This is a genomic window from Paenibacillus sp. 01T442 (genome assembly GCF_056398345.1).
Genome location: NZ_JBFTPF010000003.1, coordinates 57,672 through 115,342, shown reverse-complemented (window position 1 = coordinate 115,342; position 57,671 = coordinate 57,672). Strand labels below are relative to the sequence as shown.

Genomic DNA, 57,671 nt, shown 5'->3' with positions numbered 1-57,671 from the left:
CGCATCCAGGCTCAGTTGCTCATTTACAGGTGGGCAATATGAGCGTTGGTACGTTGGTTAATGATAGCGTCATTCAAGTGAGCCCGAGTCTAATTAGCGCCGAAGTCAAGCGCGATACAACGAAACCTGTTTGGCCCGAGCATAGTCAAGTAACAGCAGGGCAAGTGAGTGCGAACAGTGCTCAACTAACTTGGAGCAGCGCAACGGATGAAATTGAAGTTAGCGGTTATCGGATTTATAACGGCAGCCGATTGGTCGCTTCAGTTCCTGCTTCAACAAGCACGTATCAAGTGACCAATTTGCAGTCTGCCACTTCGTATACGTTTGCCATCGAAGCAGGAAATGCTGCTGGCAACTGGACCAATGACGGGCCTGTCGTTACCGTGAGAACAGGTGGTACAGAAACACCGCCACCTACGCCATCACCAGACCAACCGGTGAAACAGCCTGAAATACCCGAGAAACCAAAGCAACAAGATCCATCAACACCAATCCTACCCGGCGCAGGCGCTTCCGGATCATCGAAATTTAAGGATGTCACCCCAAGCTTCGATTGGGCAGTGAAAGCTATTGATTCCCTTACCGAGAAGGGGATTATTCAAGGCACGTCGGCTGCTTCATTTGAGCCCGGTAATCAAGTCTCACGTGCTGATGTGATCACGTTGCTGGTAAGAGCACTTCATTTGAGCGCCGACTTCCAAGGTAATTTTAACGATGTTAGTCAGGGAAATTATTACTATCAATCTCTCGGAATTGCCAAGGAGCTTGGCATCATGTCCGGTACGGGTAATAATGAAGCGATGCCAACGCAAGCGATCACCAGAGAAGATTTGATGGTGCTGTGCGTCAGATCGTTGAATGCAAGCGGCAAGTTAAACACCCAATACAATGAATCGGTGCTCAACGATTATGCGGATAGTGCCAGCATTTCCGCTTATGCGAGAAGCAGTGTAGCTGCACTGATCCAACTTGGCATCGTAGAAGGGGACGGGAAAGGACTCAACCCCCGGGGAACGGCATCCCGAGCCGAAATGGCCGTTATTTTATTCAAGCTTTTAGAAAAAATGTCGATCACAACAAAATAACACGTTCATGCAGATAACAAAAGGCTGTTCCTAAAGTAGAATTATCTACTTCAGGAACAGCCTTTTCGCAAGTTCGGGACGATTATCCGCACGTACAGTTCAGAACCGGCTTCCGAGCGGCCAATGCCTCATCCATCCGGCTGACGACAGTTGTATATGGGGCATTTTTAACCAACTCTGGATTCTCTTCTACTTCTTTGGCGATGGCGATCATCGTATCGATGAAGCTATCCAAGGTTTGCTTGCTTTCCGTTTCCGTCGGCTCGATCATGATGCATTCTTCCACGCTGAGCGGGAAGTAGATCGTTGGCGGGTGGTAGCCGAAGTCGAGCAACCTTTTGGCAATATCAAGTGTACGTACGCCCAGCTTCTTCTGACGATTTCCGGACAGCACGAATTCATGCTTACAGAAGCGGGGATGGGGTACGTCGAAATAAGGCGTTAAGCGAGCTAGCATGTAGTTGGCGTTCAACACAGCGTATTCGGATACGTTGCGCAAGCCTTCCGGACCGAGCGTACGAATGTACGTGTAGGCACGAACGAGGATGCCGAAGTTGCCGTAGTAGCCTTTGACGCGACCGATCGACTGCGGATAGTTGTAGTCAAAATAGTAGCTGTTATCTTCGCGCTTGGCGACAAGAGGCGTTGGCAGAAATGGAATTAGCCGTTCTTTGACGCCGACAGGGCCAGCGCCAGGGCCGCCTCCGCCGTGCGGGGTGCTCATGGTTTTGTGAAGGTTGAGATGGACCACATCGAAGCCCATGTCCCCTGGTCGCGTGATGCCCATAATGGCATTCGCGTTCGCGCCATCATAGTAGAGCAGTCCGCCAGCGGCATGCACGATTTCGGCGATCTCGACGATTTGTTCTTCGAACAAACCGAGTGTGTTCGGGTTCGTGAGCATGAGCGCGGCCGTATCTGAACCGACGGCACGGCGCAATTCGTCGAGATTCACGAGGCCGCGATCATCGGATTTAATTGTCACGGTCTGGAACCCAGCAACCGTTGCACTGGCTGGATTCGTGCCATGCGCCGAATCGGGACAGATGACCTTGGTACGATGCTCACCGCGGCTCTCGTGATAAGCTCGAATCATCATGAGACCGGTCCATTCACCATGTGCGCCAGCCGCAGGCTGCAAGGTTACGCGATCCATGCCCGTGATCGCTTCGAGATCATGCTGGAGATTGTACAGCAGCTCCATCGCGCCTTGTATCGATTCTTCTGGCTGATAAGGATGAATATGGGCGAAGCCAGGGAAGCGGGCAACATCTTCATTAATTTTGGGATTATATTTCATCGTACATGAGCCTAGCGGATAGAACCCATTATCCACGCCGAAGTTGCGACGAGAAAGCGCCGTGTAGTGGCGGATGACATCGACTTCATACACTTCGGGCAGGTCAGGTTCGAGCTGCCGCCGAAACTTGGCCGGAAGCAGTTCATCGATATTCACATCGGGAACATCTGATTCGGGTAAGGAATACGCGACGCGTCCAGGATGGCTCATTTCGAAAATAAGAGCTTTTTCGTTGTTCATACGAGTTCCTCCAATGCGGCTGCGAAGCTATCGATATCTTCGCGTGTTCGTTGCTCGGTGACGGCGATTAACATATGGCCGGCCAGTTCGGGATAGTCGCGGCCCAGATCGTAGCCGCCGATGATATTGCGCTGGAGGAGCTGACGATTCAGCTCCTCGATGTTCGTGCCGTCTGGCAGCTTGACGGCAAATTCATTGAAGTAGCTGCCAGTGAACGGCAGCTCGAGTTTGGTTGACGCGGTGAGGCGATTCGCCGCGTAATGGGCCTTCTGGACGTTGAGTGTGCCAACGTCTTGAATGCCTTGCTTGCCCATCGTGGACAAGTACACGGATGCGCAAAGCGCGAGAAGCGCCTGGTTGGAGCAGATGTTCGACGTGGCTTTCTCACGTCGTATATGCTGCTCCCGCGCTTGCAGCGTAAGCACGAAACCGCGCTTGCCATCGCGGTCCACGGTTTGGCCCACGATGCGCCCCGGCATGCGGCGCATCCAGCTCTCCGCGACGGCGAAGTAGCCGCAGCTCGGCCCCCCCAGCCCAGCTGGAATGCCGAGCGGCTGGCAATCGCCGACGACGATGTCGGCGCCGAGCTTGCCCGGCGCTTCGAGCAGCCCGAGCGTGAGCGGATTCGCGCTCACGACGAGCAGTGCGCCCGCGCCGTGCGCGAGCGGCTCCACAGCCGCGAGATCCTCCAAGCAGCCGAAGAAATTCGGCGATTGGAGGATGACGGCGGCTGCGTCGCTCTCGAGCTTGGACGCGAGATCGTCCAGATCCGTGACACCTTCGGGGGTCACGGCGATCTCGACGACGTCCAAGTTCAGCCCGCGGGCGGACGTGCGCAAGACGGCGCGCGCCTCCGGGTGCACCGCGCGGGACACGAGCAGACGGCTGCGCTTCGTCGCGCCGCTGGCAAGCGCGCCAGCTTCGGCCAGCGCTGTTGCGCCATCGTACATCGAGGCGTTCGCCACGGCCATGCCGGTGAGCTCACAGATGTACGACTGAAATTCAAAAATCGCCTGCAATTCCCCCTGGCTAATTTCCGGTTGATAAGGCGTGTACGCTGTGTAGAACTCTGAGCGTGAGATCACATGATTGATCACCACCGGAAGGTGATGATCGTAGATGCCAGCGCCGAGGAAGCTGGCGTAGCGCTGGAAATCCGCATTGCGCCCCGCCAACTCGCGCATATATCGGAGTAATCCCTGCTCGCTGAGGGCATTCCCTACTTGCAGTTCACCCTGAAACCGCACCTGCTGCGGGATATCGCTAAACATCTCTTCCATGGAGGAGATGCCGATGGTCTTCAGCATTTCCTTTTGATCCTGCTCCGTAATAGGCAAATAACGATGTTTCATAACCGAAGATGCTCCTTCCGACCCGGATTCGGGAATTATTTCTTTTTGTGAAAAGGGGTAGAGACTACGGTTGCTTTCACTTGCGAGCCTCTGATTTCGACATACACATCCGTACCTAAAGCGCTATACGCGGCATCGATCAAAGCTAAGCCAACATTGGTTTTGTACGTTGGAGATTGTGTACCTGTTGTTACCTCACCAATCTGTTTACCTTCGGCGTATACGGCGTAATGAGGACGTGGAATGCCGCGTTCTTGCATTTCAATACCGACAAGCTTACGGGGTACACCGTTTGTTTTTTGCTCGAGCAGGGCATCCCGCCCTATGAAATCGCCTTTATCCAGCTTTACAAAAAAGGAAAGTCCCGCCTCAAGGGGCGAAATCTCCGAAGATAGCTCCTGTCCGTAAAGAGGGAGTCGCGCTTCAAAGCGAAGCGTATCCCGAGCTCCCAAACCTGTCGGGATGAGCCCATGCTCAGCACCAGCTTCGAGTAGATTACGCCAGAGCGTAATCGCATCCTTTTGATCGACATATAACTCAAAGCCATCTTCACCTGTATACCCAGTACGAGAGAGCAGCGTTGTCACATCTCCTACCTTCACGTCAGGGAGGAAATGAAAGGTTTTCAACGTCTGAATCGGTGCATCTGTCAATTTAGCTAAAATGTTCAAAGCTTTCGGACCTTGCAAAGCCAGCAAGGCAGTCTCTTCAGAAACATTGGTCAGTTCTACCTGACCTGCAAGATGCTGTTGCAGCCAAGCGACGTCCTTCTCAATATTTGAGGCATTGATAACGAGCATGTAGTTATCGGCGCTGAACTTATAGACGAGCAGATCATCAACTACACCGCCATTCGGGTAGCAGAGGAGGCTGTACTGACACTGGCCTTCCACCAGTTTGGACACATCATTCGTCGTAACGCGTTGTAAAAATGCGAAAGCATCCGGGCCTTGAATACGTACTTCGCCCATATGTGACACATCAAAAAGCCCGGCCTGCCCTCTGACAGCATCGTGCTCCTTCTGAATGCCAGTGAACTGTACGGGCAGCTCCCAGCCGCCAAAATCAATGATTCGCGCGCCATATTCCGCATAAACAGGGAAGAGCGGTGTTCGTTTCAGCATGCAAATAACCTCACTTTCATTGGACTTATTTACCATTGGTTATATTTCGGAAACACAAATAGGAGCAAAAAGTATGCAACACAAACATACCTTTTGCCCCTGTCCTTTATACCTGAGAGTTGCCTAGAACGGTAGAATCTATACATTCCATCGTTAAGTTTCCCCTTGGGTGTCCGATTTCCCGTGAATAACGAGTGTTCGAAGCTCTCCAGAGTCGCGTCCGATACAGGTCCTTTTGCCTGAGAGATTCACCGCTCCGGGCTTACTCCTTCGGCGCCGCCATTATGCTCAGCAGTCTCTCCCTGTATCCTCATTCGCCAATATTTAATTAGCCATATTTAACTTCATTATGTGTCTAAATTGGTGTAGATTGTCAACAATAACTTTTGATATGGAAGGTCAGTGGAGGGGCTGCATGCTCGTTTCACTGCTTCTGGGACGTCTATCTTGACTTTGATGTTCACAGTAGATTAAGCTAAAAGCAAAATTTGTAAGTGAGTGAGGCGTGGACTGATGAGCAACGTACAAGCCAATTTGTTATACACCAAAGAGCACGAGTGGGTAGAGAAGCTATCGGATACGGTGGTTCGCATAGGGATTACCGATTTTGCACAGGATCAATTAGGAGATATTGTATTCGTAGAGCTTCCGAAAGTGGGCGCTGCTGTAACAGCGAATGAGAGCATTGGGAGTGTGGAATCGGTCAAAACGGTTTCGGATATTTTCTGCCCAGTATCAGGCAAAGTAACGGCTGTGAACAGCACATTGGAAGGCTCGCCAGAGCTGGTTAATAATGCGTCGTTCGGTGAAGGCTGGATGGTCGAGGTTGAAATCTCAGGACCAGAAGCATTGGAAGGCTTATTGAGCGCTGCGGAATATGGCTCCTATATCGGTAACGACTAGGTTGTTTCCATTAAGATGCAACTAGAACGGATGGAGGTTTTTTCCATGCAATTTGGGCAAAAGCTGCCTCAGGATCCGAATGATCGTGTTCCTCCTGGGCAAACGCTGACACAAGGCTGGCCTGTGCTGCACTATGGGTCCGTGCCCTACTACAACGATATGAGCAAATGGGATTTGCGTTTGTTTGGCTTGGTGGAGGAAGAATTCACCATTTCGTACAAGGATTTTATGGCACTGCCGCGCAAGGAATTTGCTAACGATATTCACTGTGTGACCACATGGTCCAAGCTGGACAATGTATGGGAAGGCATTGCTGTGTCGGAGCTTATGAGTAAAGTGAAGCTGAAACCTGAAGCAACCCATGTGATGCTGCATGCGGAGCATGGATGGACGACGAATCTGCCACTGGAAGATTTCCTGTTGGAGACGTCTTTTCTAGGCATCCGACATAATGGCGTGCTGCTGACACCTGACCACGGAGCACCCGTGCGAATGGTCGTACCGCATCTATATTTCTGGAAAAGTGCCAAATGGCTGCGTGGCATTGAGTTTATGGCGAAGGATAAGCCGGGATTTTGGGAGCGGAATGGCTACCATATGTATGGTGATCCCTGGAAAGAAGAAAGGTACGATTTTGATTAACAGTTCAAAAACGTATGTGGCAATTAATAATTATTTGCGGGTATGAATAGAGTATGTTAGAGTAAATATAACAAAAGAGACGGATTCGCGGTCCGTCTTCTGCACAACACTTGGATGGAGACACTCCGAGTGACATACCGGAAATGAATAACCCCTACCCTATGGCGCTAACCTGAGTGGGGTTATTTTCTTTTCATATAGGTTAAAAGTGCGAGAATAAACATCCCGAACAGCATTAACTCATGAAATGAAAATGTCATAGGCATTACCTCCTTTCCGGAGGATGCCGACCACCCAAGTTCAGTTGTACGAGAGTTATTATACCAATTAAAGCCTATCATCGATAGGCTTATTTTCATTTTTGGAGATAATCAGGAAGTTTCATAGGATGCAGTTCCGCTCTCCAATTTCGCCTTCTCCCTGTAAGCAGTTGGGGAAAGACCAATGGTTCGTTTAAACATGCGCGAAAACATCAGGGGGTCTTGGTAGCCCACGGATAGAGCAATTTCAGCGATCCCGAGAAGCTGCCTGCGGAGAAGGCGGCAAGCTTTTCTCATCCGAACATCGGTCAAATACCGGTACGGGGACATGGACAGACGTTGCTGGAAAAGACGGCATAGGTACTTGGTGTCCAGCCCTACATAGTCAGCGATTTCGTTAAGACTGATGCGATCGGCATAGCGGGCGTTCATAAAGGAAACGGCATTACGTATGTGGTGTCCGACATCGGCTCTTAGCGGGGGCGCATCGTCCGGTATCGCGAGTGTACCGAATATTTGGTACAGCAGAGCGGTCAAAAGGAGCTCTTTGGCCGGTTCCTTGCGCAGGCTCATTAAATTGCCAAAAAGATATTCAACGGACGTTGATGAGTCAGCCGTCCGGACAGGAGACAGGACGGTGAATCCGGCCAGTTCGACTAGACGGGGGGCCAATGTCCCGACGAAGCCGAACCACGAGTAGCGCCAGGGCTCATCCGATTCGGCACAATAGGAATGTACGGTGTCAGGCATGACAAGGAACAGCTCACCTGGGCCAATCGGTTCCGGTCTGCCTCCTGTTGAGTAAGTGCCGTATCCGCTGTGAATGTAGTGAAGGATATACATATCTCTTACAGAGGGCCCGAATGACATGTCCGGCAGGCAACTTTGCGTGCCGACCTCGAGCACCGCAAGATCGGTCAAACCGATCGGTTCTGTATAAATAAATTCCACGTTTGCTTTCGCCTCTTCCTCAAATAGAGAAGATATGCCATAAGATGGGGAACTCTGGCTATTTTGATTATAAAGGATGAACACTACAATTTACAGTAGGAGGGATTCAAATGGAGTATACTACATTCGGCCGAACCGGACTTCGTGTATCGAAACTCGGGCTTGGCGGCGCGCCCCTTGGAGGGGTTTTTGGACCTGCGGATGAACATGATGTCGAGAAGATGATCCATGAGGCCTTAGACAGCGGAATCAATTTTATCGACACGGCACCGAGCTACGGCAGAGGTGAGTCGGAGCGCCGAATTGGTAGGGCGCTGAACGGCGGCAGAAGAAATGAGGTTGTTTTGGCATCGAAGGCAGTGGGTCCGGGAGAATCGTTCGATTATGCGACGACGATTCGCTCCGTTGAGGATAGTCTGGAACGGCTTCAAACGGATTGGATCGATCTGCTGCAAATTCACGATGTGGAGCAGGTTCCTTATGAAACGATTGTAAGCGAAACGCTACCTGCGCTAGAGAAGCTGCGAGAAGATGGAAAGATTCGATATATCGGCGTTTCAACAAGGATATTATCACTTCTGGAGCGTTATGTTCGGCTAAATCGCTTTGACAGCATCCAGTTTTATACGAGATATATGCTGATTGATCATACGGCGAAGGACTTACTGCTGCCGCTCGCAGCAGAGAAGGAAATCGGTGTTATCAACGGTAGCGTGCTCGGACTCGGCTTGCTTGCCGATACGCCGGCACCGTTTTTGAGGCCTAACCTCGTGTACGAGGCAACGAAGCGGATGGATCAGCTCCAGTTTTTGCGTAAGAGAGAGCCGCACGGTCTCGTCGAGCCAGCCATGCGTTTCAGTCTGTCGCATCCTGACATTCACGTTACCTTGACGGGGGCTGCCACATCGGATGTGCTGCGCACGAACTTAGCATTTTGCGATGGGCGGGGATTGGATCCAGAGGAACTGAAAACGGTGTATGACTTATTTCAGGGCAGAAGTTTATTTCCGGCGGAGAAGGAGGAAGCGAAGTGAACACACAAGGAAGCATGCTGCCATGGATTGTAGCGGAGGAGCGAATGGTTCCTCCAGAGTGGGCGTTACAGGAACAGTGGTTGTTTGCTACGCTGAATCAGGCGGCGAAGGAGTTTGTGGCGCGTTACACACAGCCTGATGGAAGTCTGATCTGGCAGAAAGAATGGCCGGGTATGGACGGCTCGGATGACCCCTATGAAGGGTTCATGAATCTAGCGCTGCTCTACGTGTTAGGGGGCAGTCGTGAGCTCCATGAAGTATCGCGTAAGATTTGGGAAGGGATTACTTGGCAATGGACCGAGTATGGGCAAATTCACCGAGAATTCGATGCTTACTATGATTGGATGCATCACGGTGAAGGGTATTTATTTCTCTACTTTCTCGGACTAGCTGGCCCTGTTACAACGAAAGACAAGCAGAGAGCAGTACGCTTTGCCAGTATGTATATGGGAGACGATCCGGAAGCTCCTAATTATGATAAAGCACAGAAGCTTATACGGTCACCATTGACCGGAAGCAAGGGTCCGCGTTTCACGGTGTCGGAAGAGGATTGGGTCACGCATCGCAGCATTCTCGACCATTATCCTGCACCATATGAAGATATTCCTGGTGTCGATTTTGCGAGCGGCAAATGCCCTTGGTCCAACGATGATGTATATCAGAACCTGATTGCGATGATGAATGAGCGAATGAACCGGGGAGACGTCCCGCTGAATTTGAATGCAACCGGACTGATTGCGCACGCATTCATGCATAATGGAGACACAGTATATCGCGATTGGGTGGTTGATTATCTCGCAGCTTGGGAAGAGCGTACCCGCCATAACGGAGGAGTTATTCCCGACAATGTCGGACTGACAGGCGTAATCGGCGAGTACAACGAAGGTAAATGGTGGGGAGGCTACTACGGTTGGAGATGGCCGCATGGATTTATGACCATCATTGAGCCGTTGACGAACGCGTGTATGAATGCCGTTTTGCTTACGGGAGACATGAACGAGCTTGAGTTAGCCCGTTCTCAGCTAGATGCTAACTGGGCGCTGCGGCGGGAAGAGAATGGCCAGGTACTCGTGCCGAATAAGCACGGGGATAACGGATGGTACGATTGGCGGAAGGCTCTGCCAAAGTATCCGGTTTATTTGTGGACGATGTCCATGGCCGACGAGGATTTAGAGCGGTTAGAGCGGATTCCGAAGGATCATGATTGGAATGAAATTACTGTGCCTGTCGTATCCGGAAGGGACAGCCGGACAGGAAGGGAAACGAAGCACTATATTGGCAATACAGAGCCTTGGTTCCAGTACATTCGGGGGCTCAACCCCGACTATCCGAAGCGGATATTGGCCGCCAATATGGAGCTGGTCGGTCGACAGCTGGAGCGAATGCGCTCGGAGCAAGGCGACCCGCACGGATGGAAAAGCGGCTTTGCTGACGGTGATTTTTCTAACATTCATATCTGGCAGGAAATGTGCCCTATTTATTTTGAGTCGCTAGTACAACTGACACTGGGAGGGCCGATGCATATCTCGCACGGCGGTCTACAGCATGCGCGAGTGCGCTACTTTGACTCACAGGAGAGGCGGCCAGGTCTTCCGGTTGGTGTATCTGCGCTAGTTGAGGCGCTTACAACGGACGGCGTGACGCTGCAGCTCTGCAACACCAGCTTATATGACGAACGTGAGGTCGTCATTCAGGCAGGGGGCTTCGGCGAGCACGAATTCACCAGTGCCGAGCGAATCGACGCAGATGGGTGCCCGGTGCAAGACTCGCACATGGAGCTCAAAGGCAAATGGCTGGCGATTCATCTAAAGCAAGGCGCCGGCATCAGGTTGAAGCTCGGCATGAAGCGTTACGTCAATACGCCGAGCTATGAGATGCCATGGCCGAATCCGTATGCCGCCGATCTGCTGGCTGGCCGTAAGGGGCAGGAAGGCGAAGTGCCATGTATATAGACAGCCACGTTCACTTTTGGAAGCCATCACGTGGTGATTACGGCTGGTTGAAGCCCGAGAATGAGCTGCTCTATCAGGATTACTTGCCGGAGCAGTTGCTCTCGGAATTGGGCGCTTTCGGTGTGAAGGGGCTTGTAGCCGTACAGGCTGCCGTTACAGCAGAAGAATCGGCATTCCTGCTGGAGCTGGCGCAAGCCTGGCCGGTAATATCCGGCGTGAGCGGAGGGCTCGATCCGTTCGTGGATCATTTTCACGAAGAGATCATGTCCTTGAAGGCTGATCCGCGCTTTACCGGTATCAGACTTGGCGGCAGCGCATTTCGTTCTGAACGGTCTGGGACCGATCAGAACAAACTACGGTTGGCCCTAACCACTTTGATGCAGGCTGGACTAACGCTGGATCTGCTCGTAAAGCCCCAAGACCTCTCAGATGTAGCATCGTATTTAGAGGAGCTGCCGCTGCTCAAGGCGGTTGTCAACCATCTCGGCTGCCCAGACATTCGTGGGCAGGGAATAGAGCCGTGGCGAATAGGCATGGAGCGGCTATCCCAGCTGTCCTGCGTGGCGGTTAAACTGTCCGGTATGATCACGATGGCAGGTGGATTTCATCCTGAAAGGCTTCGGCCATACATCGATCAGTTGCTTCAGTTGTTCGGCAGTGATCGGCTGCTGTTTGGCAGCGATTGGCCTGTGGCACTACAAGCAGGCGGCTATGGGGACGTCATCGATTTGTTCGAAGCCGTGCTTCCTGATGACCTTACAGAGGAGGAGAAGGGAATGATTCGCGCGGGCAACGCAAGCCGATTTTACCCGATACTAACATGATGAGAAGGATGTATAGGGCACAGGTGAAGGTAGGATGCGAAGCGAGCTTCTCACTCGCGTTAGCCGAAGCAGCTGAAAGCTGGCAGCGCGAACTTCGCGTGCAGGGTATGTTGAGTTGCTCGATTTTCGCGAAGGGGAGCGGTGTATTCCTTTATTTCGAAACGGCGAGCGAATGCTTGGAATGGGAATGGCCAACAACGTGTCTGCAGATGCTGGAGACATGGCCGGGTGATGGAGGCACGCAGAGGTATGCAGTTCCGATTCTCGATATTTACCACGATGGGGAGCCGGAGACGAGGGAAGCCAGAGAAAATGGCGGCCGTGAGCGAATCGGGATGCTTGCGCGTCTGAACCCGTTGAAGTACAGCAGCTATATCTTCTATCATTACGCTTTGCAGGAGGAGAAACCGAGCTGCTTTAATCCGACCTATATGATCGGAGCGCACGAGAATCTGATCTTCTCCTATCACGAACGTCCGTCACCCGTGTTTGAGCACGGGGCGACGAGAAGGAGATGGCTTGCACCGATTACTCCAGAGAACTGGCATGACGTGATGCAGTCACATTTTATCCCTTGGTCGGAGAGTGAGCAGGGGCTTGTGTTGTGGGAAAAGATGGACACTCTCTTATCATATTAATGACTGAACATATAGCGCATAAACATTCCTTCCAGAAGGGAACGTAGATGCGCTATTTTGCTGATTTCAGTTGAAAATAAATCTGAGAGGAATGTAGATCGTAAATAGCATAACCTAGTTCTCTTTCCTTAGGGTAGTTGTTAAAAGTAAATAACCCCTTATTGTTAAACTATCGTTTCCCGTTAACGTAATGATCTATCGTTCTCTTTATGCTCTTATCCATTCATTTATCTGATTGTCTCTCCATGCAATTTCAAGTTCCTGTTCCAGCTCTTTCAGAAGCACCATGACCTCAAAAACAGGAGAATCATCTCTGTTCGGTTACTGGTCCATCTAAAGAGATACTCCATGCGCTCTCGGAGCGGTGGCTTGGGCTACACGTGACTGCCACCAAATGAATAGAGGCGCTCCGATATTGGCAATGGGTTATCGATCTTAACAACGTATAGTTCGTCGGGGAGAGGCGGCTTGATACAATTGAAGTAAGCGAAGTGCTGCGCACCATTCGCATGCGTACTAGGAGGAGAGAAAAGAAGTGAAGAGGATATACGAGTTGGAAATCGAAAGTATCATACAGCAAATTGACAGAAATTTGGAAGACTACGGCCATCGTTTCCCACATATTCATCGGGATGGACGATATGCCGAACATTTCTCGGAGGACGGCAGCTGGACGGGATCATTTTGGACCGGAATGGTTGCGATGGCTTACCGATACACAAATAACCCGAAGTATCTAATGTACTTGCATGGCTACTTGTCCTTGTACCAAGAACGACTGGAAACCGGATATACGGACCATGACCTTGGTTTCCTGTATCAATTGTATGCAGTGGAAATGTACCGGTTGACCGGGAGCTCTAAGTATAAGGAATTGGCTGTGGATGCGGCCGACAAGCTGCTGGCGCGATACCATGTAAATGGGGGATTTATACGCGCTTGGGGGCCAGTCGAATCCGATATTCGTCGAGGCAAAATCATCATTGACTGCATGATGAATCTGACACTGCTGTATTCCGCTTCCGCGCTGACCGGCGACCCAAAGTACCGCGAGGCAGCACTTTCCCATGCGGAGAACTCACGTAAACACCTTCTGCGCCATGACTTCTCCACCTATCATACATTTGATTTCGATCCTGAAAGTGGGAATCCTATCGGCGGCTTTTGCGAGGACGGCTATGGAGACGAATCGACATGGTCGAGGGGACAAGCCTGGGGAGTTTACGGCTTTCAGCTTTCCTACGAGTTAGTCGGGAAAATGGAATTTCGTGATGCTGCTGCTGCGATGGCGGATTACTTTATCAAGCATACACCAGAGAGTCTCATTCCGCCCTGGGACTTCCGTCTGCCTGACGGGGCAATCCAACTTCATGATTGTTCGGCATCGGCAATAGCAATATCGGGTATGTTCGATTTGGCAGAATCGCTGGACGACACTGTTCAGGCCGATTACTATCGGAGTAGAGCGAACGATATGCTGCAGGCTCTTATGCCGTATTCAAGTGCAGGGGAAAAGGAACGAAACGGCATTATGTCATCCTGCTACGGAAGAACGGAAGAGGGGCAATTCCATATGTACACCATATGGGGCGACTTTTTCTACATGGAAGCACTCTTCAAAGCGATAGGCCTTAACTGGCGGATGTGGTCTTCCAGTAGATAATGGACGCACGTTGACAAAGAACATTGATACCGTTCGGCATAGAAGAAAACGATAGCATGTAACCACGGGGGGTCTACAAAAGATATGAAACCGAACCGCTTCAAGCTTCCATCCCGCAAACGTTCCAGCAGCATGATGATGGCGCTGTTCGGCTCTTACATCGCCGTGCTGCTGCTCGCAATTGTCATCGGTTCAATCCTGTATTGGAAAGCAAAAACGGTCGTGGAGCATACGGTAGACAACACCAACGCCGCCATGCTGGAGCAACTGCGTGAAGTGGCGGACGGACGTTTGAAGGAAATCGAGCAACTGGAGCAGCAGATTGCATTTCACCCGCGTCTCGGCTGGCTGTTTAATCACGAAGGCTCATTTAGTGATCAGGATGCCTACTCCATCATTGAATTTACGAACGATCTGCAGCGTTTCAAAAGCCTAAGCAGGCTGATCCACGACTTTTACATCTATGATATCAACAACCGTCTCATTATCGGCCCTAACGTCAAGTCTACACCAGAAATCGTATTCGATCACGTATACCGGTTCGCAGGTAAAACAAGCGCTGATTGGGTGACAGAGTTAAAGAAACCGGCATTACGTTTCTATGAACCGGCGGCTTCTGTTCGGATGGATAATGGAAGCACGAAGCCGTTTATTGTTTATCGGCAATCACTGCCGTTCGGCGATTCCTCAACAGTTAAGGGTTCCTTGATTGTCATGATTGATGAGGGCCAATTCCGAAGCTTATTCGACAAGCTGGCATCCGTTAATCGTGGGGAGATTTATATCCTTGACCAACAGAACCGGGTTATTAGCTCAACAGCTGATACAAGAAGCGGAATCTCCTTATTCTATAAGAATATGGCGAACGATTACGGAAAGCTTGAGGAGATTATGGACGGACAATCACAGATCGTGACCTATACAACATCCGCTGTGAACGGCTGGAAATATGTTTACGTTGTCCCCCAGGCCGTGTTCCTCGATCAAGTATACGCTGTCAAGCGATGGGCGATACTCCTGCTTTCGCTCTGCGCGTTCGGAGGTGGAGCAGCCTCGTTATATCTTGCCTACCGAAATTATATACCCGTTCGGGATGTTGTTCGGATTATCCGTAAGTGGAGCGGATCCGAACAGGAAACTGGCATCGGTGAATTTGAGCTGATCCGATCGACGATTGAGTCGGCACGTCTGACGGAATCACAGCTGCGTGGCATGCTGGCTCAACAAGCGCCAATTCTTCGCGTCAACTTCTTGACGAGACTTATACGAGGATACGTGCAGCCTGCTGAATTGGAGCCGGAATCGCTGGCTTTTGTTGGCATTTCGTTCATTTCTTCGTCATTTGCTGTAATTCTGATAGATGCAGGTGATATAAGTGGCTTCGCGCAAGGTGGCGGGGAACGGGAATGGCCGTTTGTTGGTTTTATCCTATCTAATATCGCCGGTGAGCTTGTAGGCGAGCATCATCTCGGCTTTCCCGTCGAGCTCGATCGTGGCAGAGTTGCGGTTCTAATCAACCTGCGTACTGAACGATTGAGCATGGCCAAAGCGGAAATGCAAGAGATGGCAGTGAAGCTGACCGCATTGCTGGAGAGCCGCTTCCGGATAAAGCTGTCAGTCGGGATCAGCGGGGTAGCTAAGGATCCAGAGGGAATCGGAGAAGCATTCCGAGATGCGCTTAAACAGCTCGACGAACGGATCGTCCTTGCGCGGAGAACCGAAACGGACCGCAATACGGAAGCTTCGACGGAAGAATCCTACTTCTATTATCCGCTTGAGGTGGAGCAGCAGCTTGTCAATCTGGTGAAAGCAGGGGAGGCCGACAAAGTGGATAAGCTGCTTGACGCTTTGTATGATGACAATTTCACTACGCGCAGCATCTCGCCTGAGCTAGGTCGCTATTTGCTCGTTACTGCTACGGCAACAATGCTTCGGATCGTGCAGAGCTATCCGGATCTGAAATCGACTTTGGCAGAGCGGATCGCCTCAATCGAACGTGCGGCCGTTAGCGAATCCACGCATGCCGCATTTGCGGAATTGAAACAATCTTATCGAACCATTTGCCTTAATCTCAAGGAAAGGCGAAGCGATACAAACGAACTGTTGCAAAACGGCATCAAACAATATATCGAAGCTAATTTCGGCGAAAATATGCTAAGCGTCAACTGGATAGCCGATCATTTCAATCTGACTCCGCAATACATCTCAGCCGTATACAAGAAATCTAGCGGGCAAAATCTGACTGACTATGTGGCCGAGGTGCGCATTCGCGAAGCAAAGAAGTTGCTCACGCATCAATCGATGACGATCGCGCAGGTAGCTGCGAAGGTCGGTTACGCTAATGATATCGGCTTCATCCGCTTTTTTAAGAAATATGAAGGGATTACTCCAGGTGCATACCGATCAAGTTTACAAACGGATAAATGATATGCGATTCCGATAGCCCGAAATCTTGCAATTGGTTCGTTAAACTTAGAAGTAGACCATACCAAACCTACAGAACGAGGCGATACAATCGAAGCAAGGTCGAACGCTTTAAGAGGCGGCCCAATTCGAATGATAAGGGGGAGTTCAATCGATGGAAAAAAACGAAATGAGCGTTCAAAGTGAATTACGAGACAGCAAGAAGGGGCGGAACAGGTTTAGTACTGTAACGGCATCCATGCTGGTGATTTCATTAGCAGTTCTCACATCAGGCTGTAGCGGGGATAAGAAGGAAGGAGGAGGCGCTTCACCTAGCGCTGCAGCATCTACAGCTGCTCCCGCAGCGCTGCCCGATGGCAAGATCGTATCCTCACCGCTTACGCTTAGCTACTTCGTTCAACTGTCTACTAATCGGCCCAGCGGCATGAACAGCTTAAATGATATGGAAGCATACAAAGAGCTGGAAAAAATCACAGGAATTCATGCGGATTTTAAGCACCCGACAGCAGGACAGGAAGCCAACCAGTTCAATCTGATGCTTAGCTCTGGGGACTATCCGGACGTCATTGAGTGGAATTGGAACAGCTACCCTGGCGGTGGACAGAACGCACTGAAGAATGGAGCGATCATCAAGTTAAATGATTACATCGATAAATACGCACCTAATTTGAAGAAACTGCTGGATGCGAACCCGGAAATCCGCAAGCAAATTTCGACGGACAGCGGAGAGATCTATTCGTTCCCGTTTATTCGCAATGATCCCTACTTGCTGACGTACTATGGACTCGCGCTGCGCAAGGATTGGCTTGACAAGCTGAAGCTGGAGGTCCCAACGACAATTGAAGAATGGCATACGGTGCTGAAAGCATTCAAGGAAAAAGATCCGAACGGCAATGGCAAGCCAGATGAAATTCCTCTGTTATTCCAAAAGGGCAAAATGAACTGGGGCAACGACATCCTGAACGCATGGGGAATCCGCAACGACTTCTATCTAGATACGGCGACTGGTAAGGTGCAGTATGGTGCTCTGCAGCCACAATTCAAGGAATTTCTCACAACGATGCGCAGCTGGTATAAAGAAGGCTTAATCGATCCCGATTATGCGGCGACAGACGATAAGCAGAAGAATGCTAAGGTAACCGGGGATCTGGTCGGTGCGACCGAGGTGACCGTAGGTGGTGGCATCGGAACGTACCTTGCAGCAATGAACGGCAAACATCCGACATTCGACTTGGTAGGGGCGCCTTACCCGACATTGAAGAAGGGCGACAAGCCGGTGCTCGGCCAGCAGGAGCCTATCTTCAACGGGCTTGGAGCGGCAATATCCAAGAACAATAAACATATTATCGAAACAGTCAAGTGGCTGGATTACAAATATGGTGAAAAAGGCGCCATTCTGTTCAACTTCGGTATCGATGGCAAGAGCTATACGATGGACAACGGCTATCCGAAGTATTCAGATGATGTCATGAAAAATAAGGATGGGCTTGCATTCGGTGTAGCACTGACGAAATATGCGATACCTTTCGGAGCTCCGATCTCCCAGGATAAGCGCTATATGGAGCAGAATGCTGCTTTGCCACAGCAGAAGAATGCATTGTCAACATGGATGAAGGCAGACAACCGGGGATGGCTGCCGACCCTATCACTCTCATCGGATGAATCGTCAAAGTTGGCAGCTGTTATGACCGATGTCCGAACGTACAATGATGAAATGTTTGATAAATTCATCATGGGCGCTGAGCCGATTGAGAGTTTCGACAAGTTCGTCGATAGATTAAACAAGATGGGGTTACAGGATGTTCTGAAAATTGAGCAAGCCGCATATGACCGCTACTTGAAAAGATAAAAAAGCTCGCCCCGGCCGAATGCCGTCAACCGGGGCGTTCCACATAAGTAATCGAATAGGAGAACATGGATATGAAAGCGTTATCATTTCAAGCTGTGACGAAGGATTTGGTGAGAAACAAATATATCTATCTCATGCTGCTTCCCGTCGTTGTCTTTTACATCGTATTCATGTACGCACCGATGTACGGCCTGCAAATTGCGTTCAAAGACTTCATGCCGACGAAAGGTATTTGGAACAGCGATTGGGTCGGTTTCAAGCATTTCGTTTCATTCTATAACAGCTACTACTTCTGGCGGATTGTACGTAATACGCTTCTGCTGAGCGTGTTCGATCTGATTTTCAGCTTCCCGGCGCCAATCTTGCTGGCGCTCTTGCTGAACGAACTGCGCAATAAGCTGTTTCGGAACATTGTGCAGTCGATCAGCTATCTGCCGCATTTCATCTCGATCGTCGTAATCGCAGGCATGATGGTCGACTTCTTGGCGAGTGACGGTTTGATCAACCAAATCACTTCGTGGTTCGATGTGAAGCCGATTTCTTACCTGCTTCTCCCACAATGGTTTCGTACCATATATGTATCGTCTGGTGTTTGGCAGGGCGTTGGTTGGGGTTCCATTATATATTTAGCTGCTATATCTGGTATCGATCCGTCGCTGTACGAGGCGGCGAAGGTCGATGGAGCAGGTCGGCTTAGGCAGCTGACGAATGTCACACTTCCGGGGATAATGCCGACCATTATGATACTGCTTATCTTGCGAGTCGGTCATCTGTTGTCGGGCGGCAGCTTTGAGAAAATTCTGCTGTTGTACAATCCGACCACCTACGAGACGTCTGATGTCATCTCGACCTTCGTCTACCGGCGAGGACTGCTACAGTTTGATTACGGCTTCTCTACTGCAATCGGCCTCGTAAATAATCTTGTAAATTTCGTTCTGCTGCTCACAGCCAACGCGCTGAGCCGGCGTATGAGCGAGCACAAACTCTGGTAGGAGGAGATCCGATTTGATTAGAACCCGACCTTTGGGCGAGCGGGTATTCGACCTAGTTAACGTACTATTCATGCTGGGACTGATAGCGGTGACGCTATATCCGTTTATGTATGCGGTATTTGCTTCAGTCAGCTCGCCGGCTGAGCTGATGCAGCATMGCGGTCTACTAGTTGCTCCCGCCGGCCTCAGTCTACAGGCGTATAAGCTCGTCCTGCGCGATCCGATGATGACCATCGGGTACGGCAACACTTTGTTCTATGTAATCTTGGGGACATCGCTTAATTTGTTGCTGACTTCATTCGCAGCGTATGCCTTGTCTCGCCGCAATGTGCTGTTTTCCGGGAAAATCATGTTTGCCATCGTATTCACAATGTTTTTCTCCGGCGGTCTAATTCCGACATATCTCATTATCAAAAACTTGCATCTTTTCGATACCCGCTGGGTTATGATCCTTCCGACAGCTATCAATACGTGGAATCTACTCGTCATGCGCACCTCATTCCAGCAGGTGCCCGCTGCGCTTGAGGAGTCAGCGCGCATCGATGGCGCGAATGACTTCGGGATTTTGTTCCGCGTCTTTATTCCTGTATCGTTGCCGATTCTTGCGGTGATGACTCTGTTTTATGGCGTACAGCATTGGAATTCTTACATGGATGCCATGATTTATTTACGCGACCGCCACTTATACCCACTTCAGCTAGTGCTGCAGGAAATCCTGATTGCGAATAGTACGGAATCAATGACTACGACGGTCAGCGATTTCGACAAAGGCCTTGTTCAGGAAACGATCAAGTACGCAACAATTGTAGTAGCGACAGTGCCAATTCTGCTGTTGTATCCATTTCTACAGCGTTATTTCGTAAAAGGCGTGATGTTGGGTGCGATCAAGGAATGATAGTTAGGCGCTTTGATAAGTAATTTAATTTGTAAAAAGAAGGGATGAGGATTCATGGGACGATGGACATGGCAGAAGGGACTGCTTCTCAGTCTAATCATAGCAATCCTTACGATGCTAACTTACGTGCCCCAAAGCTGGATTCCAAAAGCGGAGGCTTTTGCTGATACAAGCACGATGAGTGACCAACAGTTTTTTGGTGTCTGGAACGCCGGAGCTTCAGCATGGACGACAGCAAGTAAAATCAACTATGCATATAGCAGCGCATTGCTCGGTGTAGAGAGTGCCGTAAAGGCAGGCAATTATACGCTGGCGAAGTCTAATTTGTTGTCATACTACCGGACACGTACGGGGCATGGCGCCTTTCCTTTGACGACGAGCGGGACCTTCTTGGCTGATTTGGTCAAGGACAACATTTTAACGGCTTATGGGGAATATCAGGAAAATACGTTTACAGTCGGCTCTGCAGACGCAATCCTATCGACGGATGTGACTGGAGGTGTCAAATCAGTGCTGAACAATGGTGCCAAAGAAGTCAATTATTACCTCATGGGCCGTTATAAGGATGATACGAAGCTAGCCCAATTCAACAGCAGGGAGCAGGCTTTGAACAAGCCTGTGCTAGAGCTGAAGATTGACGATGGTTCAACGCAGATACTTACAGTTACGAAGGATACCTATACACGGCCAGGGGCTTATGCCGATGTGAATTATGGCAGCGGCAATCTGCTGTATGTTCAGGACAGTGGCATTTCGGCGAGTACTCCTTTTGACGTAAACACAAGAAGGGCATACCTATCTTTTGATTTATCAGGTGTTACGGGCAACATTACATCAGCGACACTTAAGGTTTATGGCAAAATGGCGGCGGGCACCAGCTCGATGGATATTCTCGTCATCCGTACCGACAGCTCATGGGGCGAAACAACGCTGAAGTGGAGCAACCAAGCGGCCAATACGTTCTCCTGGAACGGCATCGCGGCCGGCCCGAATTGGACACAGCCTGATAGTGGGGCATTCAACGAATATAACTGGATTATAAGTCGGTTCCAGTTCATCGGACCATTGGCTGCTGCCTACGCAAACTCGGTGTCGGTGGGGGCGCCTAATGAGTTATATGCCAGCGAGACGCTTCGGTTAATGTTGGATTTTATCGGCACAAGCCATACGGGGGAGGGCTTCATCGATTCCTATAACTATCCGCGCAGTCTGGACGTCTCCTTCCGCACGTTTGTCTGGCCTCGTGTGTATGAGATTATTCGGAGCTCACCCTCGTTGGATGCAGATGCGAATACTGCGCTCTTAAAGCAGCTATGGCAGACAGCACATTGGCAGGCGGTTGACCCGGCGGGCTATACGGGCTTCAACTGGGCTGTCAACGAGACGAAGGGACTATATGCAACGACGGTTTATTTTCCAGAATTTGCTGAATCCAGTCTGTGGAAATCGACGGCTGACCAGCGGATGGACAGTCTGATCACGTCACTGCTCACACTTGACGGTGGGTATGCGGAAGGGTCTTACAACTATACGATGGTGTCCCTGCAATCGTTCTATGATATGAAGCGTTTGGCTGATCTAAATGGTACGGAGGTAACGCAGACCATGCGCAACGGTATCTTGAAGCTAGCGCATTTCCAAATGGATTCGACGCTGCCGARTGGGTATGATCCTGTCTATGGAGATGGCCATTACGCCAGCTTCGCCGCCACACTCAAGCAGATCGGCAACGATTTTGGCGACGAAGAACTGAAGTATGTCGGCAGCGTGCTTGACTCGGCAAGAATCGGCTCGTTGCCTAAGCATACAAGCAGCTACTATCCGGATAACCTGTCGGTTACGCTTCGTTCCGGCTGGGATGCTGATGATTCATATATGTACTTCACAAACCGTGCGGGCCCGCACGGACATCCGGATCAGAACGCTGTCATTGCCTATGCTTATGGTAAAGTGCTGCTGACAGATACGGGGGTAAACTCCTATCTGAGCTCAGATCCGGTCTCGAATTGGCAGTTCAACAGCACCGAATCACACAATACAGTGCGTATCAACGGGCTGTCACAGAACAAGTACAAGGATATCTCCAGTGTAAACAAGGATACGATCGACCGGTTTCGAACTAACGGTTCCTTTGATTTTACTGAAGGTACGACATATGCGACACCGGGCTTCGCCCATACTCGAAGCGTTCTGTTCTTAAGACCGGATTACTGGATCGTATCGGACCGGGTGGTAGGCAGCGGCACTAACAGCTATGAAGTGAACTGGCATATGCTGCCTGGGGCGAATGCGACACTTGATCCGGTTACGAAAAAGATCAATTCCCATTTTGCCAGTGAGCCGAACATCCAGATCGTTCCCGCAGACCCAACGGCGCTTACGACTGCTTCCCTGAACGATGGCTATTACGACCGTACAAGTGTCCCAAATATGAAATTCGGCAAATATGGGAAATCCGTCTCAGGCGACGCTTCGTTTGATACGGTGCTGTACCCGACCGATACTGGGGTTGCCCGCAATGTGCAGGTCACACGGCTCACAACGACGCCTTCGGTTGCGGCTGAGACCGCCAGTGCGCTCAAGATCGATCTGAATGCGGGAGCAGGAGGCAATACGGCATATTATTACTTATCCCATGAAGCTTCAGCTATGAAGGAGCGTTCGTTCGACGAATATGCCTATGACGGTAAGCTCGCATATATCGAGAAGCTGTCGTCCGGCACATTGGTATCTGCTTCAATTGCAGAAGGCAAGACGTTGAAGAGAGGCGGGGTCCCCCTTATTCAATCTGAGGATCGGGTGGATGATCTAGGTGTGAAGTGGAACGGAACGACACTCGACTTAACCGGCAGCAATCTAGTACTTGACAGCAGTCCGGTCTCAGCAATCGCGATCTATGCACCTGCCGTATCAAGTGTAACAGTAAATGGAAAATCGTCAGCCCTTGAGCGTAATGGCGACTATATTTTCGCTGCTCGTGCAGCCACATCGGTGTCTGCGGCTGACCGTGATTTTGAAGGAACACAAGGCGCTGGCGGCTGGTTCTATGAAAAGGACGCGTTTGCGAGTTCGCCGCTTACTTGGGCCACCGCTGGTACAGGCACAGGCACGGTAGGATCGGATACATTCGCTTCTACTTCGCTCGACAGCCAGTGGCAGTGGGCGAAGCCGCCGACGGCGAACTGGTCATTGACAGCAGCACCGGGTAAGCTGCGCATTATTACCGAGCCCGGTGATACATGGGCGGGAAGCAATAACCAAAAAAATATTCTGCTGCAGCGTGCTGCATATCCGGATTACATTGCGGAGACGAAGGTGTCCTTCAACAATACGGTCAACTATCAGTCCGCAGGACTTATCCTGTATGTCGATGACGACAACTATATCAAGCTGGACCGGGCTTACAATAGCACGAATGGTGGGAAAATCATCCGGTTTATCCGCGAGTACCAGAAGGACCCACAGACGATATTCCGCGATTCTGGTATTTTCGCCGCAGACACATTCGGCTCATCGGATGTTTATCTGCGACTTAAGAAGGTCGGTCCGATCTTGACAGCTTTCTACAGTGGAAACGGAACCGATTGGACACAACTTAGCGGCTCTTTCCATATCCCTTTGGACGCACCCCGAATTGGACTTGCAGCTATGAATACGAACACAGCTGTTACTGCAAACGCGGATTTTGATTACTTCAATGTCACTCAGCTGCTTTCGCCACATTGGTCTGGCGACAGCAGCGATCCAACCTTTACCTCGAACTATGTTATACCGGGCTCATCAACTGATGCTGTGCAGAAGTGGGTTGCGCCAACAGACGGTACCGTACAAGTAGCGGCCCGTGTAGCGAGTCATGACACCTATGAGCAGGGTGACGGCTTTCGTGTGAAGCTGTTAAAGAACACAGCCAATGTATGGCCAACCTCGGGCTGGCAGACGGTCGATAAGGCAGACACAACCGGGTATGCCATATCCGAGACCATCACGGTTGCAAAGGGTGACGTGCTTGCATTCGTAACAAACCGAAACAGTGATGTAGCATACGATGTAGCGGATTGGAGCATTGAACTGACGATGTCACCTGGTGTTAAGCCTCTGTCTAGCGACTTCGAAGGTACGACACCTAACACAGGTTGGACGCCGCTTAATACAGGTCGTTGGGCAGTCAGTGCAAATGGTAGTGGCAATGCCTATTCGATTACAGCGACCGGCTATGCGGTGCAGGGCGGTGGGCGACCCGGCGAATATGCACTGCGTGGTGATTCTGCAGCGGACCGGTATAATCTGACGTTAAAAGCCAAGCTGGGGGATGATGTCACGATATCTCCCAATGCCAACGCTGTTGTCCTATTCGATTATCAGGATGCGAACAATTACTATTTCCTCCAGTTGGACAATGGCGCTGCCAACGTGAGGCTTTACAAGGTCAAAGGAGGTTCAGCGGCCACATTGGCCGATTCAAACGGCATCGACTGGCTGAGTGACAATGCCTTCCATACCATAACTATTGAACGTGATGGGAGGAACGGATCCATCACAATCCGCTTCGATAATATTACGATGATAAGAGCATCAGATTCTGAATTCCAGGGAGGCTTGTTTGGCATAGGCTCCATGAACGGCAAAGCTTCCTTCGATGATGTCCGCCTCGTCAACATAGGCAACCGGACTGATGATTTCGGTCAGACGACTCTCAATCCCGATTGGAGATGGATACGCGAGGAGCCGGCGAACTGGAGCTTGACCGCTGCTCCGGGCAAGCTTAGGATCTCCGCTGTCACCACATCGGATATATGGAAAACAGGCAACAACCAGAAAAACTTGCTCGTCCAGTCGGTTCCTTACGATGACTTTGCGCTGACAACCCGTCTTTCCTTCAACCCGACTGCTGACTATCAAAGTGCCGGTCTGCTGGTTTATACGGATGACGATCACTACATCAAGGTCGAGCGTGCTTATAACGTCGCTGAGGGCGGAAATGTCTTTCGTCTCATAAGGGAGAACGGCACGACAAGTACAGGAAAACAGATCACATCGGATCCCATTAGTAGCAATCTGGTCTATTTGAAGCTGGTCAAAGCAGGTAGCAGTTTTACTGGTTACTTCAGCGTGGACGGAACAACATGGACGATTATCGGTGTACCAGAAACCATACAATTGGCGGCACCTGTGCTTGTGGGACTGCATGCTCAGCGAAGTGGCGGCGCGGCGGCGATCAATGCCGACTTTGACGACTTCCGGATTTCACCGTTAAATAAGTCCGACCGCTTCAATGGTACGGATCTTGGCAGCCAGTGGACCATTTTGAATCAAGTCAACGGTCATACGAGCCTGAGCGCGAAGCCAGGAAGCTTCCGGATTACTAGTGATCCTGGGGATCTCTGGGCAATCAGCGGTACGGAGAAAGATATACTGCTGCAAACGCCAGCCTCCAACGACTACACCATTACGACGAAGCTCGCATTTATGCCAACCGTGAATTACCAGAGCGCTGGTTTGATTGTGTACTCGGACGACGATAACTATATCAAGGTTGAACGGGCATACAATGCCGGTGACAAGCTACGAATTGTGAAGGAAACCGGTGGTATCGGCACGCAGCAGACAACAGCTGTACCGACGACAGCGGGAGGCAGCATTTACTTAAAATTGGTGAAGTCTGGCACGACATACACAGGCTACTATAGCATCGATGACTTAGTCTGGACACCAATTGGTTCGGCTGTAACGGGTGTTACGCTCCCGAATCCGAGGGTAGGCCTTCACGCGCAGCACAGCGGCTCGGGAACGCCGGCAATCAACGCCGACTACGATTATTTTGAGATTCAGCCTTAGCTATAAAACCAATAAGATCGTCCTCATTCCTAGCCCTTTCGCTAGGCGGGGGGGCGATTTTTTTTATTCAGTCAAAATGGGGTGTTAACCTCAAATGCTACTTCCAATTGTTGTTTGATTACTGTTGCTAAGATGGATTTGCATACTCCAAGCAAGCTAGTGCGCCTAAATGGAAACTGATTGAATTAATGATTGAGTTGAACTTACCTTCGATAAAAGTTATGCTGCACGCTTCTCTCCACAAGGTCCTTGGGGATTCACTCTCCCAAATCTCGACGGGTCTTTGCCCTCACATTCCTTCGTCCTAAGGACAACCAACTCAATGGAAATATTAAGTCATTCAAAAAAGAGCATAACGATTCTTTACTGATCGTTCTCAATATGTTATATTAATTGAGGGAGGGAGATGGGAATGGCGAGAAGCAAGGAGTTTGAAGAGAAAAAGGTCTTGGATAAGGCGATGCGGCTCTTTTGGGAGCAGGGGTACGAGAAAACGTCCATGACCGAGTTGGTTGAGCATATGGGTATTCATCGAAGAAGCTTGTATGATACATTTGGAGATAAGCATAATCTGTTCCTGAAAGCGATGGATCGGTTTGAAGACAAAATCAGCGCCGCGCTTGCAGGAGGGGTTAAACGATCCAAGACCGCTTCGGAGGCATTACAGTTTATTTTTGGTTTCATGATCGACGGGGATGAGGACTCGCCAGCCGGCTGCTTAATGGTGAATTCGGCCGTAGAATTGGCGGCGCGCGACGTCGAGGTGGATAACAAGTCCACGAAAGCATTCACGACAGCAGAGCAATTGCTCAGGGAGATTATTATTTGGGGACAACGTGACGGTGAATTCACCTCCACATACAATGCTGAGGAATTGGCGGAATACCTGCATAATGTATGGATTGGGTTAAGGGTAATGGCAAGAACCTCGGCTTCCAAAGAAAAGCTTCACCGTATTACTCATATTTCGATGAAGCTCTTGGAAGAATAAGGGTAATTGTGGTAGTCAGTTCAGATGTGAAGTCTCCCTTCTGCTAATCCATGCTCTTTGTGATCGAGTTATCTTACGTCTATTTTAGAATGAACATTCTCAAAAGTAATGGCCGAAAGAAGCTCTAAAGCATAGTTTACAATGAAGTTTATCAGCGCAGTTAAAACAACAAATAACACAACACACAAAAACAACAGAGTAGGGCACGCAGCTTTTTTTTTTACGATATTGAGAATGATCGTTCTCATTAAAAAACAAGTATCGAGTCAAACTCGCTTACCGTACTTACTACGTATCAAAACGCAGACCGAATAGCTTCAAGAAAACAAAACAATTTCATAAACAGACTACAATAAAAGGAGCACATGAAAATGAATATTTCTCAACAAGTTGCATTTGTCACTGGCGCGAACCGAGGTTTTGGTCGCCATCTTGCCCTTGAACTTCTATCCAGAGGGGCTAAGGTGTATGCCGGAGCAAGAAATCCGCAGTCCATTGACATTCCCGGTGCAATTCCTGTAAAGCTTGATATTACGAACCCTCAAGAGGTAGCTGCAGCTGCTATGGCCGCTCAAGATGTAACGCTTCTGATCAACAATGCAGGATCGGCTACAGGCGCTACTTTGCTTGACGGTGATCTCGATCAAATTCAGTTGGAATTTAATACGCACTTCTTTGGCACATTATCCATGATTCGCAATTTCGCACCTATTCTTATTAATAATGGTGGAGGATCCATACTGAATATCCTTTCAGCATTATCATGGTTCAGTGGTGGGGGGAGTGAAGGCGCTTATTCGGCTGCAAAGGCGGCTGCGTGGGCAATGACGAACGAGTTGCGCTTAAATCTGTATCCTCAAAATGTGAGAGTAGCTGGCTTGCATGTGGGCTTTATGGATACAGACATGACGTCAGGCGTTGAAGCTCCGAAGTCCAACCCTGCTGATATTGCAAAAATTGCAATTGATGGAATAGAGTCCGATAGCTTTGAAATTCTTGCTGACGAACCGAGCCGTCAACTCCAGCGTGCTCTCGCTGGCGGTGTAGCTGCTATTTACCCACAGCTTAAATGATGAGCAAAACTGTACTAATTACCGGAGCGTCGGGCGGAATTGGAAAAGAGCTGGCGGATCGTTTCACCAAAGACGGATACGACTTGGTGCTGGTCGCACGCAGCGAGGACAAGCTCGTGGATCTCGCGAGGGATCGGGAAAAGTACCGTGTCCAAACGACATACATCGCCAAAGATGTTGCGTTACCTGGCATGGCGGAGGAAATTTACAGGGAGCTTAAAGAAAAAGGGATCACCGTCGACTTTCTTGTTAATAATGCGGGCTTCGGCTTGTACGGGGAATTCTTGGAGACACAGCTGGAGCAAGAGACGAATATGATCGACACGGGCTAGCCACCTCAAAGCTGTTTAGAAGCGGCGTCATGGAGGTTGGGCAGGTGGCTGATATAGGATATCGCGAATTCGCGGGGCAAGACTTTAATCATAACAGGGGGCGCAACAAGTTCATGGCGTTCTTGCCGCGGTTGCTGCCTCACAAGCTCATGACAAATGCGGTCTGATCCGCACTGGCTAAAGTGGAGCGATAATCGAAAGAAACATTGGAGTTAATAAAATAAACTCAATTCAGAGAGGGGTTTTTAAAATGGAAAAACTGTGGAGCAAAACGAAAATTGGCAACCTGGAATTACCCCATCGGTTAGCGATGGCACCAATGACACGAAGTAGAGCGCAAGAGGATGGTACGCCGGGAGAGCTAACTTCCCATTATTATGCTCAAAGAGCATCGATGGGTTTAATTATTACTGAAGGCACACAACCTTCTGATGATGGTCAAGGTTACTTAAGGTCACCGGGTATCTATACGGAAAAGCATATTGAAGGTTGGAAAAAGGTTACGGATGCGGTACATGAAGCAGGTGGATTTATATTTATCCAATTAATGCATGTCGGTCGTGTTTCGCACCCCGACAATACACCACATCATCGTCAACCCGTTGCACCATCTGCGATCGCACCTGGTGTAGAAATGTTTACGGCTAAAGGGATGCAGGAAATACCCGTTCCAAGAGAGTTAAGTGAAGAAGATATCCAGACGACAATTGCAGACTTCCGGAAAGCAGCAGCGGCAGCTATTAAAGCAGGAGCTGACGGCGTTGAAATTCATGGAGCAAATGGTTATCTGATTAATCAATTTATTGGGGAGAATTCTAATACACGATCGGATAAATACGGTGGATCGATAGAGAACCGTGCTCGCTTTGCAATTGAAGTAACGAAAGCAATCGTTGAAGAAATTGGAGCAGAACAAACAGGCTTCCGTATTTCGCCGGGAACACCTCTTAACGGAATTGATGAGGGCGAACACGGTCCTGAAGTTTATCTTCACCTTGTAAAAGAATTAGCTCAATATAATTTAGCTTACCTCCATGTTATGCATTTAGGGGACGAAACACTGCTCCGTGAAATTCGCAACATCTGGCCAAATCCATTATTAGTCAATAGAGCTGGACGGGCTCTAGAAGATCTTAGTGTAGATATTGATAATGGCCTTGCTGATATGGCGCCAGTCGGGGTATGGTCATTAGCTAATCCGGACTTAGTTGAACGTATTAAAGAAGGCTTTCCTTTGAATGAAGCAGATCGTAAAACATTGTATTCTGGTAACGGAAGCGAGGGTTACACAGATTATCCTACGATGAAAGAACTCAACAACAGTAAAGAATAACATGGATATTGCTTTATGATGGCGTGCAAGTTAAAGTGCGCCATCAATTTTTCCAATAAACGAATGTGGAATTAAGATAGATGAGAAAAGGAGAAGATGAAGAATTGAAAGCTGCACAAATGGAAAAATATTCTAAACAAATCCAATTAGAAATAAACAATATAAAAATACCGGAAATCAATAACCATGAGGTTCTTATCAAAGTAAAAGCTGCAGGTGTAAATCCCTTAGACATTCTTATTTTAAATGGTAGTATTCGCATGATTGCCGATTATGACTTCCCTTTAACTTTAGGAAACGAACTATCCGGCGTTATTGAGGCTGTTGGAAAAGATGTTGTGAAATTCAAGGTTGGAGATCCCGTTTATACGAGGCTGCCAATAAATAAAATCGGAGCTTTTGCTGAGTATGCGGCAGTCCATGAGGATGCGATTTCCGTTATGCCTAAAAATCTTTCTTTTACTGAGGCCGCCGCAGTACCCCTCACGGCTTTGACTGCATATCAAGCCTTGCATGATGTACTTCATGTTCAACCCGATAAAAAACTATTTATTCCTGGAGGAACTGGCGGCTTTGGTACGATGGCTATCCCGATTGCCAAATCGATGGGGTTATATGTGATTACGAGCGGCAGTGAAAGAGGGAGATCACGTACACTGTCCATCGGCGCTGATCAATTCATTAACTATAAAGAGGAAAATTATTTTGATTTGCTATCTAATATCGATTATGTTATCGATACATTGGGGGCAAAAGAAATTAAAAAGGAACTTGCTATTCTCAAACCCCAAGGGAAATTGGTATCATTGAAGGCTTTACCCAATTACCGCTTTGCTGCTGAAAATAACTTTCCAATATGGAAAAAGCTATTGTTTGGTTTAGTAGGTGCTCGTTTAGATCGATTAGCAGTTAAACAGAATAAAGAATATCGCTTCTTATTCGTGTCCGCCAATGGCAGGCAATTACAAAAACTGACGAAACTAGTTGAGGATGAAGATATTAAACCCGCTATAGATTCAGTTTATAATTTTGATGACATTAACATGGCTTTAAATAAAGTTTCTACTGGTCACTCCGAAGGAAAAGTGATAGTAACCTTTTAAGGAGAGGATATATGAATTTTGGAAATACGCTCGAAAGGTGCCTTGGCATAAGACTGCATTCACGCTTCGTAGCATTTGGCTGATTACTGAGGGAAGAAAGAACGATTGTTCAATAAAAAAGCGACAGTCAAGGACTATTTTCACGTCCATGGCTGCCGTTGATCTAAATAATATGGTCAGTCTAAGACTTATTTAACGAATTGTGACGCGAAAAACCGCATGGTTTCAATGTATCCAGTCTGAAACTTTAATTTCCCACAACGCGGTGCTTTTTAATCTACTTATAGAGATAACGATTGGATAGCTCTTGAAATGCGATGCGGTGGAACTTTTTCTTATCAAGCATCAATTTCTGAGCCATTTGCGTGTAGATTCGCTTATGCCGAGGGTTCGGAGAGCTGTCCCCAGCCTGTTCCAAAGCGAGTGCCATCATGGTTAGCTCCTGACCGTCGAAGGCGTCTATCACATTTTGGTATATCAGTTTTTTCGCCAGCTCGCGGTACATTCTGGACTGAAACCGACTCTCCGTCTTCTTTGACCATTGCACCAAAACGTTCATAATAATCAGTTTGTCGTTTAATGTTAGCATGATTTTGGCTTTTGTGCAGCGCATCTAAGTTACACTCCTTTGTTCTCGATTGGCTGAAGCAATTATCGAGAGCAGGAGCTACAGGAGGACGCAGCGGCGGAGCATGTGACCAATTTAAGTAATGTCGGGTCCGGCAATGCCATGACATTACGCTACACTGTATCATAGCATCGGCTTTATCAATCAGCACCGCTTTGCAATTGCTTCCCGAATACGAAGGCTTCGCTTTGCCATCTTTGACACTAGCAGCCAAAGGCAACAGCGAGCCTATAGCTGATGCAGACGGAGGCAGCGTAGGTTCCGATGACGGCATAGTCGGGATCGTTTCTCTTCCCGGAAATTGGCTTGTTTGTGCAGACATAAATTTATTCGACGAATTCGTGATTGCCGATTGATGACCTTTTTCTGATAAAGGCGGCGCAGGCTTCAGGATTGATTGAGTTTCAGCGGTGTATGAACCTCCCGCAGTCTCCAAACGGCTCGCAACAGGCAATGAGGGGGCAGTCGAAGGTGCTATGCCCGAAGGACCAGCTTTCGGGATCGGCGATTTATCCGCAGAGGCGCTCTCAGCGGGCGAAATAACCAAGTCCAACACCGGCTGCACACCTTCCACTTCCGCGACCGGCCTCAGCGTGTCCGTCATCGCTTCAGCGATTGGCTGCACAACATTGTTCGTCAGCTCCTCAGCCGCTTCCACGATAGGCTTCAGCGTGTCCGACACCGCTTCTGCGACCGGTTGCACAACATTGTCCGTCAGCTCCCCAGCCGCTCCTGCGATAGGCTTCAGCGTGTCCGACACCGCTTCTGCGACCGGTTGCACAACATTGCCCGTCAGCTGCYCAGCCGMTTCCACGATAGGCTTCAGCGTGTCCGACACCGCTTCTGCGACCGGTTGCACAACTGTGTCCGTCAGCTYCCCAGCCGCTYCCRCRATAGGCTTYAGCGGGTCCGTGACCGCTTTTGCGACCGGTTGCACAACTGTGTCCGTCAGCTCCCCAGCCGTTTCCGTGATAGGCTTCAGCGTGTCCGTCAACGCTTCTGCTATCGGTAGAGCGATTTTATTCAATGGCTCAATGGAATCCAAGACCCCTGTAGCATGAGCTAAATGGATTCCTACCAAAAAAGGCAATGCAAGCAAAATCATTGTGATGACGAGGCCTTTCAAAAGCTTTCACCTCTCTTTGCAGTTAAGGCGAACCCCTTATGGAAACATTCGCCATTTATCCACAAGTTTCCTGTAAAATGCATCCAAATTGAGTCTTTGGATCTAAAAGTAGCACTTTTGTGCTATCAGTCATAACCACTCACCCGTAAACGGGTCGACTAGCTCTTTCATCGTTAACCGATGAGCTGGGGGTTTCAACAGCAGTAGCTGAAGAACCAAGCGAGTATCTCTATGCATTGGACTGGCAGCACGAGTCTTTTCTTTATAATCCGTACTTGGAAAAAGATCCAGAAAGCGGAACAATATCGTTTTATCCAGACGGTTCTGCTTGCAACCTCTTTATTGGCTGGTAAGGCATACGAGTAAAAATGTCATTGCCCTAACGAGAAACGTTTGTTCAATACACAGGAACGGGACTTTTTTATTTAATCTGATCAAGTTCTTGTTAATTGGCAATGACAAGAACTTGATCCGATTGCCAACAAGATTAAAAAGGCGCGCTCAGCTAAAGGGCAGATTTCGCAACATATTCTCGCCGTTTTCGTAAAAGAATGTAAATAAAACTTTGAAGGAGGTAAAAATATTAAATCCAAAAAAAATTTAATTATTACTCAGACATTCATAATTATTGTTTTGATTGTCTTCATTTTTGTGTTTGTAAATCAATCAAATAAAGTGAACGATACTGCTACCAACTCAGTTATTTTTCATCTTGACAGAGCTGACCTTGAACGAGTTGATAAAATGGTAACAAGATTTAATGAGGGGCAAGGAGACAATCTAATGATTATAGAACCAGGAATGGATAGCGGACCAGCCATTCATGATGTAATTTCAAATGGTAAAGAAATAAATTGGATAGTTGATAACTCACGAGATGCATGGAGTACAGACAAAGGCAAGACGGAATATGTCTGTAAATTGATTCGAATACACGAAAGAGATAGTGATTATATTGATGTTGAATTATCAAAATGTAAAAATTACAAGGATGATGACCAACTTAGAATTCTGTCTTTTAGAAAAGAAAAGTTGTAACTGGAAATGGATGAAACTAACGGTGAACTTTAGTTTTACTTAGAACCGTCGTTTACAATCGTGTGTTTCATTAAGCAAGGAGATTGGTGTAATGGAGAGTATATCAATAGAAGAACTATATGAACTATATGTCGATACGATAAAGAGATGCGGAACTTATTTGATAAACTCTGATGATTTGGTGATTGAATATAACATCTTTGAAGAGTTCGATATAGGTGCTATATCATTTTTACACACAGACAACTTAAAAAAATTAGTCGGAGAAGGGCTAATTAGTGTTGATATAATGCGTAAAAGCTCAACTTTAAGAAATGAATTTTTAGCAATTCAGCAAGGTAAAGAATGGAATATTAATGCGGTGCGGCACTCATCTCGGTGGAAGGAGATTCTTGAACTTGCAGATGAAATCAATTCAATGGTGGTGCGTTACGTTAATGCAGAACGATAGTTCAATAGACAGCAGCAGTCTAAGACTTTTCAAGTCCTAGCCTGTCGCTGTTTAATTTTTAGGGCCATTCCCCATTCTACCACTATACATTCCCAAGACAGTTCTCTCGGGAGGCGGTCTCTTCTTACCACTCCTATTCCGAATCCTCCAGGCCTCCCGCCGGGATCTGGTCTACCGTCGTCTTCAGTAACCGATATTGTCCAGGCGTACTCCCCATGCGCGATTTGAACAGCTTGCTGAAGTAGCTGACGTTGGYATAGCCGATTTCACGGCAGATGTCCTCCAGCGAATATTTGGGCTGACGCAGCAGTTCACAGGCCCGTTTGATTCGCAGATGAATCAAATGGTCGTTGATCGTTGTACCCGTTGTTTCCTTGAAAATACGGCTCAAAAAGGACGTGCTTCGCTGCACGTGACCGGCAACCGTCTCAATCGTAATGTTGTTATTATAGTTCTTCTCCATAAATTCGGTGGCAAGCTGCAAAGTCATATCATTCAGCTTCAACCGCTTCTCCCGATTGTGCGCAATGATTTGGGTGCACATCTCCATCAACCGTGCTTCCATATCGCGAAGCGTCTGGATACCGGACAGCACGAACGGTCGATCACCGAGTACAGCGGTCATATCTCCACCGGTTTGGACCAGCGTTTTTACAATCTCTCCACTTAATTGAAAGAAGAGTTGCTGCACGTTGGCTTTCCCTAGCCTGCGTGCGGTTACCTCATTCGTGATACGGTTGATCGTCTCCGCACATTCGTCCTCGTTCAATTGAAGCAGCGCTTGAAGCAGCTTTGTCTCTAACTCGTACGGGTAAAAATAAGTCTCTTCATCCTGCTTCCAAGAGCTAACGATCGTATAGGGTACGATTTCGCCTTTGCCGACATACATTTTCAGGCTGAGCGCTTCGACGGATTCTTCATAGGCGGTTTGAGCCGAATACACATCTGTGTGGATGCGGCTAAGTCCAATCGTTGCAAGGATGCCGTAGCGGTTCTTCATATTTCGCTGTAGCTTCCTAGCAAGCTCAATCGGAACCTCGTCTTGATTGGCAGGAACAGCAACAATAATGATGATGATGCGTTCATCGTCTCGAGCGAAAATTTCGCCGTCGATTTCGGGTCCGAGCTCTTCAATCAAGCCATATTGAAATAGATGAAAATGGAGATTGCCAGTCGAGTCATTCAGTAGGGATTGCTCCTCGACCTCGATCGTCAAGATAGCAAATCGTTCAAAATTCAGTTTTAACCCTAAAAGCTCAGCTGCATCCTTCTCTAGCCCACTGCTTTGCTGCGAAATCGCCCGTCCCTTGATGAGATCGCTCAAATATTTCTCTTTGATCGCGGAACGGTTGTCGCCAAGCAACGTTTCTACCCGTTCCTTCTCGCTTAGGATGGTTTCACGGCTATGGCGAAGCCGTTCGAATGCCTGCTGAATGAAGCTCGCTTCATCGGCGGCCAGCAAGGAGGCCTCTGGGCTTGCTCTATCGCCGCCACTAATATAGGCGATAACGCTTTTGAGTGGCCGGTATAGTCGTTGTGAGATGTAGAACAGCAGCAAAATGGCAACAGTGACATAAATAGCGGATATAGCAGCCACAATCATTTTTATGCGGCTCAGCCCCTCAAGCAGGACGGATCGTTTGGTCAAATTGACAAACTTCCAGCCTGTCACACTAGAAGTGGTGTAGGTCACGATCCACCGTCGATCGTCGACGTATGATCCGCTTCCAGGAGTGGATAGAACGCTTTTATCCAGCTTCCCGATTAGCGCTGCCGCTTCTTCCGTTTCACTGTAGAGAGGTTCGCCTTGGGAACCGAGGACAAGCGTCAGCCCCTTTTTATTATGATAATGGCTCAAATATTCTTTGAAGAGCAGGTCAAGCTTCAAATTGATCACGATGGCCCCATCAACCGGACCAATGAGCGGCATTTTCTGCATTAAACTGGTGGCAAGTGTCCCCTTTATCGCATTGCCAGGACGATTAGTCAGCCACACGGTCCGGTTCGCGGTGTCTTCACTCATGACCGTCATCCAAGAACGGTCGGTGAAGGAAGATAACGAGGACATTTTCATATCGGAACGGGAGGTCAGAATGAGATCAAGTTTATTGTATACGAGATAAATGGAGTCGATATAAGGACTCAGTTTCTGCTGTTCTTCCAAGAATCGTGTCAAGTCAATGAGTGAAGACACGCTTAGCTTATCGTTTATTTTGTGATACAGGTAGGATTGGGTCATGACCATGCTCGAGGCGATATTCTGTATTGCATTCAGTTCTTTATGAATCAGTTCCCGCTGCTGCTCCATGATGGATTGATTATATTCAATCGAGTTCTGAATGCTGGTATCGGCAGAAATCGTATAGGTGACCGAGGAAATGAGGATAACCGTGACAATGACGATCGCCGTCATCGATAACAATAGTTTGACGAAGAGAGATCGGTTGCGAATTACTTGAAGACTAGGCATCCAGACCCTCCTTTCGTAGTGTTAGCGTTTTCAATATTGGGTGGATATCGTACTCAGCACCAAGCAAATTATAGCACAGAATGAAATAAGGGGAAGGCGAGAGGCGAAAAACATACGAAAAATCGGATAACATAATGCGATACAACCAGCCACGGAAAGGAAAAACATAACAAAAATCGAATGAGATGATTGTGTAGTTGCGTGCCACGGGATATCGTAAAGGATGTAACCGTTCCCAATTCCCGGCCGGGGTAGAGCGTGTTAAGGAACGGAATTCATGATGTGAACCAGGGGGAGATTATTGTGCCTATCTATAAAATGAAACCAGTCGCACTCACCGTCTTAGCAGCCAGCATGGCAGCAAGCGTACTTAGTGGGTGTTCCACAGAAAAGAATACAGCTTCCGTATCGAGTCAACCGAGTAGTGCTGCAAAACCAATTGAAATATCGTGGGGCATTCAATTCCAAGCGCGGGCGGTCGTTGCCGATACGCCTGTGCAGAAATGGCTTGAACAGAAATTCAATATCAAAATCAAGCCAGTTAAAGTAACCGACGCTAGTATCGCTTCCGGTGACGTACCGGATGTGTTCATGCTGGGTGATCCATCGAACGTATCTGCCTACCAAGCGCAAGGTGTCTTAATGGATCTAGATCTCAATATGGTGAAAGAGAAAATGCCCGAATACTATAAAGATGTTGAGCAGTCGAAGGCGCTGTTCCAGACAGTAACGTTTGGCGACAAGCTCTGGGCAGTCCCGATGTTTATCGATTTGAAACCTTATGATCTTACGATGTTGTGGCGCAAAGACTGGCTCGACAAAGTCGGTATCACCAAGCTCCCGGAGACCCTCGATGAATTCGAGCAGGCGGCTTATGCGTTCGCCAAGAAGGATCCGGACGGAAACGGCAAGAACGACACCTACGGCTTGACCGGTACGGCAACGTCGACTTGGTCGACAGGCTTCTACTCGATATTTGGTGCTTATGGCGTTCAACCAACGATGTGGCACGAAAAGCAGGGGCAGATTATGAACGGCTCCATCATGCCGGAGGCGAAGAATGCTCTTGAGAAGTTGCGTAAATGGTATGCTGACGGCGTGATCGATCCGGAATATATTACGGATACACAAGATTCGTACCGCAAGAAGCTGTACAACAATCGAATTGGTGTGATTGAAGAACAAGTCGGTAAAGCAGCGCTCGCGGATGGTGCCACAAATGTAGCTATGAAAGACATCAATCCGAATGCTAAGCTCCAACTGGGTAAAAATCCGAAGGGCCCTGGCGGCAGCGGAAGCTGGGACTGGGGAGTAAAAAGTAATTACATTGTGCTTGGCAACAAGGTGAAGAATGACCCAGCTAAATTAAACAAAATTTTTGAAATTTTGAGAGCAGAGAGCAGTGACGAAGAAACGATCAACATGACGAGCTTGGGCGTAAAAGGAACACAATGGGATTTTGTAGCCAGCGGAGCGACTTCAGGCGCGACGAAAGTTTTAACCGGCTTCGAAAAACAAGAACAGCGTGATGCGGTTGGCATTCGATTGTTCTCGCTGGGCAATATCACGACGCGGACTTACCGGGATAAATATTCCAATCCGCAGATGAACGAAGCCGTTCGCACCTATTCTTCCGCACCAAACCAGACAGATGCGCTGCTGTTCGCTGCGCTTCCGTCAGATGGCAAATATAAGAAGGATTTGACGGCGCTAACGCAAAAATATTTTGCCCAAATTATTAGTGGAGAATTGCCGCTTAGCGATTTCGATAAGTATGTGGCGGAGTGGAAAGTGAAGGGCGGAGACGAGCTGACCAAGGAAGCTAACGACATGTACCAGAAGCAGTTCAAAAAATAATCAGCTTGAGAAGCGAATCCGAATCCTCGGCCGCAAGTCGTTCGCCGCTGCCGGGGAGGAGTCGCAACTGGCCCTGAGGAAGTGCACATGACATGAAAACGATTATGAAAAATAGGGAGCTGTTTGCGCTCTATCTGTTTGCTTATGCCTTTTTTCTCGTATTCAAATATGGCCCGATCTACGGGGTGCTGATCGCTTTCAAGGATTTTCGCGTCATCGACGGGATATGGGGCAGTCCTTGGGTGGGCTTTAAGCATTTCGAGGCGCTATTTCATTCGGCCGATTTCTATCGGTTGCTGAGTAATACGCTGCTGCTGAATCTGTATTTGCTGCTGTTTGCTTTTCCMGCACCGATCGTGTTAGCGCTTTTGCTTAATGAAATCAGATCCCGCTTTTTTCAGCGCTTCGTGCAGATGACCATGTATTTACCGCATTTCGTTTCGTGGGTCATCATGTCCGGCCTTGTCATCTATTTCCTGTCGCCGACCACGGGCATCGTTGCTGAGATCGTCGGCTGGTTCGGTGGGAAACCGGTATTTTATATGGGGCACAAGGAATATTTTCGCTCCATTGTAGTTGGTTCGGCCATTTTGAAGGACATCGGCTGGGGCTCGATTATTTATTTCGCAGCGCTTTCGGGTATTAATCCCGAACTGCATGAATCAGCTACCATGGATGGAGCGAATCGCTGGCAACGTTTGTTTCATATTAATATTCCGTCGATTATGCCGACGATTGCGATTATGTTCATTCTCAGCTTAGGCGGCTTCTTGAGCGCAAACTTTGAACAAATTATCAACTTGCTCAATCCGGTCACCTTTGAAACAGGAGATGTGATTGACACTTACGTCTATCGCGTAGGACTACAGCAATTTCAATACAGTTATACGGCTGCAATCGGCTTGTTCAAGTCGTTAGTAGGGTTGCTGCTGATTCTGGGGGCTAACTTCACTGTGCGCAGACTAAGCAAGGGAGAAAGCGGCTTATGGTAGGAGGATTTGCAACATGAGGATTGGAAACTGGCAGGATCGCTTAAGCGTCAGCATCATTTATATCGTACTTGGCATACTTGCTATTATTGTCGTCTACCCATTTATTCACGTACTGTCGGTTTCGTTAAGCGGTAGGGGAGAGGCGCTTCGCAGCGGCTTTCACTGGATTCCGAGGGATCTGACCTTAACGCCATACAAGGAATTGCTGACCTATCCGTTCATCTGGAAAGGGTACGGCAATACGCTGTTCCGTATGGTCATTGGCACAGCGCTTACATTGATCGTTACCGTATGCGCAGCCTACCCRCTGTCTCGCAATGAAATGCCATGGAAGCGGGTTTTGGTACTTCTCCTGCTCTTTACAATGATCTTCGACGGTGGAATCGTGCCGAACTATCTGCTTATGAAGGAGTTGCATCTGCTGAATACGCGGTGGGTTTACGTGCTGCCGAGTGCGGCAAATGCGTTCCAGGTATTAGTGATGATTTCGTTCTTCCGCTCGATTCCAGATGCGCTAATCGAGGCAGCACGGATTGATGGGGCGCGTGATCTGCGTATTCTTACTCGCATTATTTTGCCGCTATCTGTCCCGGTATTGGTTACGATCGGTCTCTGGTCGCTTGTGCATCACATTAATGCTTTTATGGACAATTTACTGTATGTGACCGATCAATCCAAATTCGTGTTGCAGCAGATTGTCCGGCAAATTCTGATTGAGAACAGGCTCGATCCGTTTACGACGGCTGTGAATGAAATTCCGCCTGCGCCAGAGAGTTTGAAGATGGCAGCAGTAATCGTATCCGCCCTTCCAGTGTTGGTGATGTATCCTTTCCTGCTTCGTTATTTCGAGAAAGGTACAATGATTGGTTCGGTGAAGGGATAATGCAGTCCTGAATACGTCTCTCCAGTGACAAGTAAAATTTATTTTGCGAAGGGATGTAGAGATATGCTTAGAAAAAAAGCAATCATTCTCACGATTACCGCCATTTTGTTGAATTTGTTCGTTTTACCTGCTATTCAGGCCGAATCCGGATTACCGGAAACGGCCTTCTATGTGGCCACAGATGGAAGCGATTCCAATGCGGGCGGGATCGATGAGCCTTTTCGAACGCTAGAGAAGGCTAGAGATGCCGTTCGTCAGTTGAAGAGCACTTCGGGCTTGCTGGATGGCGGTGTGACCGTTTATTTGCGTGGCGGCACGTATAATCGAACATCCAGCTTCCAGATCGAGCAGCAGGACTCCGGTACCGCTGACAGTCCGATCATATACAAAGCCTATCCGAACGAGAAGGTAAGTCTGTCCGGCGGTCAATCGCTCGATAAGAGTTGGTTTACGCAAGTTACCAATTCGGCGATCCTGCAGCGGATCATAAGTACCGACGCTCGTACCAAGGTGCTGCAGGTTGATCTGAGCAGTCACGGCATTTTGGATTACGGCGTGATGAGCCGACATGGTTACTATAAGGCCAACGATGTCAGTCAGGTTCCACCTATGGAGCTGTACGTAGCAGGCGAGGGGATGACACTTGCGCGCTGGCCGAATAGCGGTACGGTGCAAATGGGTGACATCATCGATGTTGGTCCGACACGTAAGGATGCTGATTTGCAGGATCGAGGAGGAACGTTCAGTTACACGTACGACCGGCCGCAATACTGGACGAATGCTGACGACATTTGGCTGGATGGGATTTTCGGTTACAGCTGGGAATGGTCTTACAACAAAGTAGCTTCGATCGATACAGTGAATAAGCAGATTACATTGCGCTACGGCGAAATGAGCGGCTTGTTCAAGAACTGGTATCCGGATTTCCATTTCGCGCAAAATTTGCTCGAGGAGATCGATAAGCCCGGCGAATATTACATTGACCGTACGCAGGGCGTCTTGTATTTTTTGCCGACGGCATCGTTTGAAACGGAGCATCCCGAGATTACCGTTACGATGTTGAAAACACCGATGATAAATTCAGTAGGGGCATCCTATGTCACGTTCGAAGATCTGACTTTGGAGAATGGGCGCGATTCGGCTGTGGTGATTATGGGTGGAGATCATGTGCTGCTATCGCACTGCGAAATCCGCAACTTTACAAACGGCGGCGTGCAGATTAATACGCCTAGCCGTTGGCTATACAATGATTTTGCGACAGCCACGGGGGTGAATCACGGAATAACGAGCAGTCACATCCATCATATCGGAGGGACGGCAGTCACTTTGAACGGAGGCAGCCGTGTCACGCTTGCGCCTGGTAACAACTATGTGGAAAACTCGCATATCCACGATTTCGCTTATTATCATAAGGCGTACAATCCAAGTGTCATTCTGACTGGTGTGGGTAACCGTGTATCGCACAATGAAATTCATGATGCGCCGCATCCTGGCATTCTGATCTTCGGCAATGACCACCTAGTGGCGTACAACAATATTTATGATGTATGCAAAATGTTCTCCGATCTCGGGGCCATCTATATGAACGCAGGCGAGACACCGCAACAGCGGGGAACCGTCATTCGGGGAAATTATTTCCACAACATTGGTGAATCCAAAGCTGGTGTAGAAGGTGTTTATCCAGACAATTTCACAATGGGGCTGACGATTGAAGATAATATCTTTTACAAAATGGGCAACTCCGCAGTTAAAAATAACGGTGGGGCACACATCAAGACCCGGAATAATCTGTTTATCGATAGTGAAGTACCTTATGATTATGCCGACATTTATCTAGGAGATGCACCAGATAAGCAGATCCCGAAGAACTACATGCCGAAATGGCAGACGTTGTTTGCCCAAAATAATAATTTTGTAGGGACGCCATATTTGGTCAAATATCCGGAGCTCGCAGACTTCTTTACGGAAAATCGGTACTATCCGACTACGAATACCTTAGAGAATAATGTGATCTATAATCCTACCAGGGCTCGCAGCAGCATCACCAATGCCCAAGGGGCGTACGATAAGTTTAATTTGTTGCAGTATGCGAACAACTGGGTGACGAACAGCGATCCTGGCTTTGTAAATCTGGCCGCTGGTGATCTCAATTTGAAAAGCGACTCCGCAGTGTTCCAGCAAATTCCCGGCTTCCATCCGATTCCTTTTGACGACATAGGGATTATCGGAAAAGCAGGACCGTATCTGGCGCCAGATGCCATTCCAGTAGAAGGTGTTCGGGCTTACGACGCAAATGTGATGATTGGAATCGGCAAAACATATGAGCTGCATACGGCCGTTTTACCGTGGGATGCAACGAATCCAAAGCTGCTCTATACATCCAGCGATCCTAGCGTGGTCAAAGTAGACAGCAAAGGAATGCTTAAGGGGGTGGGCATCGGGCAAGCCGTCATCACAGTCACTTCAGCAGAAAATCCGCTGCTTCAGGATGAAGTCATGATTGACGTCGAGATCGGGGACGGTATTTATGAATATACCGATTTCGAGACAGGGCGAAACAGCTGGCCGGTGGATCCGAATCGGTCGGTCATCGATATAGGCGGCAACCATATGTATAAAGTGCTGAAAGGTGCGACGGCGGTATCGCCGAACGAATATACCAACTACGAACTAACATTCAAGATGAAGACACCGCCAACGATGCCAAGTCTAGGCACGATTTATTTCTTCGACAGGCTAGGTTCGAACGGCGGGGGCCGTGTTGGCTACCGCAAGGTGGAGGACGGCACGTCCAAGTGGCTTCTCTATAATAAGGCCTGGGGGACCGTCAAGGAAGTGAACTTGCCATACACAGATTTAGCGCCGGATACCGAGTACAGCGTCAAGCTACTTGTAAAAGGTGCTGAAATCAGCCTCTATGTGGGTGGCGTGCTGAAGCTGAAGGCGACGGATGCGACATACAATCCATCTGGTACGGTCGGCTTTTATGCAGGCGGCTTCGACTACCTGCTGTTCGATGACATCAAGCTGTCCGTGCCGACTACGAAGGTTGCTGGGCTGCTGCTAGATCGAACCAGCGCGAATATCGGAGCGGATGAACAACTGAAGCTGCAGGTGAGCTTTGATCCTTCAGATAGCGTTAATCACAATGTTATATGGACATCGAGCAATCCGAGCGTAGCCGTTGTCGATGCAAACGGCTTGGTTACCGCCGTCGGATCAGGTGAGACGGATATTACCGTGACGTCGGTCGAAACACCTGAAGCGTCAGCGACTAGCCATATCATCGTGTCGGACATTCTGCTGAAGACGGATTTTGAATCCGGCGGAGGCGGCTGGCCAGTGGATCCGAATCGTAGCATTATCACGGTGAACGGCAATCATAAGTACCGGCTTTTGAAAGGCGCGTCAGCCACATCTCCTCGTTCGTTTACGAACTACGATTTGACGTTCAAAATGAAGACCCCGGCCACCATTCCGAGCGCAGCGACGTTATATATATTTGATCGCTTGGTCTCCGGCAGCGGTGACCGAATCGGATACCGGAAGACGGTGGACGGGGCGTCGCAATGGATTCTTTATAATGGTTCGTGGGCGACTGTGAAACAGTCCAGCCTGAACTATGAGGACTTGGCTCCGAATACGGAGTATACCTTTGAGCTGATCGTGAACGGCGCGGATATCTCCCTATTCGTCAATGGGGTGCTCAAATTAAAAGCTTCCGATCCTGCGCACAATTTGACAGGAACGATTGGCTTCTATGCAGGTGGTTTCGATAATCTGCTCTTTGACGACATCGTGGTTACGCAGCTTCGTGTGCCGATAACGGAAGCATCGATCTCTCCTGCCCAACCGGATGGAACAAATAACTGGTACGTGCATCCGGTTACGATTCAGTTAGGTCGGGGGGAACGATCATCCACGCTGGCACAAACTAACTATAGTTTGGATGGCGGAGCGACTTGGCAGCCCTATCTGATGCCGATCGTGATCAATACGGATGGCATCCACACTATTTCTTATCGTTCTACCGATCAAGCGGGGAACGAGGAAGTCGTACAAACGGTCAGAGTTCAACTGGATATGACGGCTCCCAGTATAACCGTTTCCACACCGAGCGTGAATCAGGCATTGAAGAACAGTGAAGTGCTTATACCTCAATTTATTGTGACCGATTCCTTGTCTGGTGTAGATCAGTCGAAGACAAAAATATGGCTAGATGAGCAGCAAGTAAATGAAGGAGACCAGATTCCCCTATACACGCTCCCTCTAGGGATGCATGCGCTCATCGTGACGGGGGTTGATGCAGTCGGGAACGAAGGGAGTCACACGGTCACATTCCAAACCTATGCAGACATCGATTCGCTACAAGCGCTAATTAGACAGTTTACGGCGATGTCATGGATTGATAATAAGGGAATCGCAAACAGTTTGGTAGTAAAGCTGCAGCAAAACAAATTGGATGCGTTTATTCATGAAGTGGAAGCACAAAGGGGCAAGCATATCACATCAGCTGCAGCTCAGATATTCCTAAGGGATGCGAGTGACTTGCAGATGACGTTGAACCAAAAAGGAGAATTCCATGATTTCGTTTCATCAGTTGAGAGAGGCGATATTAGCCATTCAAGAAAGACCGACGACCCTAACGTCTGGGGCCTTGACACCAGCGAGAAGAAGGGAGCTGCTGGAAGCCCCACATCTAGCAGGATTGCTTAAGGAAATACATCAGGAAGCGGAGAGGGCCAGGCGTGAGCCTGTTCCTCTCCTGTCTTTCACGGATTTTCAAACATTTCATTCGGCAGGAACTCGCAAGGAATTTGAAAAGCCGTATTTTGAACGCAGAGGACGCTTGCTTGCTCTTGCATTGTCGATGGCTCTAGATGACAGCGATGTATATAAGATGACATTGGAAAATCTGATCTGGGAAATATGTAATGAGTATGCCTGGGCTGTACCGGCGCATCTACCAGATACGATAGATAAAGTGTTGACGGCACGTGTCCCTCCGAACCGCTATGTGGACTTGTTCGCGGCTGAAACGGCGCATGCTTTGGCGGAAGTGCTATATCTTTTAGAGGACCGTTTGAATGATTGGGTCTCGCACCGAGTGAAGCAAGAAATCGAGCAGCGTGTATTCCAGCCTGTGTTCGAAAGTGCTCACCATTTCATATGGACCTCAAAGACGAACAACTGGTCAGCCGTATGTAGTGGTGCTGTCGGTATGGCGGCGCTGTTATTAATCGATGACCGGGAACGACTTGCTGGCATGCAGGACCKGGTTGTGAGCGCCATGGATAGCTTTCTTGCGGGATATGGGGATGATGGCTGCTGTCCGGAGGGGCTCGCATACTGGAGGTACGGTTTTGGGTATTTTGTCTATTGGGCTGAGATGCTTTACGAGTTTACTAACGGATCGATTGATTTGCTGAAGCAGGACAAAATTAAGCGGATTGCCGAATTCCCGGCAGCCGTAGCACTCAGCGATACTTCCTGCATCAATTATTCCGATTGCAGGCCAACCTTCAGACCGGCTACTGGACTAATCAGTCGTTTGTGCCGCAGACTTGGGATCGCTCCGCCGAAAATGACGTGTGTGCCTTCGTTTCATGAAGATCATTGCTACCGTTGGCCGTTTACTTCCCGCAATATAATGTGGACAGAGACCGAATGGCTGCATGTTCCAGGAGCAGAGGGGACCTTTTACTTTGCCAGTACGGATTGGTTGGTGGATAAATGCGAAACCTCGAAGGGCTTGCTTGCCTTTTCCGCTAAAGGAGGTCATAACAACGAGCCTCACAACCATAACGACCTCGGGCATTTTATTCTCCATACCGAGGGCGATACGCTGTTGGCAGATCTCGGAATGGGGGTATATACCCGCGAATATTTCGGGAAAGAACGCTATGACCACCTGCATGCCTCATCTGKGGGTCACTCGGTTCCTATCATCAATGGAGAGCAGCAGGCTGCCGGTGAAGCATATAGGGCAATCGTTACGAAAAATGATATGAATGATGGAGCTGTCAGGTTTGAACTCGATTTGACGCAAGCTTATAGACCGGAGGCGCGAATCCGCTTTTTCCAACGGTCCTTCGAGTGGAAGGTCTGCCAAGATGAAGCCAGAGCAGAGCTAACGCTAACGGATCATTTTGTATTCGATGAGGGAACAGGTGAGGCAGAACGGAGCTTAACGGAGCATTTCATCTCTTTCCACAAGCCTGTTATCAGAGGTGGAGAGGTAACCTGGCTGGGTGAGAAGGGGAGCGTCGTTTTACGATTTGAACCGTCGCTGCTGTCAGCGCATGTAGAAACAGTAGAAATACCATGTCGTGATTCGCATCCAGTGACGGTATATCGATTACAACTCCACGCTAGGCAGTTGGCCCAAGTGTATACGTGCAGGTTAGTCTTATCGTGCTGTATACATTTAACCCTTTCACTTAAGCGTTGCACATAATTACGGAATAGAAAGGAAGAGAACGCATGCGATTTCGTCAGGTGCATCTTGATTTTCACACCTCGGAAGCAATAACGCCGATTGGAGCACGTTTTGATAAGCGGCAGTTTCAGGAAATGCTTAAGCTAGGCCATGTGGATTCCGTTACGATTTTCTCCAAATGCCATCACGGCTKGGCTTACCATCCGTCAGAGGCGAACGAGATCCATCCTGGACTGAGCTTCGATTTGCTTGCCGCCATGATTGAAGCTGCACATGAGATTAACGTGAAAACACCTGTATACCTATCAGCTGGCTTGGATGAGAAGCTGGCACGACGACACCCAGAATGGCTCATCCGTGATGAGAACGACCAAACGAATTGGGTCAAAGGCTTTATGCTGCCGGGCTATCACCAATTGTGCTTAAACTCTCCCTATCTAGACATCCTGATCGACCAGATCCGGGAAGTCGTATCCCGTTATGATCTGGATGGTCTGTTCTTCGATATAGTAGGGATACGCAAATGCTACTGTCATAGCTGTGTTGAGAGCGTGCGCGAGGAAGGTCAGGATCCACGGGATGAGAAGGCTATGCGAAAGATATGGGAGAAAACGTATGCGAATTATACGGCGAGGGTGAAGGAAACGATTATATCGATCAAGCCAGGGCTGCCGATCTTCCACAATGGCGGACACATCGCACGAGGTCGACGCGATCTGATTAGTATGAACACACATTTAGAACTGGAGTCGCTGCCGACGGGTGGTTGGGGCTATGATCACTTCCCGCTGTCTTCTAGATACGCGCAAACGCTTGGCGTCGATTTTCTCGGTATGACGGGGAAATTCCATACGTCTTGGGGAGAATTCGGCGGCTATAAGCACCCGAACGCACTCCGTTACGAAACTGCGCTCAGCATGGCCAATGGTGCCCGCTGCTCGATTGGCGATCAGCTTCATCCTGACGGTTATATGGATGAAGCGACTTACGCACTGATTGGCGCGGCTTATCGCGAGGTCGAGGCCAAAGAGGCATGGTGCGTAAGGGCTAAGAATATTGCCGATGTTGCGCTGTTAACGTTGGAAGCAACCGGCTTGCATCCGAAGGCGAATGTGGCCAAGTCGGATTCCGACGCAGGGGCCGTCCGCATGCTGCTTGAAGGCAAATTCCTGTTCGATGTCATCGATCAGGAGAACGATTTTACAGCATATAAGGTGCTAATATTACCAGATTACGTAGCGGTGGATGATAAGCTTCAGAGCAAATTGGAGCAATTTTTACTGCAGGGCGGCAAAATTCTTGCGACAGGCTGGTCCTGCCTTGATCCGGAGGGCACCCGATTTACAATCGATCTCGGGGTGCGATATGTAGGGACAAATCCATATCGCCCTGACTATTTCCGCCCTCTGTTCAATCTTGGAACCTGTAGAGAAGCCTCCTACATTTTCTATTCACAAGGACAGCGAATCGAGCTGTCGGGCGGAACCGAGCTTGCACACCGTGAAGATCCCTATTTTAACCGCGATCTGTTTACATTCTGTTCGCACCAACATACGCCAAGCAGCTATGCATATGGAGGACCAGGTATGGTGGAAAGCGAGAGAAGTGTGTATATCGCTTGGAATATCTTTGAAGATTACGCGACCAAAGGCAGCCTCATATTGAAAGAAGCGGTCCTGCATGCGTTGGATCGATTACTCCCTGACAAGACGCTGCAAACCAATCTTCCGGCGCAAGGCATCGTCACCCTGCAAGATCAAAAAGAAGAGAATCGTCTGATTAATCACTTGCTGTACGCAACCCCAATCCGCCGAGGGAAAAACATCGAAGTCATCGAGGATATGGTTCCCATCTATGACGTCCAGGTTTCCGTTCGTACATCCAGACAAGTGAAGAACGTATATATGGCACCACAGATGGTCTCGCTCACCTTTAGGTACGAGGAGCAAACGGTCTCCTACACAGTACCTAAGTTGGAGTGCCACCAGATGGTTGTTATCGAGTATGAATGTTCCACGGAAGAAGAACAGGTTCATTAGGACCTGTTCTTCTTTCTGCTCATACGGCGATCCATTCAACCGACAAGTGACCAATAGGCACCTGAACACATACATTGGTTAAGAGTTGGAAGGGAGTGGCCGGAGCATGCCTGCAATTATTAATGGTGGAATCAAAATCCTCAATGTCGCACAGGGTTCCAATGTCCAGATTGGCGATACTTTGGCAATTAACCTTACCAGCAGTTCCAAAATCTTTGCAGGAGCCAACTCGTTTTCGCCAGGGGATAGCTTTGGAAGTGTTCAGAATGTACTCAATGGAAGTACCAATACAGTGGATCCTGATGTTGTGGATACGCCAAATAACACGATTTAATTGATGATTTTCTATTTCCACAAATTGGACGATTGTTGAGTAGAGATTAACGGTCCTAAAGTGATAGGGGGCTGCGAAGGATATACGGAACGCGAATCCATTTTAGGGGATAGAGAAGCTTGTTAAAACGAAAAGTGATTCGGATATATATCGGAAATATGATGTGGTTCCTTCCAGTTCTAATTTTGATCATGGGGGTCAATCCTTCTGTCGCAGGCAGTTTTTGGTGGAAGGCGCTGGGTTTTCTACTCTTTGCTGGCATTGTTGTCGTATGTATCAGTTCTTGGCTTCAGGTGCATCGTGAACAACGTGAACTTGATAAAAAGCGGCTCGATTATGAGTCTGTTGTATACCGTCAATTCTAATAAGACTGACTGACCGTCGATGCGATACGCATGGGCGGTTTTTTCGTACACCTAAAGATCGTATCCGTTTTTCGATAATAAATAGATGTCAGCAGGTAGGGGGATGTATTACACTAGTAAGTACGATTCTCAGGAAAGACTTGGCACAATTCAGGAGGCCATCTATAGATGAAGCATCGACAAGTGCTACAGTACATTAATCAGCATTTTAAAGTGAAATTAATTTTGACACTGTCGATCATCATCATTCTTTGTTCCCTCATTACTGGGTACATTTCGTATCGCATTTATTTGAATTTGTTTGAAAGTGAGATCAGTAAGCAGTATTTAACGACCAGTGAGCAGACGATGGAGCAAATTGGCTTTAAAATCCAAGATATGTATCGGATTACCGATTTTATTATTTTTCACCCCCGCGTAGAGCAAATTGTGCAAGGGATTCGTGCGGAACCACCAGAGGGCGAGACAAAAGCCTATCGCAGATTTATTTTGGAACGTGAATTGTCGGAAATTTTGTTGCCATTGAAAAATGAAACACCGCAAATACGTGCGTTATATATCGTGGATTTGGAAGGGAATAATTACTATTTCAGTCATACGAATCCGTCGATGCAGATAACGTTTCCTGACTTTTACAATAAGGTGAAGTCGGGTGTGAACCAGAGCTCAGCAGAGATCGTGTGGCAGCGATTAAATATTCCGGATTCCTCCGATCCTTCGGGGAAGAAAAGCAATCTGGTCGCAACCCGCTTGCTCAAATCGACGAAGCAGCAAGCGGCTTACGGGACGCTGGTCATGATTATTGATGAGTCTTTTCTGACAAGCCCTTTAGACAAACTGATGGCTGGCAGGACGACGGGAGCGTATATTTTCGACCAATATAATAAATTGCTGTATAGTCGAGCGCCGGAGGGCAGGGCTGGGATTATTCCCGCATGGGAAAATCAGGAGCGGTCTTTTATCGAGAGGAATGAAAATGAAGATTATTTGTTTGTGAAAAGCACCTATGAAGCCCGATCTTTCAAACTTGTTAGTGGTATTTCCTTGGCGGATATCGAGGAAAAGGGCAGGATGGTGTATCAGGTTGCTGTCATTTCTGGGCTCGTCAGTGTTCTGTTGATGGCGGTCTGTGTCTCCATTTTCAGTGGTAGGATGTTAAAACCTTTACACGGATTAGTGTCTGCCATGCATCAATTGCGCAGAGGTAATTTGGAGGTTGAAATTCCCAAAACGTCGAATGATGAGTTTGCTTTTCTAGCGGAAAGTTTCAATCGGATGGTCGAGAACATTCAATCGTTGATTAAGGAAGTGTATGTCAGCAAGCTAAGTGAACAGGAAGCGGAGCTTAAGGCGCTGCAGGCTCAGTTGAATCCACATTTTTTATACAACGCTCTGAATTCGATATATTGGAAAATCATGCTCCTGTACGACGATGTGGAGACGGCTTCCTTGGTAACAAGCTTATCTGATTTATTGCGGTATTCATTGGAATCGGTCTCTACGCCAAGTACATTGCAGGAAGAGCTTACGCAGATTCGCAATTATATGACGATCCAAGAGGCTCGGCACGGTGAAGGGCTGCACGTTTCCATTGAAGCAGAGGAAGAGTTATTGGCTTGTGGCATGCAGAGGTTGATCCTTCAACCGTTAGTTGAGAATGTCTTCGTTCACGCGTTTCGTGATCAGCCGGATAACAAGCGGTTATGGATTCGCGCTTTCCGCCAAGGTGCTGATTTACTAATTGAAATCGAGGATAATGGGAGCGGCATCGATGAGGGGACGTATGTACGTCTGACGAAAGAGCTGTCGGTGTATGATCATCAGAGGGAACGGGAGAGTATTGGTGTTCGAAATGTTGTACGTCGTATTTACTTGGTCTATGGCGATCCCTATCGCTTAGAAATCGAACGTTTGCCGCAGGGCACGCGGATGCGTTTGATTTTACCGTGTGAACAGATGATGTCTTTCGAAGGGGGAAAGGTGGATGAACCACATCTTATTAGTTGAGGATGAGCCATTATTTCGCAAAGGGTTAGCCAAAATGATTACGGGCTCTGAAACCAACTGGCATGTCTGCGGTGAGGCAGAAAACGGGCAGGAGGCAGAAATCCTCATAGCTGAGAGGCTGCCGGATCTCGTCATAACGGACATTCGCATGCCATTAATGGATGGCTTAGAGCTGCTGAAACGGAGTAAGCTCAAGTTCCCGCATATCGAGTTCATCGTCATAACAGGATTTCAGGATTTTCAGTATGCACAAGCTGCATTGCGTTACGGTGCCATGGATTTGCTCATTAAACCTTGTGGGAAACAGGATATTTATGATGCGTTAGATAAAGCTGAGGTTCGAGTATTGGAGAAGCAAGCGAATCTGCGCAAAGCGGAAACGGAGCACGCCCTATTACTGGAGAACACGTTGAGGGGGCTCTTGTTGCGCTTTCCCTATCGAGCAGAATTAGCAGCGGAGTTAGAGATAAGCTTAGCTAATTGCCAATTGATCTTATTCCAGATCACGGACTTCATGCCGTCACACAAAATGTATACGAAGCGGGATATGCCGTTACTGCAGTTTGCGGTGCTAAATATGATCGGCGAATGGCTCGATATGTATCACTTGAAAGGAAAGTTGTTATTGATCGAAAATGGGCAGTTTGCCTTGCTTTGTCAGGATTCGTTCGAGGAGAAGCTTGTATGTGAAGCGGCTTGTGAAACGGTGGAACGGTTACTTGGCTTACAGATGTCCTCTTATTGTGCAGGGGCAGCAGCAGGCGTACAGGATCTTGCCGATCTATATGAGGCGGGGCGCAGCATGTTGGGCGCAACAATGATTGCGGCACAGGACAAAAACGATGTACAGGTCGATAAACAGTTATCGACGAATCGTGCGCAGCAGCAGCTTATTAGTACGCAAACGATTGCGTTTATTTTAGCAGGGCAAATCGAGCAGATGAAGCTGTATCTAGCCCAATTGATGAAGGACATCTATGGATTGTCCATAGAAAATGGGAAAGTGGAGGCTTTGTCGTTCAGTTTTGCTTTACAGGAAACGGCACGCAAGCAGTTTGAGATGGCGTATGACCCGCAGTTATTGACAGAGCGAATCGCGCTGCTGCACGCCTGTGGCACGAACGACGAGGTGTCCCAGTGGACGGGCATGGAATTAGACCGCTTTATGAGCAGTTTTACGGCGTGGCAGGAAAAGTACAGTGAAAATGTCGTGTGGAAGGCAGCACGATACATGGAGGAGCATTATGCGGAGCAGTTGCCACTTCAATTGGTGGCCTCGCAGGTGCATTTGAATGCAACGTATTTCAGTCATCTGTTCAAAAAAGAAACAGGGCGCAGCTTTGTTGATTATTTAATTGAACTGCGGATGGAGAAAGCGAAGGGCCTACTGGCTAACACGGATATGAAAATCACCGAGGTGTCGGGCGTCGTCGGGTACGATTTACCGAACTATTTTGCCAAATTATTCAAGCAAACAACAGGCCTATCGCCGAAGGATTACCGCAAGATGGTTCGACCTGATCCGATAAGCAACGTGCGGAATTGAGTATTACTTCATAGCGTCCCCTGTTTAGTGAAAATAATGTACTAGACTAGCAGAGCGTATCGTCCCTTATTGTATTGTTGGATTCTTGACATGTGGAACATTTTGTTCTCTGAAGTCTCTGGCTAAAATCAAAAACGCGCTGAACCAATGTGGTTTTGCGCGTTTTGCCGGGACGAAATACGGTGTCAGGACGGAATGTTCATAGCGGTCTGAATGTTTTTGAGATCGAGCTGAATTTGCTCTGGCATATGGTAGGGATGGTATAGGCCTCGCTGCATCATGTAGATTGATATTTTTTCATGGGAGTCTATGGCTTCGTCGAGCTGTTTCATCAAAATTTGCTTGAGTTCGGGGGTGGCACATTCGGTCACGGCCATTGCGCAGTTTCTGACTCCACTCTTGGCGTTCATCAAAAAATCCATAGCGATCACGTCATCGGTCAGCGTATGAAGGCCTGTCATGTGTTCTAATATTGTATTCATGCTTTATCTCCTATTGGGTCATTTTAGTTAGCACTCCACCGAGCTCCTGAAGCTGCTGCTGTGATAATTGCACGTCTTCCTGCAAAATTTGCATCAGCTCCGGGTCGGTTACCAGAATTTGCATGGCTTTGGATTTGGTCATGCAAATCGTCTTGAACGCAGCCATTTCATGAACCTCCAGCATCTCATGCAAAGCGTAATTGGAATTCATTCGAATTGTCCTCCCATGTATCTATCCATATTCAAGGTTTTAAGATGACTTTGATGCAATCGTCCGTTTTCGTATCGAACACTTCATAGCCGCGCTTGGCCTCGCTGAGCGGAATGACGTGCGTAACAATGTCTCCTGGGTCCACTTTGCCTGATGTAACCAACTCGTACATATACGGCATGTAGTGAATGACTGGAGCCTGTCCGGAACGGATATTCACGTTGCGCTGCATGATGTCGCCGAGCGGGAATCCGTTATAGCGTCCGCCGTATACCCCAGTGACTTGGATGGTCCCGCCTTTACGGACAGCCTGGGACGCAATGATAAATGCGCTCATGGTGCCGCCTTGCAGTTTCATACCGCTGGCTAGAAATTCGAGATCGCTCATCTTGCCGTCCATTCCTACGGCATCAATCACGACATCGGCGCCGCCTTTGGTCATTTCTTTGAGATTGTTGCCGATATTCTTATCCTGTTCGAAGTTTACGATTTCCACATTATTCGTTCGCTTCGCATGCTGTAAGCGGTAATCGACATAGTCGACAGCTATGACCCGCTTTGCTCCTTTCAGCCAGCAGAATTTCTGAGCCAGAAGTCCGACCGGACCGCAGCCGAGCACGATGACCGTATCTCCATTCTTTACGCCGGCGTTATCTACGCTCCAGAATGCCGTCGTCATGGCATCGGCGATCAAGCTTAGCTTTTCGTCCGGTTGTTCGCAGCTCTCGGGAATCTTGAAGTGGGTAAAATTTGCGAACGGGACTCGTAAATACTCGGCTTGCCCGCCAGGGTATCCACCAGTCGTTCCGGAGTAGCCGAAATATGCGCCCATATCCCCATGTTCGTTTGAATTGTCACATTGGCTTTCCAGCTGATTTTTGCAAAAAAAGCATTCTCCGCATGCAATGTTGAATGGGATGATCACACGGTCGCCTTTCTTTACCTTTGTCACGCCTGGGCCTACCTCTTCTACGATCCCCATCGGTTCATGCCCGATGACATAGTTCTCCTGAAGGTTAGGGATCATCCCGTGAATAAGGTGAAGGTCGGAACCGCAAATAGCGCTACTGGTGATCTTTACGATCATATCGTCCGGTTTCTCAATCTTCGGATCCGGCACCTCTTTGACCACGACATTTTTAATCCCTTGATAAGTTACCGCCTTCATGCTTTATGTCCTCCAATATGTTGATCTGGGATCCGATCAAACATCCCTTTACGCGACGTATCATCCGGGAATAAATTCATCTGCCCGATCATCACCGTATTTTTCGCCGAAAGCTGGTCGAGTTGGTACTGTTCGTTCAGCTCGTAGGGATGGAACCATTTTTTACGAATCATGAGCTCCGTAATTTCTTGGTGCATGACAATCCCCTGCTTAAGATGATTGTGCAGCAGCGCTCTTACATCAGGAGAAGCCGTTTCCGTCAAGGCGATGGACAAATTTCTCACACCCTCCTTGGCACGAAGAAGGAAGTCCATTGCAAAAGTCATATCTGCCATTTCCGGCATATTTAATGAATTAATCGGGTCTAAATAATCGGTATTCATTTACGTTCCCCTTTAATGAGTTATAGGTGTCGGGCTATTCGGAACAGGCGCTTGGAAAGGAGCTCTTGCGTAGATTGCTTGCAGCTCGGCGATCTGTTGAGTGGATTGAATTACGTCTTTCTGCATTAACGCTTTTAGTTCTTGGTCAAAGACCAAGCCTTGCATAAGTTTTGACTTAGCGAGGCAGAGCGTTTTAAAGTTTAACGCTTCATGCAATTCCATCGATTCGTGAAGCGCTAGGGTTGGCGTATTCATGAGAAATTATCACCTCCTTTTTCATCAACTTAGATTCTCCCACGCATCGATTCTTATACTAAAATTGATTGCCGGAAATGTGGGATCCGGATATTTCCATACAGTCGCAGGAATATAAACAAATTCTCAACCGCATACTTATTACTGTTTAAATTCATGATCTTTGCTCAAGGGAGGACTTGCTTTGCCCAATGAAAACAAAATTGATCTAGCAACCGAAAATGCAAGAAAACCGGCAGAAGGTGCACTTAATTCGAGCGGCAATATGCTGGAGCAGCATGCATCTAAAGCGGTTTCTGAGGCGCAAACCGCTTTAAATCAGGCAATAAGCTCGATAAGTGAATCTAATGCGGCAACAAATTCACTTGCTTTGGAGACGGCCCGGCAGCAATTGACCCAAGCAGAGGAATTTTTAGATCAAGCGCAAACTTCAGCGAACGCGTTACGTTTACCGGACCAACAATAAAACGGTCTTGGTGCAAATAGGTTTGGCAGAGATTCTCTTTCTTTTACGGATAGACGCGGAGAGGAGAGTCACCTTCAGAAGGCTTCGGCTTGTGCCGAAGCTTTTTGTTGTGCTCGGACATTTTCAAAAAAATTAATCGAATCCGTTAGAAGATGGCGACGACTTCAACATCCACTTTTAGAAAAAGAATCGTTAAGAGCCAGGCATTAGAAAAAGTTTTAAACATATATAGGTAATATCCGTTCAAATATGTTGGGGAGGATATCATAAAACTATGTTACCTATGGAAGAATATTTCGGTAAGTTAGAACTCGTTTATTCATTTTATGGGGCTATGCCTACAGGCGTGAGTGTATCAGAAACCGGGCGTATCTTCATTTGCTTTCCGAAATGGGGAGATGACGTTAGATTTACGGTAGCGGAAATTGTGGAGGGTCGATTGCAGCCTTATCCTAATTTAGAAACAAATACGATAAACCCTTTGAATATCACGATGTCCTTCATCAGTGTCCAAAGTGTAATTGCGGATGGAAGGGGAACCCTGTGGGTACTGGATACGGCAGCACCAAATTTTTCTGAGCCTATTAAAGGAGGGGCGAAATTAGTCGCTGTAGATTTAAATACAAATGCAATAAGTAAAGTATATACGTTTGGAGAAGATGTAGTCTTGCCGACAACGTATCTGAATGATGTTCGATTTGATTTTCGTATTGGTAAATCCGGATATGCCTATATAACGGATTCTTCTTCGAACGGTCCAGGCGCTATTATAGTCGTAAATTTAGAAAATGGAAATGCGTTTAGACGGTTAAATGGAGCAAATTCAACTTCACCCGATCCGTATTTTTTACCGAAAGTGGAAGGGAAAATTTTGATGAATCGAAATAGGGATGGTTCGACATCTCCCTTTCGATTGGCCTCTGATGGTATAGCGATTTCCCCTGATGGAAAAATGTTATTTTTTTGTCCATTAACCAGTCGTCATCTATACTCGATCTCAACAGAAGCCCTAAGAGACAGAACGATACCGGATTTGAATTTACGTGATCACGTGCAGTATTGGGGAGAAAAAGGTGCTTCTGATGGATTGATAACCGATGCAAAAGGAAACGTTTACGCTGGAGACTATGAAAACGATAGTATTCGAAAGATATTGCCGAATGGAATAATGGAAACCATCGCACATGATCCGAGAATTTTATGGCCCGATACTTTTTCTATTGGTCCGGATCAACACTTATATGTTATTGTGAACCAATTACATCGGCAGGCAAGATTTCATTATGGAAAAGACATGCGGCAAAAACCTTATAGTTTACTTCGTATAAAAATTGATGAATTACCTGCTCCTACCTTTTGATAAATATATCACTTTACAAAGTTGACTCAAGTTGCACCGATATGGATGTTGCTACGTTCCCGCTAATCGTGTAGCCTAACATTTTATTTTCTTTCTAGTCCCCATCGTCTGGGTTAGATGATGGGGGCGTTTTTTTTCTACACCACGCCAAAATCTAAAAATCGTATCCGTTTTCCCATAAATCGTAGATGTCGTACCGTCCCAATTTTCTTACAATTAACTACATAATGGTATGATAAACACAATGACAACGAGAGGGGGAAGCACTCTGCGTAATCCAATCCAACGAGCTCGCCTTCCAATATTGATGACCACTGTGGTGATCATATCCATTATGACAGGCTGCTCTACCCATACGAAGAATGCACAAGAATCC

At 48.2% G+C, this 57,671-nt stretch carries 46 protein-coding genes and 1 riboswitch (2 of these 47 cut by a window edge); of the genes, 35 read left to right on the top strand and 11 right to left on the bottom strand.

Annotated features, from left to right (window positions below):
• Positions 1-1,085, top strand: the 3' portion of a protein-coding gene (locus AC1DLM_RS04635; protein ID WP_477569264.1) for an S-layer homology domain-containing protein. 2,077 nt of this gene lie to the left of the window's left edge; the window shows 1,085 of its 3,162 coding nt (coding positions 2,078-3,162); its start codon lies beyond the left edge, outside the window; its stop codon occupies positions 1,083-1,085.
• Positions 1,086-1,167: 82 nt separating this feature from the next.
• Here AC1DLM_RS04635 and gcvPB read toward each other — a convergent pair whose 3' ends face one another.
• From gcvPB to gcvT, 3 genes are read right to left on the bottom strand one after another with little or no spacing between them, the layout of a single operon-like run.
• Positions 1,168-2,625, bottom strand: coding sequence for an aminomethyl-transferring glycine dehydrogenase subunit GcvPB (gene gcvPB / locus AC1DLM_RS04630; RefSeq protein WP_477569263.1), 1,458 nt, complete (start codon positions 2,623-2,625; stop codon positions 1,168-1,170).
• Positions 2,622-3,977: an aminomethyl-transferring glycine dehydrogenase subunit GcvPA gene (gene gcvPA / locus AC1DLM_RS04625; RefSeq protein WP_477569262.1), complete on the bottom strand. Its 1,356-nt coding sequence runs from the start codon at positions 3,975-3,977 to the stop codon at positions 2,622-2,624. Before gcvPA ends, gcvPB begins: the two co-directional genes overlap by 4 nt.
• A gap of 35 nt (positions 3,978-4,012) precedes the next feature.
• On the bottom strand, positions 4,013-5,107 hold the full coding sequence (gene gcvT, locus AC1DLM_RS04620; protein ID WP_477569359.1) for a glycine cleavage system aminomethyltransferase GcvT: 1,095 nt from the start codon (positions 5,105-5,107) through the stop codon (positions 4,013-4,015).
• A gap of 211 nt (positions 5,108-5,318) precedes the next feature.
• Positions 5,319-5,415: riboswitch (glycine riboswitch) on the bottom strand.
• Positions 5,416-5,614: 199 nt separating this feature from the next.
• On the opposite strand from gcvT, the gene gcvH reads away from it, so the two are divergent.
• Both gcvH and AC1DLM_RS04610 read left to right on the top strand, forming a co-directional pair.
• Positions 5,615-6,004: a glycine cleavage system protein GcvH gene (gene gcvH / locus AC1DLM_RS04615; protein WP_171633049.1), complete on the top strand. Its 390-nt coding sequence runs from the start codon at positions 5,615-5,617 to the stop codon at positions 6,002-6,004.
• A 45-nt stretch (positions 6,005-6,049) separates the two neighbouring features.
• Positions 6,050-6,646 carry a sulfite oxidase-like oxidoreductase gene (locus AC1DLM_RS04610; RefSeq protein ID WP_477569261.1) on the top strand — a complete coding sequence of 199 codons (597 nt, stop codon included), beginning with the start codon at positions 6,050-6,052 and terminating at the stop codon, positions 6,644-6,646.
• A 371-nt stretch (positions 6,647-7,017) separates the two neighbouring features.
• Here the strand turns inward: AC1DLM_RS04610 and AC1DLM_RS04605 are convergent, their stop codons facing one another.
• Positions 7,018-7,812: an AraC family transcriptional regulator gene (locus AC1DLM_RS04605; protein WP_477569358.1), complete on the bottom strand. Its 795-nt coding sequence runs from the start codon at positions 7,810-7,812 to the stop codon at positions 7,018-7,020.
• 155 nt (positions 7,813-7,967) lie between these two features.
• Here AC1DLM_RS04605 and AC1DLM_RS04600 point away from each other — a divergent pair, with 155 nt between their 5' ends.
• From AC1DLM_RS04600 to AC1DLM_RS04525, 16 genes are all read left to right on the top strand, one after another.
• Positions 7,968-8,891: an aldo/keto reductase gene (locus AC1DLM_RS04600; protein ID WP_477569260.1), complete on the top strand. Its 924-nt coding sequence runs from the start codon at positions 7,968-7,970 to the stop codon at positions 8,889-8,891.
• Entirely contained in the window at positions 8,888-10,843 is a 1,956-nt protein-coding gene (locus AC1DLM_RS04595; protein WP_477569259.1) for a DUF8034 domain-containing protein, read from the top strand. Before AC1DLM_RS04600 ends, AC1DLM_RS04595 begins: the two co-directional genes overlap by 4 nt.
• Positions 10,834-11,667, top strand: coding sequence for an amidohydrolase family protein (locus AC1DLM_RS04590; RefSeq protein WP_477569258.1), 834 nt, complete (start codon positions 10,834-10,836; stop codon positions 11,665-11,667). The genes AC1DLM_RS04595 and AC1DLM_RS04590 overlap by 10 nt, the downstream gene beginning before the upstream one ends.
• Positions 11,668-11,690: 23 nt before the next feature.
• Complete coding sequence (locus tag AC1DLM_RS04585; protein ID WP_477569257.1) at positions 11,691-12,305, top strand: hypothetical protein; 615 nt, start codon at positions 11,691-11,693, stop codon at positions 12,303-12,305.
• 535 nt (positions 12,306-12,840) lie between these two features.
• On the top strand, positions 12,841-13,968 hold the full coding sequence (locus tag AC1DLM_RS04580) for a glycoside hydrolase family 88 protein (protein WP_441988928.1): 1,128 nt from the start codon (positions 12,841-12,843) through the stop codon (positions 13,966-13,968).
• 84 nt (positions 13,969-14,052) lie between these two features.
• Positions 14,053-16,395, top strand: coding sequence for an AraC family transcriptional regulator (locus tag AC1DLM_RS04575; RefSeq protein ID WP_477569256.1), 2,343 nt, complete (start codon positions 14,053-14,055; stop codon positions 16,393-16,395).
• A 151-nt stretch (positions 16,396-16,546) separates the two neighbouring features.
• Positions 16,547-18,241: a type 2 periplasmic-binding domain-containing protein gene (locus tag AC1DLM_RS04570; RefSeq protein WP_477569255.1), complete on the top strand. Its 1,695-nt coding sequence runs from the start codon at positions 16,547-16,549 to the stop codon at positions 18,239-18,241.
• A gap of 71 nt (positions 18,242-18,312) precedes the next feature.
• On the top strand, positions 18,313-19,233 hold the full coding sequence (locus AC1DLM_RS04565) for an ABC transporter permease (protein WP_441988931.1): 921 nt from the start codon (positions 18,313-18,315) through the stop codon (positions 19,231-19,233).
• A 16-nt stretch (positions 19,234-19,249) separates the two neighbouring features.
• Positions 19,250-20,128: a carbohydrate ABC transporter permease gene (locus tag AC1DLM_RS04560; RefSeq protein WP_477569357.1), complete on the top strand. Its 879-nt coding sequence runs from the start codon at positions 19,250-19,252 to the stop codon at positions 20,126-20,128.
• 54 nt (positions 20,129-20,182) lie between these two features.
• Complete coding sequence (locus tag AC1DLM_RS04555; RefSeq protein WP_477569254.1) at positions 20,183-25,963, top strand: beta-xylosidase family glycoside hydrolase; 5,781 nt, start codon at positions 20,183-20,185, stop codon at positions 25,961-25,963.
• Positions 25,964-26,375: 412 nt separating this feature from the next.
• Positions 26,376-26,954 carry a TetR/AcrR family transcriptional regulator gene (locus tag AC1DLM_RS04550; RefSeq protein ID WP_477569253.1) on the top strand — a complete coding sequence of 193 codons (579 nt, stop codon included), beginning with the start codon at positions 26,376-26,378 and terminating at the stop codon, positions 26,952-26,954.
• A 371-nt stretch (positions 26,955-27,325) separates the two neighbouring features.
• Positions 27,326-28,027 (top strand): SDR family oxidoreductase, encoded by a 702-nt coding sequence (locus AC1DLM_RS04545; protein ID WP_477569252.1) that lies wholly within the window; start codon positions 27,326-27,328, stop codon positions 28,025-28,027.
• A complete protein-coding gene (locus AC1DLM_RS04540) occupies positions 28,024-28,359 on the top strand; it encodes an SDR family NAD(P)-dependent oxidoreductase (protein WP_477569251.1) in 336 nt (111 codons plus the stop codon). The genes AC1DLM_RS04545 and AC1DLM_RS04540 overlap by 4 nt, the downstream gene beginning before the upstream one ends.
• 44 nt (positions 28,360-28,403) lie before the next feature.
• Positions 28,404-28,526: a hypothetical protein gene (locus AC1DLM_RS04535; protein WP_441992101.1), complete on the top strand. Its 123-nt coding sequence runs from the start codon at positions 28,404-28,406 to the stop codon at positions 28,524-28,526.
• Between the two features lie 83 nt (positions 28,527-28,609).
• Entirely contained in the window at positions 28,610-29,692 is a 1,083-nt protein-coding gene (locus AC1DLM_RS04530) for an alkene reductase (RefSeq protein WP_441992102.1), read from the top strand.
• A gap of 80 nt (positions 29,693-29,772) precedes the next feature.
• Positions 29,773-30,795, top strand: a complete 1,023-nt coding sequence (locus AC1DLM_RS04525) for an NADP-dependent oxidoreductase (RefSeq protein WP_477569250.1) — start codon at positions 29,773-29,775, stop codon at positions 30,793-30,795.
• 377 nt (positions 30,796-31,172) lie between these two features.
• On the opposite strand, the gene AC1DLM_RS04520 is transcribed toward AC1DLM_RS04525, so the two are convergent.
• On the bottom strand, positions 31,173-32,549 hold the full coding sequence (locus AC1DLM_RS04520) for a hypothetical protein (protein WP_477569249.1): 1,377 nt from the start codon (positions 32,547-32,549) through the stop codon (positions 31,173-31,175).
• Positions 32,550-32,734: 185 nt separating this feature from the next.
• Between AC1DLM_RS04520 and AC1DLM_RS04515 the strand changes: the two genes are divergently transcribed.
• From AC1DLM_RS04515 to AC1DLM_RS04505, 3 genes are all read left to right on the top strand, one after another.
• Entirely contained in the window at positions 32,735-32,902 is a 168-nt protein-coding gene (locus AC1DLM_RS04515; RefSeq protein WP_477569356.1) for a DUF2716 domain-containing protein, read from the top strand.
• A 298-nt stretch (positions 32,903-33,200) separates the two neighbouring features.
• Positions 33,201-33,587, top strand: coding sequence for a DUF4362 domain-containing protein (locus tag AC1DLM_RS04510; RefSeq protein WP_477569248.1), 387 nt, complete (start codon positions 33,201-33,203; stop codon positions 33,585-33,587).
• A gap of 91 nt (positions 33,588-33,678) precedes the next feature.
• Positions 33,679-34,038: a hypothetical protein gene (locus AC1DLM_RS04505; RefSeq protein ID WP_477569247.1), complete on the top strand. Its 360-nt coding sequence runs from the start codon at positions 33,679-33,681 to the stop codon at positions 34,036-34,038.
• 133 nt (positions 34,039-34,171) lie between these two features.
• Here the strand turns inward: AC1DLM_RS04505 and AC1DLM_RS04500 are convergent, their stop codons facing one another.
• Positions 34,172-36,508 carry a helix-turn-helix domain-containing protein gene (locus AC1DLM_RS04500; RefSeq protein ID WP_477569246.1) on the bottom strand — a complete coding sequence of 779 codons (2,337 nt, stop codon included), beginning with the start codon at positions 36,506-36,508 and terminating at the stop codon, positions 34,172-34,174.
• 303 nt (positions 36,509-36,811) lie between these two features.
• On the opposite strand from AC1DLM_RS04500, the gene AC1DLM_RS04495 reads away from it, so the two are divergent.
• The 10 genes from AC1DLM_RS04495 (at position 36,812) to AC1DLM_RS04450 (ending at position 52,970) form a co-directional block, all read left to right on the top strand.
• Positions 36,812-38,365 (top strand): extracellular solute-binding protein, encoded by a 1,554-nt coding sequence (locus tag AC1DLM_RS04495; protein WP_477569245.1) that lies wholly within the window; start codon positions 36,812-36,814, stop codon positions 38,363-38,365.
• A gap of 92 nt (positions 38,366-38,457) precedes the next feature.
• Positions 38,458-39,357 (top strand): ABC transporter permease, encoded by a 900-nt coding sequence (locus AC1DLM_RS04490; protein ID WP_441992108.1) that lies wholly within the window; start codon positions 38,458-38,460, stop codon positions 39,355-39,357.
• Positions 39,358-39,370: 13 nt separating this feature from the next.
• Positions 39,371-40,240 carry a carbohydrate ABC transporter permease gene (locus tag AC1DLM_RS04485; RefSeq protein WP_441992109.1) on the top strand — a complete coding sequence of 290 codons (870 nt, stop codon included), beginning with the start codon at positions 39,371-39,373 and terminating at the stop codon, positions 40,238-40,240.
• Positions 40,241-40,303: 63 nt separating this feature from the next.
• Positions 40,304-44,956, top strand: coding sequence for an Ig-like domain-containing protein (locus tag AC1DLM_RS04480; RefSeq protein WP_477569244.1), 4,653 nt, complete (start codon positions 40,304-40,306; stop codon positions 44,954-44,956).
• Positions 44,841-46,697, top strand: a complete 1,857-nt coding sequence (locus tag AC1DLM_RS04475) for a heparinase II/III family protein (protein WP_477569355.1) — start codon at positions 44,841-44,843, stop codon at positions 46,695-46,697. The genes AC1DLM_RS04480 and AC1DLM_RS04475 overlap by 116 nt, the downstream gene beginning before the upstream one ends.
• 26 nt (positions 46,698-46,723) lie before the next feature.
• Positions 46,724-48,718: an alpha-amylase family protein gene (locus AC1DLM_RS04470; RefSeq protein ID WP_477569243.1), complete on the top strand. Its 1,995-nt coding sequence runs from the start codon at positions 46,724-46,726 to the stop codon at positions 48,716-48,718.
• A gap of 106 nt (positions 48,719-48,824) precedes the next feature.
• The gene (locus tag AC1DLM_RS04465) at positions 48,825-49,052 is read left to right on the top strand and encodes a spore germination protein (RefSeq protein ID WP_057309976.1); all 228 of its coding nucleotides are present in this window, start codon (positions 48,825-48,827) and stop codon (positions 49,050-49,052) included.
• 119 nt (positions 49,053-49,171) lie between these two features.
• A complete protein-coding gene (locus AC1DLM_RS04460) occupies positions 49,172-49,417 on the top strand; it encodes a hypothetical protein (protein ID WP_171633072.1) in 246 nt (81 codons plus the stop codon).
• A gap of 168 nt (positions 49,418-49,585) precedes the next feature.
• On the top strand, positions 49,586-51,424 hold the full coding sequence (locus tag AC1DLM_RS04455; RefSeq protein ID WP_441992113.1) for a cache domain-containing sensor histidine kinase: 1,839 nt from the start codon (positions 49,586-49,588) through the stop codon (positions 51,422-51,424).
• Positions 51,402-52,970: a response regulator transcription factor gene (locus AC1DLM_RS04450; protein WP_441992114.1), complete on the top strand. Its 1,569-nt coding sequence runs from the start codon at positions 51,402-51,404 to the stop codon at positions 52,968-52,970. Before AC1DLM_RS04455 ends, AC1DLM_RS04450 begins: the two co-directional genes overlap by 23 nt.
• A 185-nt stretch (positions 52,971-53,155) precedes the next feature.
• On the opposite strand, the gene AC1DLM_RS04445 is transcribed toward AC1DLM_RS04450, so the two are convergent.
• From AC1DLM_RS04445 to AC1DLM_RS04425, 5 genes are read right to left on the bottom strand one after another with little or no spacing between them, the layout of a single operon-like run.
• Positions 53,156-53,452 carry a spore coat protein gene (locus tag AC1DLM_RS04445; RefSeq protein ID WP_441992115.1) on the bottom strand — a complete coding sequence of 99 codons (297 nt, stop codon included), beginning with the start codon at positions 53,450-53,452 and terminating at the stop codon, positions 53,156-53,158.
• Positions 53,453-53,462: 10 nt separating this feature from the next.
• Positions 53,463-53,663 (bottom strand): hypothetical protein, encoded by a 201-nt coding sequence (locus tag AC1DLM_RS04440; RefSeq protein ID WP_441992116.1) that lies wholly within the window; start codon positions 53,661-53,663, stop codon positions 53,463-53,465.
• Positions 53,664-53,694: 31 nt separating this feature from the next.
• Positions 53,695-54,831, bottom strand: a complete 1,137-nt coding sequence (locus AC1DLM_RS04435) for a zinc-dependent alcohol dehydrogenase (RefSeq protein ID WP_441992117.1) — start codon at positions 54,829-54,831, stop codon at positions 53,695-53,697.
• On the bottom strand, positions 54,828-55,214 hold the full coding sequence (locus tag AC1DLM_RS04430) for a spore coat protein (RefSeq protein ID WP_441992118.1): 387 nt from the start codon (positions 55,212-55,214) through the stop codon (positions 54,828-54,830). Before AC1DLM_RS04430 ends, AC1DLM_RS04435 begins: the two co-directional genes overlap by 4 nt.
• Before the next feature lie 12 nt (positions 55,215-55,226).
• Positions 55,227-55,469, bottom strand: a complete 243-nt coding sequence (locus tag AC1DLM_RS04425) for a hypothetical protein (RefSeq protein ID WP_028556487.1) — start codon at positions 55,467-55,469, stop codon at positions 55,227-55,229.
• Positions 55,470-55,653: 184 nt separating this feature from the next.
• On the opposite strand from AC1DLM_RS04425, the gene AC1DLM_RS04420 reads away from it, so the two are divergent.
• The 3 genes from AC1DLM_RS04420 to AC1DLM_RS04410 form a co-directional block, all read left to right on the top strand.
• Complete coding sequence (locus AC1DLM_RS04420) at positions 55,654-55,935, top strand: hypothetical protein (protein ID WP_441992119.1); 282 nt, start codon at positions 55,654-55,656, stop codon at positions 55,933-55,935.
• 274 nt (positions 55,936-56,209) lie between these two features.
• A complete protein-coding gene (locus AC1DLM_RS04415; protein WP_441992120.1) occupies positions 56,210-57,295 on the top strand; it encodes an L-dopachrome tautomerase-related protein in 1,086 nt (361 codons plus the stop codon).
• 307 nt (positions 57,296-57,602) lie between these two features.
• Positions 57,603-57,671, top strand: partial view of an extracellular solute-binding protein gene (locus tag AC1DLM_RS04410; protein WP_477569354.1) — the 5' end (the start) only. 1,563 nt of this gene lie beyond the right edge of the window; only the first 69 of its 1,632 coding nucleotides appear in the window; its start codon is at positions 57,603-57,605; its stop codon lies off the right edge, out of view.

Coding starts and splice junctions, on each gene's coding strand:
- AC1DLM_RS04480 (WP_477569244.1), top strand. CDS start 40,304: ATGCTTAGAAAAAAAGCAATCATTCTCACGATTACCGCCATTTTGTTG.
- gcvPB (WP_477569263.1), bottom strand. CDS start 2,625: ATGAACAACGAAAAAGCTCTTATTTTCGAAATGAGCCATCCTGGACGC.
- AC1DLM_RS04570 (WP_477569255.1), top strand. CDS start 16,547: ATGGAAAAAAACGAAATGAGCGTTCAAAGTGAATTACGAGACAGCAAG.
- AC1DLM_RS04435 (WP_441992117.1), bottom strand. CDS start 54,831: ATGAAGGCGGTAACTTATCAAGGGATTAAAAATGTCGTGGTCAAAGAG.
- AC1DLM_RS04565 (WP_441988931.1), top strand. CDS start 18,313: ATGAAAGCGTTATCATTTCAAGCTGTGACGAAGGATTTGGTGAGAAAC.
- gcvPA (WP_477569262.1), bottom strand. CDS start 3,977: ATGAAACATCGTTATTTGCCTATTACGGAGCAGGATCAAAAGGAAATG.
- AC1DLM_RS04430 (WP_441992118.1), bottom strand. CDS start 55,214: ATGAATACCGATTATTTAGACCCGATTAATTCATTAAATATGCCGGAA.
- AC1DLM_RS04590 (WP_477569258.1), top strand. CDS start 10,834: ATGTATATAGACAGCCACGTTCACTTTTGGAAGCCATCACGTGGTGAT.
- AC1DLM_RS04600 (WP_477569260.1), top strand. CDS start 7,968: ATGGAGTATACTACATTCGGCCGAACCGGACTTCGTGTATCGAAACTC.
- AC1DLM_RS04415 (WP_441992120.1), top strand. CDS start 56,210: ATGTTACCTATGGAAGAATATTTCGGTAAGTTAGAACTCGTTTATTCA.
- AC1DLM_RS04445 (WP_441992115.1), bottom strand. CDS start 53,452: ATGAATACAATATTAGAACACATGACAGGCCTTCATACGCTGACCGAT.
- AC1DLM_RS04550 (WP_477569253.1), top strand. CDS start 26,376: ATGGCGAGAAGCAAGGAGTTTGAAGAGAAAAAGGTCTTGGATAAGGCG.
- AC1DLM_RS04455 (WP_441992113.1), top strand. CDS start 49,586: ATGAAGCATCGACAAGTGCTACAGTACATTAATCAGCATTTTAAAGTG.
- AC1DLM_RS04540 (WP_477569251.1), top strand. CDS start 28,024: ATGATGAGCAAAACTGTACTAATTACCGGAGCGTCGGGCGGAATTGGA.
- AC1DLM_RS04465 (WP_057309976.1), top strand. CDS start 48,825: ATGCCTGCAATTATTAATGGTGGAATCAAAATCCTCAATGTCGCACAG.
- AC1DLM_RS04530 (WP_441992102.1), top strand. CDS start 28,610: ATGGAAAAACTGTGGAGCAAAACGAAAATTGGCAACCTGGAATTACCC.
- AC1DLM_RS04450 (WP_441992114.1), top strand. CDS start 51,402: ATGAACCACATCTTATTAGTTGAGGATGAGCCATTATTTCGCAAAGGG.
- gcvH (WP_171633049.1), top strand. CDS start 5,615: ATGAGCAACGTACAAGCCAATTTGTTATACACCAAAGAGCACGAGTGG.
- AC1DLM_RS04425 (WP_028556487.1), bottom strand. CDS start 55,469: ATGAATACGCCAACCCTAGCGCTTCACGAATCGATGGAATTGCATGAA.
- AC1DLM_RS04525 (WP_477569250.1), top strand. CDS start 29,773: ATGAGAAAAGGAGAAGATGAAGAATTGAAAGCTGCACAAATGGAAAAA.
- AC1DLM_RS04440 (WP_441992116.1), bottom strand. CDS start 53,663: ATGAATTCCAATTACGCTTTGCATGAGATGCTGGAGGTTCATGAAATG.
- AC1DLM_RS04610 (WP_477569261.1), top strand. CDS start 6,050: ATGCAATTTGGGCAAAAGCTGCCTCAGGATCCGAATGATCGTGTTCCT.
- AC1DLM_RS04505 (WP_477569247.1), top strand. CDS start 33,679: ATGGAGAGTATATCAATAGAAGAACTATATGAACTATATGTCGATACG.
- AC1DLM_RS04545 (WP_477569252.1), top strand. CDS start 27,326: ATGAATATTTCTCAACAAGTTGCATTTGTCACTGGCGCGAACCGAGGT.
- AC1DLM_RS04575 (WP_477569256.1), top strand. CDS start 14,053: ATGAAACCGAACCGCTTCAAGCTTCCATCCCGCAAACGTTCCAGCAGC.